The organism is Sphingomonas populi (assembly GCF_004208535.1).
Lineage (GTDB): Bacteria > Pseudomonadota > Alphaproteobacteria > Sphingomonadales > Sphingomonadaceae > Sphingomonas > Sphingomonas populi.
On record NZ_SGIS01000014.1, the window covers coordinates 57095 to 108502 of the forward strand.

The following is a 51408-nucleotide window of genomic DNA, read 5'->3' on the forward strand; positions in this document are numbered from 1 at the left end:
AGCCGTAGCCGGGGTGGATACAGTCCGCGCCGGTCTCCTTGGCGGCGAGCAGGATCAACTCGGCCTTGAGATAGCTCTCCGCCGCCGGTGCCGGCCCGAGCCGAACCGCCTCGTCCGCCATCAGCACATGCGGCGCGCGCGCGTCAGCGTCGGAATAGACCGCGACCGTGGCGATGCCCATCGCCTTGGCGGTCCGCATCACGCGGCATGCGATTTCGCCACGGTTGGCGACCAGGATTTTCTTGAACATTTAGCGGCTCCCGCGTCGGAGAAGGATGATGATGCACAACTGGCCGCCCAAGGCAGCTACGACGGCGAGAGGTAGAGGCCACGCTGGTTCAGCGCAGACGGCGTCCGGCCCCCACCCGCATCCGCCAATCGCGATGATAAGCATCGTGAAGCAGCACGAGGCCCACCAGATCGCGCTGGCAACCGCCATCAACCCGATGCGCGCGCCGTTACTCACGCCCAGAACGCTCCAACCACTTCGTCACCCCGGACGTGTTCCGGGGTCCACCGCACCTCGCATCCCGCCGTGCCCGATTGCACGGTGGATGCCGGAACAAGTCCGGCATGACGTACGAGGCGGGCGATGTGCGTCATTCGCTGGCCATCAGCCCCTTGAGCTGCAAGCGTCGCGCATTCGTCAGCGCGGTCTTGCACTGCGCGACGATCAGCGCCTGCCGCACGTCGCCGGCATGAACGCCGCCCTCGACCGCGCAGGCCGTGTCACGGTAGCGTATCCACGCGCGCTGGCTTTCGAGCAGCGCCGCAGAATAACCGAAGCCGCCGCCACGGCTGTGGTCGAGCGCGTCCTTGCCCTTCATGAAGGCGTTGGTGATGCGCCACTGGTTCGCCATCGCACCGTCCGCCGTTTTGTATTCGGCGAGCGCCCGCTGGGTTTGCGGGCCGGGCGTGGCGGTCGGTTTGGGTGTCGGGGTCGCCATCGCGGCGGCGAGCGCGAGCATCAGCACGAGGCGCAGCCCCCCGCCGACGCCTTTGCCGCACGCGCCGGCTCCTCGCCCTGCATCGCGACGACGCCGAGCTTGGCGAACAGCGCGGCGTCGGCGCTGTCGCCACGATTGCCGGTGGTGAGCAGCCGGTCGCCGGTGAAGATCGAATTGGCGCCGGCCATGAAGCACAACGCCTGAGTCGCCTCGCTCATGCTTTCGCGGCCAGCCGAGAGGCGCACCATTGAAAGCGGCATGGTGATGCGCGCGACCGCGACGGTGCGGACGAATTCGATATCGTCGATCTGCGCGAGCGGGGTGTCGGCGAGCATGTCGCCGAGCACGGTGCCCTTGACCGGCACCAGCGCGTTGACCGGAACGCTTTCCGGGTGGCGCGGCAACGTAGCAAGCGCGTGGACGAAGCCGACGCGATCGCCGCGCGTCTCGCCCATGCCGACGATGCCGCCGCAGCAGACGTTGATGCCCGCTTCGCGGACGTTTTCGAGCGTATCGAGCCGGTCCTGGAAGGTGCGCGTGGTGATGACCTCGCCGTACTTCTCGGGCGAGGTATCGATATTGTGGTTGTAGTAATCGAGACCAGCGTCGGCGAGTTGCGCGGCTTGGCCCGGCGTGAGCATGCCGAGCGTCATGCAGGTTTCCATCCCCATCTGGCGCACGCCCTTCACCATCTCGACGATGGCGGGCATGTCCTTGTCCTTGGGGTTGCGCCACGCCGCGCCCATGCAGAAGCGCTGCGAGCCGGCATCCCGCGCCTGCGCCGCCGATTGCAGCACCGCGCGGACGTCCATCAGCTTGGACGCTTTGAGCTCGGTCTCGGCGGAGGCGGACTGGTTGCAATAGCCGCAATCCTCGGGGCAGCCGCCGGTCTTGATCGACAGCAGAGTGCAGAGCTGCACCTGCGAGGGCGTGTGGTGCGCGCGGTGGACGGTCTGCGCACGGAACATCAGTTCGTCGAACGGGAGCGCGAACAGGTCGGCGATTTCGGCGCGAGTCCAATCCGTCCTGATCTCCCCTCCCATGTGTGGGAGGGGTTGGGGGAGGGCCTGTCCAAGCGGTGCTTCGCTCGTGGACAGGCCCTCCCCTAGCCCAGTTTCAGGTGAACGATCCCCCGGATCGTTCAGGTCAGTCCGGGGGACTGACCGACCTGAAACTCGCGAGCGGGAGGGGAATAACGTTGCGCGCTCATCACCGGCGTGAGCGGGGGACAGTGTTGCGGTATCGGTCACGCGGTTACTTCCTCGACTGGTGGCATATTGTGCCCCAGCAACTTCAACACCTCGCCCGCCGCGTCCACCAGATTCGTGCCGGGGCCGAAAATCCCCTGCACGCCCGCGTCGCGCAGCACCTGATAGTCCTGTGCCGGGATCACGCCGCCGGCGATCACCTTGATATCGCTGCGGCCAGCCTCGCGCAGATGCCCGATCAGTTCGGGAATCAGCGTCTTGTGGCCGGCGGCGAGGCTCGACGCGCCAACCACGTCGACATCGCTCGCGATGGCGAGATCGGCGGCTTCCCTGGGCGTCTGGAACAGCGGCCCGGGCACCACCTCGAAGCCGAGATCGCCGAACGCCGAAGAGACGAGGTTGGCGCCGCGATCATGCCCGTCCTGCCCCATCTTGGCGACGAGCAGGCGCGGGCGGCGGCCCTTGGCACGCGTGACCGAGCCGACGCCGTCGATCAGCCCCTGCCACTTGGCGTCGTCGCCATATGCGCCGCCATAGATGCCCGAGACCGGGGTCGGTTTGGTGCCGTAGCGACCGAACACATCCTCCATCGCCTGCGAAATCTCGCCGAGCGTCGCGCGCTGGCGGGCACATTCGACGGCGAGTTCGAGCAGGTTGGCGGTTCCGCGCGCGCCCTCGCGCAGCGCATCGAGCGCGGCCTGGCATTTCGCCTCGTCGCGACCCGCCTTGGAGGTCTTGATGCGCGCGATCTGCGCCTCGCGCACCGCGACGTTATCGACATCGAGGATGTCGATCGGGTCTTCGCTCGCGAGTTTGTATTTGTTGACGCCGACGATCACGTCCTCGCCGCGATCGACGCGCGCGGCGCGGCCAGCACTCGCTTCCTCGATCATCGCCTTGGGCCAGCCTGCCGCAACCGCCTTGGCCATGCCGCCCTCGGCCTCGACGCGCTGGATGATCTCCCACGCCTTGTCGACGAGCTGCTGCGTCAGGCTCTCGATATAATAGCTGCCGCCGAGCGGATCGACGACCTTGGTCATCCCCGTCTCTTCCTGGATCACGATCTGCGTATTGCGGGCGATGCGGGCCGAGAAATCGGTCGGCAGCGCGATCGCTTCGTCGAGCGCATTGGTGTGGAGCGACTGGGTGCCCCCCAGCATCGCCGCCATCGCCTCGATCGTGGTCCGCATGACGTTGTTGTACGGGTCTTGCTCGGTGAGGCTGACGCCGCTGGTCTGACAGTGGGTGCGCAGCATCTTGGAGCGCTCGTCCTGCGCACCCAATTGCGTCATGACACGGTGCCACAGCACGCGTGCGGCGCGCAGCTTGGCGATCTCCATGAAAAAGTTCATGCCGATCGCGAAGAAGAACGACAGGCGGCCGGCGAACTTGTCGATATCGAGGCCGGAGGCGACGCCGTATTTCACATATTCCATGCCGTCGGCGATGGTGAAGGCAAGCTCCTGCACCTGCGTCGCTCCGGCTTCCTGCATGTGATAGCCGCTGATCGAGATGCTGTTGAACTTGGGCATCTCGCGGCTGGTGTAGCCGAAGATGTCCGAGATGATCCGCATGCTCGGCTCGGGTGGGTAGATGTAGGTGTTGCGGACCATGAACTCCTTGAGGATGTCGTTCTGGATGGTCCCATCGAGTTGCGCGCGGGGCACGCCCTGCTCTTCGCCCGCGACGATGAAGAACGCGAGGATCGGGATCACCGCGCCGTTCATCGTCATCGAGACCGACATCTGATCGAGCGGAATGCCGTCGAACAGGATCTTCATGTCGTCGATCGTATCGATCGCCACGCCGGCCTTGCCGACATCGCCGGTGACGCGCGGATGGTCGCTGTCATAGCCGCGATGCGTGGCGAGATCGAACGCGACCGACAGGCCCTTCTGCCCGGCCTTGAGGTTGCGGTGGTAGAAAGCGTTCGAGGCCTCGGCGGTCGAGAAACCGGCATATTGGCGGATCGTCCACGGCCGCCCCGCATACATCGACGCGCGCACGCCGCGCGTGAACGGCGCGAAACCGGGCAGGCCGGGATCGAGATCGGCGACATCCTCAGCCGTGTAGAGCGGCTTGACGTCGATCCCCTCTGGCGTGGGCCAGGTGAGATCCTTGCCCTTCACCTCCTTCGCGGCGGCGGCGGACCATTGGTCGAGCGTGGGTTTATCTGCCATCACGGTTCTCTTATCTCAGGGTCGCGGCGTGGTGGGCCAAGTCGCGATCAACAGTAAAACGCCGTACACGAGGAAAAAGAGACCCATAGCGCCGGCTAAAAAGGTGCCGACGATCACGGTCCAGAATCCTGTCGGATTCGTGGTCCGATGATATTCGGTCACTCCACCAAAACCTCCCCCACGCGCTAATCCCGATCGTAACTCGCTCAAAGCGGCGCGCGGACAATGGAATGCGAACACTCCCCCGATCACGATTAAGACTAGCGACAAGATCATGTCTTGGGTCACAGCGGAATATTGTCGTGCTTCTTCCACGGATTCTCGAGGCTCTTGTTGCGCAGTTTCCGTAAACCCAGCGCGATCCGCCGCCGGGTCGAGTGCGGCTGGATCACCTCGTCGATGAAGCCCTTGCTCGCCGCGACGAATGGGTTGGCGAAGCGCGCCTCATATTCGGCGGTCTTCTCGGCAATGCCGTCGGCGTTGAGGCCGCGGAAGATGATCTCGACCGCGCCCTTCGCGCCCATCACCGCGATCTCGGCGGTCGGCCAGGCGTAGTTGAGGTCGCCGCGCAGATGCTTCGAGCTCATCACGTCATAGGCGCCGCCATAGGCCTTGCGCGTGATGACGGTGATCTTGGGGACGGTCGCCTCGGCATAGGCGAACAACAGCTTGGCGCCGTGCTTGATGATACCCGAATGCTCCTGGCCGACGCCAGGCAGGAAGCCCGGCACATCGACGAAGGTGACGATCGGAATCTCGAACGCGTCGCAGAAGCGCACGAAGCGCGCCGCCTTTTTGGACGAGTTGATGTCGAGGCAACCGGCCAGCACCATCGGCTGGTTTGCGACGATGCCGATCGTCTTGCCCTCGATCCGCCCGAAGCCGGTGATGATGTTGCCAGCGTGCGCGGGCTGGACCTCGAAGAAATCGCCCTCGTCGACGGTCTTACGGATCAGCTCGTGCATGTCGTAGGGCTGGTTGGCCGAAGCCGGGATCAGCGTGTCGAGGCTGTCCTCGATCCGGTCCCACGCGTCCGACGTAGGCCGTTCGGGCACCGGTGACTGGTTCGACGACGGCAGGAAATCGATGAAATCGCGCGCGGCGAGCAACGTCTCGATATCGTCTTCAAGCGCGAGATCGGCGACCGAGGATTTGGTGGTGTGGGTGATCGCGCCGCCCAGCGCCTCCTGCGTGACCACTTCGTTGGTGACGGTCTTCACCACGTCGGGGCCAGTGACGAACATGTACGACGAATCCTTCACCATGAAGATGAAGTCGGTCATCGCCGGTGAGTACACAGCACCACCCGCGCACGGCCCCATGATGAGGCTGAGCTGCGGCACCACGCCCGATGCCAGTACGTTGCGCTGGAACACTTCGGCATAGCCGGCGAGGCTGGCGACGCCTTCCTGGATTCGCGCGCCGCCCGAATCGTTGATGCCGATGACGGGCGCGCCGACCTTCATCGCCATGTCCATGACCTTGCAGATCTTGGTGGCGTGGCGTTCGGACAGCGAGCCGCCGAACACGGTGAAATCCTGGCTGAACACGAAGACGAGCCGACCGTTGATCGTGCCCGATCCGGTGACGACACCGTCGCCCGGCACGATCTGGTCCTGCATGCCGAAATCGGTGCAATTGTGCTCGACATACATGTCGTATTCTTCGAACGAGCCGTGATCGAGCAGCACGTCGAGCCGTTCGCGCGCGGTCAGCTTGCCCTTGGCGTGCTGGGCGGCGACACGCTTCTCGCCACCGCCAGCTTTCGCGGCGGCGCGCTTGCGGTCGAGTTCGGCGATCGTTGCGGACATCAGGCTCTCCTGTAAGCGCGCCCTCTCTTCGCCCTCGGCGGCGTGGGCGCAACTGTGATCTTGCAAAGTTGTGCGGGATGCGTTTGCAAACTATACCACACCCTTCGCGCGGGACGGTACATATGACGACGAGACGAATCTACGCCGGCCACGAACTGCGCGCACTCCGCGACCGGCTTGGCATCAGCCAGGCGGCGATGGCGGCGCGGATCGGGCTGTCGGTGAGCTATCTGTCGCAGATCGAAAGTGGGCATCGCCCGCTCACCCCGCGCGTGCTGGCGGCATTGTCGAGCGAGGCGCCGGCGCATTGGGCGCCGCTCGACCCCAATGACGACCGCCGGCTGTTTGCCGAAGCGCTCGACGCCGCCGCCGACCCGAGCGTCCCCGCCGAACCGATCGACGAGGCGACCCTGCGCCGCGCGACGCAGCAGCAGCCGCGCCTCGCGCGGCGGCTGGTGGCGACGCATCAGGCGTTGCTGCGCGCGCAGGAGCAGTTGCGCATCCTCGACGACCAGCTCGATTCGAGCGCAAGCGCGACCGACCATCTGCCCTGGAACGCGGTGCGCGACTGGTTCAACGACGCCAGCAACTATGTCGATGCGATCGACCGCCGCGCCGAGGCGCTCGCCGCGCAGATCGCGGAGGGTGATCCGGCGGCGGCGATCGCGGCACGGCTGTGCGCCGATTATGGCATCGCCACCGAATATGTCGATGCGCCCGATCTGGTGCGCGCCTTCGACGCCGAGGCGCGCGTACTGCGGATCGATGGCGGCCAACCGCCCGAAACGATCCGCTTCGCGCTGGCTGACCGGTACATGCGGCTCGCGGCGACCGATCTGGTCGCGGAGATCGTCGATGCGTCCGACATCGGTTCCGCTTCGGGGCGGCAATTGCTGAGCGCGGGCCTGTTCAACTATGCGGCCGGCGCGCTGCTGATGCCGTATGAGGTGTTCCGCACCGCCGCGCGCGCGATGCGCCATGATATCGACCGGCTGCGGCGGCGGTTCGGCACCAGCTTCGAACAGACCTGCCACCGCCTTTCGACGCTGCAACGCCCCGGCGCCCTCGGCATTCCGTTCTTCTTCTGCCGAGTCGACATGGCGGGCAACATCACCAAGCGCCACTCGGCGACACGGCTCAAGTTCGCGCGGTTCGGCGGTGCGTGCCCGTTGTGGATCGTCCATGAGGCGGTGGCGATTCCCGATCGAATCCTGGTCCAGCTCGCCGAGACGCCCGATGGGGTGCGCTATATCTCGATCGCGCGCGGGCTGGTGAAGCCAACCCAGGATTATGGCCGGCTGCCGCGCCGCTATGCGCTCGCGCTCGGCTGCGAAGCGTCGTTCGCGGCCGATTTCGTCTATGCCGACGGCCTGCGGATCGACGGTGCGGCGACGCCGATCGGCACGTCCTGCCGGATCTGCACGCGCCGCGACTGCGACCAGCGCGCCTTCCCGCCCGCCGCCGGGCGGATCGTGGTCGATCAGGACCGGCGCGGCACGGTGTCGTATGAACTGGAGTGAACCACGCCATCCAAAGCCGCGCCCGTTCCCCCGCGAAAGCGGGGGTCCAGAGCAACGAACGCCGCGCTGCTTGGCTCTGGACCCCCGCTTTCGCGGGGGAACGGGTTGTCGCGCGTGCAGCACTGCTTGACCCTCGTCGTGCGGCTCGCGCATAGCGGCGCGATGGATCGACCGATTGAAGATTTGACGTTCGAGGATGCGCTGCGCGAGCTCGAAACCATCGTTTCGCAGCTCGAGACCGGCACCGCGCCGCTCGACGAGGCGATCCGCCTCTACGAGCGTGGCGACCGGCTGCGCCGCCGCTGCGCCGAGCGGCTCGACGCCGCGCAGGCACGGATCGAAGCGATCCGACTCGACGCGGAAGGGCGCCCCGCCGCCGTGCAACCCTTCGCTGCGAGTTCCTGATGATCGCGCTTGCCCCCCTTTCGCTCGGTGATGCCCTGGCCGAAGTCAGCGCAGATATCGATGCGCGCTTCGATACGTTGCTCAGCGTTCCCGACGATCCGCGCCGCGACCTCTACGCGGCGATGCGGCATGCCGCGATCGGTGGTGGCAAGCGGCTGCGCCCGCTGCTGACCTATGCCACCTCGCGGCTGTTCGGGGTCGATCGCGACTGCGCGGGGCGGGCCGGTCTCGCGATCGAGTGCATCCATGTCTATTCGCTGATCCACGACGATCTGCCGTCGATGGACGACGATGACATGCGGCGCGGCAAGCCGACCGTCCACAAGCTCTACGACGAGGCGACCGCGATCCTCGCTGGCGATTCGCTCCACGCACTCGCCTTCGAGGTGCTGGCTGATCCCGAGACGCATGCCGATCCGTTCGTGCGCAGCGAACTGGTGCTCGATCTTGCCCGCGCCGCCGGCCCCGCTGGCATGGCGGGCGGACAGATGATGGACATCGAAGCGGAGAAATCGAGCTTCGACCTGCCCACCATCACCCGGCTTCAGGCGATGAAGACCGGCGCGCTGATCGCCTGTTCGGTCGAGGCCGGCGCGATCCTCGGGCGGTTGCCCGCCGAGGGGCGCGCGCACCTGCGCGGCTATGCGCGCGACATCGGCCTCGCCTTCCAGATCGCCGACGACATCCTCGATGTCGAGGGGGACGAGGCGGCGGTCGGCAAGAAGCTCGGCAAGGATGGCGATGCCGGCAAGGAGACCTTCCTGTCGCTGCTCGGCCTGCCGCGCGCGCGCGAACAGGCGCGGATGCTGGTCGATCAGGCGATCGCCCATCTCGGCAGCTACGGCGCAGAGGCCGATCTGTTGCGGGACATCGCCCGCTTCATCCTCGAAAGGGATCGGTGATTCACCGTCGGCCCGGCGCGGTCAGGACAGACTGCGCCGGGGCGACGGGTTTGTTGCGTCCCCTGCCCTCTCACCTCTGGAGCAGATCATGACCACCCGAACCGGCGTCTATCCCGGCACCTTCGACCCGATCACGCTCGGCCATATGGACATCATCCGGCGCGGCGCGAAGCTGGTCGATCGGCTCGTCATCGGCGTCACCACCAACGCCTCCAAATCGCCGATGTTCAGCCTGCCCGAGCGGCTCGCGATGGTGCAACGCGAAGTGGCGCAGATCGAAGGCGATGTTCAGGTCGTCAGTTTCGATTCGCTGCTGATGGATTTCGCCGAGCGCGAGGGCGCGCGTGTCATCGTGCGGGGCCTGCGCGCGGTCGCCGATTTCGAATATGAATATCAGATGGCCGGCATGAACCAGCAGATCAACCCGCGCATCGAGACGGTGTTCCTGATGGCCGACGTGTCGCTGCAACCGATCGCCAGCCGGCTCGTCAAGGAAATCGCGCTGTACGGCGGCCCGATCGGCCGCTTCGTGACGCCGACGGTGGCGGAAGAAGTGGCGGCGCGCGTGGAGCAGATCGGGCGCAAGGGTTCGTAATCGCCGCCGGTTTGTGGCGCTCACATCGCCAGATTACGCGACGGCCCCGGCCTGCGCCGGGGCGACGATGGGCGCTACACAGGTTCAGATTGGCGCAAGCCGGGATTTGCTTTAAGCGCTGGCGCCACCATCTGCCTATCGCGGGGACATAATGCGTTTTCTTGTTCGGTTCGTCGTGTTCCTCCTCGCTATCCTCGCTGCCCCGGCATTCGCGCAGGTCATCGATACCCCCATCGCCGGTCGTCCGCCGATCCCGTCCGCCACCGACCCCGAGAACCTGTGGTATCTCGATCTGTCGACCGGCGGCCGCGTCATCATCTGGCTGCGCCCCGACGCCGCGCCGAAAACGGTCGAGCGCATCAAGATCCTCACCCGCCAGCATTTCTATGACGGCCTGCCCTTCCACCGCGTGATCGAAGGCTTCATGGCGCAGGGCGGCGACCCCAAGGGCGATGGCACCGGCGGCTCGACGCTTCCCGATCTCAAGGCCGAGTTCAACTGGCTGCCGCATGTGCGCGGCGCCGTCTCCGCCGCGCGCGCCGAGAAGGAGGACAGCGCCAACAGCCAGTTCTTCATCGTGTTCGATCCCAAGCTGTCGCTCGACAAGAAATACACCGTGTTCGGCCGGGTTATCGACGGGATGCAATATGTCGATGCGATCACGCGCGGCGAGCCGCCCGCGAACCCGTCGCGGATCGTCCATGCCTATATCGCGGCGGACCATCCGCCTGCTTATGTGCCCGCGCCGCCGCCCGCCCCGGCCGCGACGCTGTCGCCGAGCAGCCTTGGCGGCGCATTCCTGACGCCCGGCACCCCTGCGCCCAAGCCCGCAAGCGGCAAGACGTTGCGCGCGCCAGCGGTGGTCAAGCCCAAGGCCAAAGCGCAGTAACGCTGCCCGAAACGTCGTCATGAAGGTCGATCTGTTCGATTTCGCGCTGCCGCCCGAGCGGATCGCGTTGCGCCCCGCAAGCCCGCGCGATTCGGCGCGGCTGCTGGTGCTCGACGGCGATGCGACGCGCGACCTCGCCGTCACCGACCTGCCCGGCCAGCTTCGCGCCGGCGACATGCTGGTGTTCAACGACACGCGCGTCATCCCCGCCCAGTTGGAGGGCATTCGGGGAGACGCGAAGATCGGCGCGACGCTCCACAAGCGCGAAGGGCCGCGCCGCTGGCGGGCGTTCATCCGCAACGCGCGGCGTATCCGCGACGGCGAGGCGATCGATTTCGGCGGCGGCGTGTCCGCAATCGCGAGCGAACGCCAGGAGGATGGCAGCTTCGCGCTGACCTTCGCCGGCGAGGAGCCGGTCGAACTGCTGCTCGAACGTGCCGGGCGGATGCCGCTGCCGCCCTATATCGCCTCGAAGCGCGCCGCCGATGCGCGCGATCTCGACGATTACCAGACGATGTTCGCGGCCGAGAAAGGCGCAGTCGCCGCCCCCACAGCGGCGTTGCACTTCACGCCCGAGCTAATGACGGCACTCGATGCCGCCGGGATCGGCCATGCGACGCTGACGTTGCACGTCGGCGCAGGCACCTTCCTGCCGGTCAAGGCCGAGGACACCGCCGCGCACCGGATGCACACCGAATGGGGCCGCATCGACCCCGCCACCGCCGCACGGCTCAACGCCGTGCGCGCTGCCGGCGGGCGCGTGATCGCGGTCGGCACCACCAGCCTGCGCCTGATCGAAAGCGCCGCCGACCGCGACGGCATCATCCAGCCGTTCGAAGGCGACACCGCGATCTTCATCACCCCCGGCTATCGCTTCAAGGGCGTGGACGGGCTGATGACCAACTTCCATCTGCCGCGCTCGACACTGTTCATGCTGGTCTCGGCGCTGATGGGGCTGGAGCGGATGCAGGCCGCGTACGCGCATGCCATCGCGAATGGCTATCGGTTCTATTCCTACGGGGATGCGTCGCTGCTGCTGCCGTAGCGCGGGGCCTTCACGGGAAGCACCCGAGGTCTCGTAAATGGTGCGGGCGGTCGGGGTCGAACCGACACTCCTTGCGGAACGGGATTTTGAGTCCCGCGCGTCTACCAATTTCACCACGCCCGCACGGCATCCGGCGGAGCCGGTCAGCGAAGGCATGCGCTATATGCAAGCCCGGCGCGGATTTCCAGACCGAATCCGCAAATGGCACACAGCTACGCTATTCGCGGGCGCCCTCGCGCAGCAGATCGAGCAGCAGTGCGAAGGCGGGCGTCGGTTGGCGTCGGCTGGGATAATAGAGATGATAGCCAGCAAAAGGCGGGCACCAGTCCTCCAGCACACGCACCAACCGGCCGCTAGCGACATCGGCGAGGACATATTGATCGGGCAGGAAGGCGATGCCGAAGCCGGCGCGGGCGGCGCGCAGGATCATCGGCACGTCGTTCGACGTGAATTGCCCATCGACTCGCAGCCGCAGATGCTGGTCGTCGCGGTCGAGCTCCCACGCGTAGAGATCGCCGAGCGTCGACAGCCGCAGGTTGATGCAGACGTGCGTCGCCAGATCCTGCGGGGTCGTCGGCGCGGGGTGGCGCGCGAAATAGTCGGGCGAGGCGACCGCTGCCATGCGCAGATCGGGGCCGATCCGTACCGCGATCATGTCCGCCGCGACGCGCTCGCTCAGCCGCACGCCGGCATCGAACCGCTCGGCGACGATATCGCGCAGGCCCGAGTCGACGCTGATCTCGACCTTCACCTCGGGATAGTCGGTCATCAGCCTGTGGACGGCGGGCCACAATATCGTCTCGGCGGAATGCTGGGTGGCGGTGATGCGGATCGTGCCCGCCGGGCGTTCGCGCAACTCACCGAGCGCGGAGAGTTGCCCCTCGATCTCGTCGAACGCCGGGCCGAGCTTGGCGACCAGCCGCTCGCCCGCCTCCGTCGGGGCGACGCTGCGCGTGGTGCGCGACAGCAGCCGCACGCCAAGCCGCGTCTCCAGCCGGCGGACGGTATGGCTGAGCGCCGATTGCGACACACCGAGCCGCGCGGCGGCACGGGTGAAGCTGCGCTCCTGCGCCACGGCGAGGAAGGCGTTCAGATCGACGAGATCGTCGCGGCGCATCGATGAACCCTCATCATGAGATCAGGCGGTTATCGCCTAACCGGCATGATGGGAACCCGATCAGGCGATCACGCGCCGGAACCTTCCCCAAAGCCCCGACGCGTCCGCTCCCCCCGTCGGAGCCTTAGAACTTCATGCCGCCGCGAATGCCGATCGTGCGCGGGGTGCTGGTGACGATATACGGGCGCTGCGAACATGTGCCGCACTCCGCGAAGCGAGAAAGCTGCGCGCGTTCGTCCCAGACGTTTTGCGCGAAGACTTCCAGCGAAAAGGCCGGCCACTCCGCGCCCAGGGCGAGATCGCCCGTCGTATATTCCTTGAGACGCCCGAGCGACTGCGCCGGGTTATATTGCACCCCGGTCGGACCGAACGCGACGAGACGAATATCCGACGAGGCCGAACTCTGGTGCGCGACAAGCACCTGACCATAGACCTTCGCGACGCCGACCGGCACCGTGTAGCGTGCCGTTCCGTTGATCTTGAAGCGCGGCGTGATCGGCATGCGCGTGCCCGCCGGAGCGGCCACGAAGTCGCCTGCTACGCCGTCGCACTGTGGACTCGGATCGTCGCCGCCGCACAAATTCTGTCGGATTTTGGCATCGGTATAGGCACCCGCAGCCGTCAGCGTGAGACCGCCGGCCGTCAGATTAGCATCCGCTTCGATGCCGCGAATGCGGGCGCTCGGGCCGTTGTTGATGATCGTGAAGCTGTTCTGGCCGAGGAACGAGAATTGGAACTTCTTCCAATCCTGCTGGTAGATCGCCGCATTGATGTGGAGCTTGCCACCGAGCAAGGTCGTCTTGGCGCCGATTTCGTAATTGGTCAGGAAGTCTGGTTCATAGGGCGCCTGATCGGCACGGCGGTTGATGCCGCCCGGCCGGAAGCCGCGCGACCAGGTGCCGTAGAGCAGGAAGTCCCTGCTCGGCTTCCAGGTGAGGTTGAGCTTGTGGGTGAAGCCCTGCCCCGACGCCTTGACGGGCGTGATCCCCTCGCCGACGACATAGGTGCCGAGATTGGTGCAGGGACCACCGGCGACGGCGGCTGGAAGCAGGACGGAATCGGTGACACCAGCACTCTGCGCGTCACGCAACCGCTGGCCCGTGCTGGTGAAGCACGCGGCCACGCCCGTCTTCGAACTGCCCGCACCGTTCGGCGGGGGATTGCCGTCGGCTCCCTGGAAATAGGCTGGATTGCGCCCGAAGCCGTAAAAGCCGATCAGCGTATTGTCGTAGATGAAGCCGCGCCCGCCGGCGGTGAGGGTCAGCGTCGGCAGGATGTCGAAAGCCGCTTCGCCGAAGATCGCATAATCCTTGTCGATGCGGTGCTGTTGCGTCAGCCACAAGGTCCCGGGATGGCCGTTGACCGAGAGTTCGGGGGCGAGGCCGTCGACCCGGTAATCCTGATGGATCAGGTTGCTCTGGCGCTGGTAGAACAGGCCCGAGACGACACGGAAACGCTCGTCCTGCGGCGAGGCGACGCGCAGTTCCTGGCTCATCTTCTTGAAATGATCGCTGCCCAGGATGTTCTGGCGCGGATCGATGGTGTTGCCGTTCTTGTCGTGGAAATAGAAATAGCCGGCATTGCCACCGACCGAGGAATAGAGGTGGTCATAGGCTTCGGCATAATCGGTATAGTCGCTCGACTGCTGATCCTGCCGGTCGAGATAGGCGCCGGCATAGGTCAGATCCCAATTGCCAACCTTGCCCTGGATGGTCAGCGCCGCCTGAATGAATCGGTCATGACGATATTCCGGGAAGAAATGCTGGACCTGCAGATCGCCGACGTTGGGGTCCATCGCATAGGCGCCGTGGTATTTCGCTTCCTGATAGAGAACGGTCGGCGTCACGGTCCAACTGTCGTCGAGATCGATCTTCAGCGCGGCGCGGCCGCCCCACAGATCGGACTCGTTGTAGTCCTTCTTCACGAAGGCCTTGTTGTTGACGACGATGCCGCCGTTGGTCGCGGTGCAGGCGTTGTTGGTCGGCTCTGGCAAGTAACTGCGGCACCCGGCGACATTGTCGATATAGCCGGCGTCGCGTTCGTAGAAGCCCGACACGCGCAGCGCCATAATCGCGTTGAGGGGCGCGTTGATCATCCCCTCGACCTTGCCGCCGACGCCGCCGTGGGCGACGGTGTTCACCTCGCCATCGACGCGGCCATAGAAGTGGCTGAGGTCAGGCTTGTTGGTGATGATGCGGACGGTGCCCGCTTCCGACGAGGCGCCGTACAGCGTGCCCTGCGGGCCGGCGAGGCTTTCGATTCGCGCGACGTCGTAGATGTGGATGTCAAGCGTGCCGCCGATCGTCGTGATCGGCTGTTCGTCGAGATAGAAGCCGACCGAGGGCAGCGAACCAGAATGGTTGCCGTCGCCGCCCGACGCGACGCCGCGCATGTAGACAGTGGTCGAACCGGGCTGAATGGTCTGGAACGAGACCGAGGGCAGCAACTGGGTATATTGGTTGAAATTGCTGATGTTGAGCTGGTCGAGCCGCTTGGTGCCAATCGCCTGGATACTGATCGGCACGCTCGACAGGCTTTCCTCACGCTTCTGCGCGGTGACGATGATATCGCCAGTCTCGGGCTGCTGATCGGCAACAGGTGTCGGCGCCGACGCCGGCGCGCTCTGCGCCTCGGCGAGCGCGGGAAGGAAAGCCGCCGACGCGAGCAACAACGACGCAACCGCGCCAGCCCCAAACTTCATTCCTATTCCCCCAAGGAAGCAACCGTTCCCAACAGGGTGTGCCGCGCTGCAACAATCGTCAATCGGCTCCGTCATGGGAGCGTCATTTGGGCAAGCGCGCGTGGCAGATTTGCAACGTTATGTGTCTGGCGGCGTGGCGGACGTGTTACGCCGGCACGTCGGGATATGCCGCCAGCACGTCTCCAAGCGCGTCCTTGAGCGGATCGAGCCACGGTTCGAACGGCAGCCATGCCGCCTTGCCCTCGCTGAAGATCGGACGGCGGACCTGTTCGGAGCTGGCAGTGCGGACCGCGCGCTCGGTCTCGTGAAAGGCGAGGCAGGCGGGTTCGAACGCCAGACCGCAAGCGGCCAGCAGCGCGCGGACCTGCGCCTCGGTATTGTCGACCATCGCCTCGTAGAAGACACGGTGCGGCGGGCGCGGCATCGCGGTGTCGAGATGCGCCATCAGCCGCACGTAATCGCGATAATAGCGGCCCATCTCGGCGAGATCGTAACTGAATGCCTGACCCCGCGCGAAATGCTGTTTGAAGTTGGAGAAGCAGCAGCCGAGCGGATGGCGGCGCGCATCGATGATCGTGGCATTGGGCAGGATCAGCCGGATCAACCCGGCATGCGCCCAGTTGTTCGGCAGCTTGTCGATGAAGAACGGTGCATCGGTGCGGCGCTGGATCGCAGCGCGTTTGAGGTATTCGGCACCCATCGCGGCCAAATCGTCCGGCGCGAGATCGGCGACGGTGCCGGGATAGCCTTTGATCCGACGCGCGAGCATCGGGATGTCGGGCAGTTCGGAGGTGCCCTCGACGAGGCTGTGGCTCGACAGGATCTGCTCGATCAGCGTCGATCCGGCGCGCGGCATGCCGAGGACGAAGATCGGGTCCGGCGCGGCATGCCCCTGCCCCGCGCGCGCCGCGAAGAAGGCGGGCGTGAACAGCGCGATGCTCTGATCGACGAAGCGCCGCGTTTCATCGGGTTCGTACACCACCGACTTTCGCCGAAGCGCGTTGCCGGCGGCATAATGCGCGAACGCCACCGCAGCCTGCCGCCGATCCTCAAACGCCTTGCCCAGCGCGAAATCGAGGTGGAAGCGATCCTCGTCCGAGATGTCGGGCAAGGTCAGCGCCGCCTTCATCGCGACGATATCGGCATCATCGAAACGGATCGTCTTGAGGTTGGCGAGGCTCCACCACACCTCGCCCAGCGCCGGTGCGAGATCGATCGCGCGGCGATAGGCGGCGATGCCGTCGGCCTGCCGCCCGACCGTCTTGAGCATGTGCCCGTAGCTCATCCACACGCGCGGCTGACCGGGCGCCTTGGCGAGAACCTGTTCGTAGAGCGTGATCGCCTCGTCGAACCCGCCGATCCGGCCGAGCGCGGCGGCCTTGAGGTTGGCGTTGCCGAGATGGTCGGGTTCGTCCCCGGTGACGATGTCGAGTTGTTCGATCGCCTCGACCGGACGATTGAGCCGGTGAAGCACGATCGCGAGATTGGCGCGCGCGGCGGTGAATGCCGGCGACAGTTCCAGCGCGCGGCGCAGCAGCGCCTCGGCATCCCGGTAGCGCCCGATCCGCCCGGCGAGTTCCGCCATCATGCGAATCGCGGCGACGTCGAACGGGTCTTCCTTGAGATGCGTGCGCAGCCGTGGCTCGGCATCGGCCAGCCGATTGTCGTGCAGCGCGAGCGCCGCCTCGATCAAACGCTGCGGCCAACGTGGGTTGGTCTGTTCGGCGGGGGCGGGTTCTGGCGTCATCGCCGCGACCCTAGCCGCGAACCATAACGGTCGGCCAGCCTTCGCCTCTTGAGCCCGAGTCGCGTGCGAATCGGGACCGCAACACGATCGGCTACGTAGCGAAAAAGCGCGCGACTCGCGGCGAACGCTATTAGCGCGGCGAAACGAGGTGTCCGTGAGACGAAACGAAAAATAAATTCGGGGTCGGGGTGTGGCAGCGCAAAATGGGTATGCCGGCAATGAACTGCTTCAAAGTGGCGGTAATCGATTGTTTCGATACGACGAAACCCAAATGCGAGCGACTCGCCCGAGAGTTTACGCCGCACCGCAATAAAACTGAGCAAAAGCAGCACCTTCTTCATAGATTGACGCACACTTTCGGCCAGTTCAGACCTTGAATCGTAATAATCTCCACCTCAGGGTCGCTCCGATGAAATTTGCCACCAGGTCCAATTCGGCTGAATATTGCTCTCTCCCGGCACGGATTACGCGCCCTGCGCAGCGTTCGGTCTGGACGTCAGCGCCCGTCGCCAAGCCGAGCGCCGCGAATGACCTCGGCCATGAGACCGAGGTGATGCGCGCACTCTCGCTCGCAGTGCCGATCTCGCTGCTGCTGTGGGCGCCGCTGATCTGGGTGCTGGCCCATTCTTTCTAGGACCGGCTGCGGGCGCAACGGAAGACCGTGCGCCCGCCCCGTTCCTATTTGGACAGATCGGTGAACAGCGAGAGGTAATAGCTGATCGACGGCGCGACGTTGGCGATTGGCGTGCGCTCGTTCAGGCCGTGGCTGAATTCGTCCGATGCCTTGATGAACACCGGGCTGGCGCCGTAACTGTCGACGCCCTTGGCGCGGAACCACATGCTGTCGCTCGCGCCCGATGACTGGCTCGGGAACACCGGCACGCCGGGATAGACCTGCCCCATCGCCTTGGTCACCGCATTCACGAAGTCGGCGCGCATCGGCGAGGCGGGCGTAGCGACCGAGCCCTCGGTCACATCCTTGAACGCCACCGCCGGATCGTCGGCGACGCGCGCGAGTTCGGCCATGATGTCGGCTGGCTTGTGGCCGGGGAAGATGCGGCAATTGATGTTGGCGGTCGCGCGCTGCGGCAGCGCGTTCTCGGCGTGGCCGCCGCTCACCAAAGTCGCGACGCAGGTCGTGCCGATCTTGCCGATCGTCGCGGGGTTGGCGGTGAGCGTCGCGATTGCCGCCTTGTCCGCCGGATTGGCGGCGAAGGCGCGCATCGCTGCGGCGGTCTCGGGGCTTTCGTATTTCGCCGCCTGGATGAAATAGGCGCGGGTCAGATCGCTGACTTCGGGCTTGAATTGATATTGGCCGATCCGCACCAGAGCGGCGGCGAGCTGGTTGATTGCATTGTCCTTGCGCGGCGCGGAGGAATGGCCGCCGGGATTGGTGACGGTGAGTTGGAAATCCGAATAGCTCTTCTCGGCGCCCTGCCAGGTGAAATAGAGCGGCTTGCCGGTTTTCTCGTCGAGCGCGCCGCCGCCGCCGTCGATGTTGAGAACGATGTCGGCATTGCTGAGCTTGCCGGCGATGATCTCACTGGTCTTCATCACCGTTTCCTCGTCGCCCGAGAATTCGATGATGATGTCGCGGCGCGGTTTGTAGCCCTCGCGCTTGAGTTCGAGCAGCGCGGCGATGGCGATCGTGCCGTCGAACTTCATGTCGGTGGCGCCGCGACCGAACAGATAGCCGTTCTCGACGACGGGCGTGAACGGATCGCGCTGCCAGTCGGCGGGCTTGGCCTCGACCACGTCCATGTGCCCCGAGATGACGAGCGGCTTGGCCTTGGCGTCGCTCCCCGGCCAGCGCGCGATCATATAGGCGGTGTCGTCTACCGGCGTGATCTCAACGTCGTCGGGCTTGAAGCCGCCCGCGACGAGTTGCGCCTTGAGATAGGCGAGCACCTGCGGGGTCTGGTTGCCGGGGCCGCGCACCGAGCGGAAGGTGATCGCCTTCTTCGCCATGTCGAGCGCCTGCGCCTCGGCGACCGGGTGCGCCACCACCTTCGCCTGCGCAGGTGCGAGCGCCGCCGCCGCCATCACCGAAACCATTGCCACGCCCCGAAAAACCGCCACCCGCATTCTCCTTGCCGAAGCGGCGCAAGCTATGCGGTTGTTGCGGTGCGTCAATCGGAAAGCGGTGTGGCCGGCGGGAGCGGTTCGGCGCGGAGCAGTGTAGCGAGGTTCGCGAGCGTTTCGCCGGTGGTGGCGTCGGCCAGCGCCGTCTCCAGCGCGCGATAGGCGGTTAGCACGGTGGCGCCGGTTTCAGTCAGCCGCGCGCCGCGTGCCTTGCCGCCGCCGGGCATCGTCTCGACCAGCCGGTCACGCCAGCAGCGATTCATCTCATCGACGAGCAGCCAGGTGCGGCGATAGCTCATCCCCATCGCGCGGCCGGCGGCGGAGATCGATCCCTCGCGCGCGATCGCTTCGAGCAGATCCGCCTTGCCCGGCCCCATCGCCAGCGCGTCGCCGCAATAGAGTTGCGCCTTCAGCTTGAGCGCGCCGATCCGCATATGTGGCTCCATTCCCCGTGCGGCGATGGTAGCACGCGTGGCAATCGTGCGCGAAGGCGTTTAGAACGTAAGCCTATGGCGACCACACATCCGTTCTTCTCGATCCACCGTCATCAGATGATCCGCGCGGGCGCCTGCACGCCGCGCGCGAGCGTCGGCGACCCCGCCGCCAATGCCGAGGCGGCGATCGCGCTTGCCCGCGCCGGCGATGCCGAGGGGGCGGATTTGCTCGTCTTCCCCGAACTGAACGTCACCTCCTATGCGATCGACGATTTGCATATGCAGATCGCGCTCCAGCGTGCGACCGATGCGGCGCTGGCGGCGATCGTCGCGGCGAGCGCTGAGCTACGCCCGGTGCTGGTGGTGGGCGCAGCGCTGGTGCGGGACGCGCGGCTGTACAATTGCGCGGTGGTGATCGCGCGCGGGCGCGTGCTGGGCGTGGTGCCGAAGACGTTCCTGCCCAATTACCGGGAATATTACGAGAAGCGCTGGTTCGCGAGCGGCGCTGGTCTGGCCGGGCTGGAGATCGCGGTCGCCGGGCAGATCGCGCCGTTCGGCACCGACCTGATCTTCGCGGCGAGCGACCTCCCGCATTTCATCTTCCATGCCGAGATCTGCGAGGATTATTGGGCGCCGACCCCACCCTCGACCGCTGGCGCGCTGGCCGGGGCGCTGATCTGTTGCAACCTGTCCGCTTCGAACATCGTGATCGGCAAGGCGCGCGAGCGGGCGTTGCTGTGCGCCTCACAGAGCGCGCGCGCGGTGTGCGGCTATGTCTATTCCGCCGCCGGGCCGGGCGAGAGCACCACCGATCTGGCGTGGGACGGCCAGGGCATGATCCACGAACTCGGCGAATTGCTGGTCGAATCGGCGCGATTCGCGGCGGCGGATGCGGCGGTCTATGCCGATATCGACTGCGGACGGCTGCTTCAGGAGCGGATGCGCGTGGGCACGTTCAACGATTCGGCCGTGCTGGCGGGGCGACCCGAAGCGCGGTTCCGGCGGATCGGCTTCGAGCATCGCTCCGATTTCGCCGATGTCGGGCTGCGGCGCGAAATCAGGCGTTTCCCGTTCGTGCCCAACACGCCCGAACGGCTCGACGAGGATTGCTACGAAGCGTTCAACATCCAGGTGCAGGGCATCGCCAAGCGCTTCGAGGCGGCGAAGGCGCAGCGGCTGGTGATCGGCATTTCAGGTGGACTCGATTCGACCCATGCGCTGATCGTCGCCGCCAAGGCGCTCGACCGGCTGGGTCGGCCGCGCACCGACATTCTCGGCTATACGATGCCCGGCTTCGCGACCAGCGAGGGCACCAAGAGCAACGCCTGGGCGCTGATGCGCGCGCTCGGCATCACCGCGCACGAGATCGACATCCGCCCCGCCGCGCGGCAGATGCTCGGCGATCTCGGCCATCCGTTCGCGGACGGGCAGCCGCAGTACGACATCACCTTCGAGAATGTGCAGGCCGGCCTGCGCACCGATTACCTGTTCCGGCTCGCCAACCATAACAACGGGCTGGTGGTCGGCACCGGCGATTTGTCCGAACTGGCGTTGGGCTGGTGTACCTATGGCGTCGGCGACCAGATGAGCCATTATGCCGTCAACGCCGGCGTGCCCAAAACGCTGATCCAGTTCCTGATCCGCTGGTGCATCGCCAGCGACCAGTTCGATGCCGCGACCGACACCGTGCTGGCGGCGATCCTCGATACCGAGATTTCGCCCGAACTGGTGCCGGCGGGTGCGGATGGCGCGATCCAGAGCACCGAAGCGAAGATCGGGCCATATGCTCTCAACGACTTCTTCGTCCATTATGTCGTGCGGCACGGGATGGCGCCGTCGAAGATCGCCTTCCTCGCGCTGCACGCGTGGCGCGACGCCGCTGCGGGGCGCTGGCCGCGCGATCTGCCCGAGGCTGCGCGGGTTGCCTATGACCTGCCGGTGATTCGCGCCTGGCTGGAGAAGTTTCTGGTGCGTTTCTTCGCGACGAGCCAGTTCAAGCGCTCGGCGATTCCGAATGGCCCGAAGGTTTCGGCCGGGGGGGCGCTGTCACCGCGCGGCGACTGGCGCGCGCCCTCGGACGGGACGGCGGCGGTGTGGCTCAAGGAGCTGGCCGACACCCTGCCCTAGCGTGGCAGGGGCACCGGCGCAAATCGTCGCCCCGGCGAAGGCCGGGGCCGGCCCGTTTGGGGCGACTCATCGCCAAGCCACACAGCGGCCCCGGCCTGCGCCGGGGCGACGCTTATTTCTTGCGGGCTTTGCGCGCGGCGTACTTCGCGTCGCGCGCGGCCTTTTTCTCGGCGTCGGTCATCTCTGCCTTCTGCGCGGCTTCCTCGATCGCGCGCTTGGCCTCTTCGGCCTTGGCGATCTTGTCGAGTTTCGCCTGTTCGATCGCGGCCTTCTTGTCGGCGCGCTTCTGCGCTTCGGCGGCTTCCTTCGCCTCGCGCGCGGCGATGCGCTCCGCGACGACAGCCGGGTCGAGCGCCGGCTTGGCTTTCAGTTTTTCGAGCGCGCGCTGCTTCGCATCTGCGGACAGCGTCGCGCGATCGCGGAAGGTCGGTTCCTTATAAGCCATGCGGCGGTCTTACGATCCTGTGTAACGAAAGGAAATGGCGGAGAGGGTGGGATTCGAACCCACGGTGAGCTTGCACCCACGCCGCATTTCGAGTGCGGTACATTCGACCACTCTGCCACCTCTCCGCGAGGTCTTATGATGCATGCCCGCAGGAGTACCGCGAACCCGCACCGGTCGGTGAGCGGGCGCCTCTAACGTAACACGGTTCATGACACAAGACCGATCGTCGCTATCTTCTTGTGCGCCCGCGAACACACCCTAGATTGAGGGCATGCATCGCACCACCCTTTCGGTTCCGCCGTTCGATTCGGCGACTCCCCTGCCGGCGATCGCGCATGCGCGCTTCGCCATCGGCGATGTCGTGCGCCATCGCAGCTTCGATTTTCGCGGCGTGATCTTCGATGTCGATCCGATCTTCGCCAACAGCGACGAATGGTACGAATCGATCCCCGAGAGCGCGCGGCCTCGCAAGGACCAGCCGTTCTACCATCTGCTCGCCGAGAACATGGAATCGACCTATGTCGCCTATGTCAGCCAGCAGAACCTGGTGGCGGACGACACCGACGAGCCGGTCGATCACCCGGCGATTCCGGGGCTGTTCACCGATTTCGCCGACGGGCGCTATACGCTGCGACGCGAACACCGGCATTGATCGCCTGATCTACGCGAAAGGGCGGTGCTTGCCAAAAGGCCCGCACCGCCCCTTCACGGACCCGGTCAAGCGGGCCGCCGCTCATCGCGACGGCCGCCCGTTTCGTTACCAGGTCAGGTTCAACCGCGCGTAATAATAGCCGCCGTTGATGCCGTAAGGCGAAAACAGCGGGTATTTGTCGCTCGAATAGCCACGCTCGTTGTTGTCGAACTCGGCCTGCCGGATCAGCGCCTTGCTCCGCTCGGTCGGGTATTTGTTGAACAGGTTGTTCGCACCGAACGAGATTTTGATCGGCTTGGCGATCTGATAGCCGACTTCCAGATCGGTGAGGAACGAGTCCTTCACCGGCACCTTGAACAGCGAGCCGGCGGCGACGTTGCCCACGGAGGAGCGCGCGGTTTCCAGCGCATAGACCTCGGAGTAGAAGCTCTCGCGCAGGTTCACGCTGAAGCCGCCGAGCTGCCAATAGCCGTTCAGCGTGCCACGGAACTTTGGCGTGCTGTTTTCGAGCTGCGTCACGTCGCTGGTGGCGATGAGCTGGGTCAGGCCGGGATTCTGCGTGCTCGAATAGAGTGCCGAAGGCAGCGGGTTGATCTTGAGCACCTTGTTTTCGTTGTAATTGCCCGTGAACGTCAGATCGAGGCTACCAAAATCGCCGAGATCGAACGGATAGTTAACCACCACGTCGACGCCGCGCGTCCGCATCTTCACGCCGTTGACGAAGCTCTGAACCGCAACCGTGCCGTCGGTCGCGCGATCGACACCGTTGGGGGCGTAGAGCACATAGACCGGGATCGCCGTCGCTTGCGCCAGCGAGGTCAGGTTCCCGCTCCCACCCAGCGCGGTGTTGACGGCCGACAGCACGGCGAGCTGGTTGTTGATGTTGTAGAGATCCTGATTGAACGGAAGGCAAGCCTTAGCGTTCGATGCGCCGGACTCGGCATACCCCTGCGGGCAGCGATTACCGGTGAAGCCGTTGAACCCGGACGAGATCATGATTCGGTCGCGGATCGTGATCTGATAGGCATCGACGGTCATGCTCAGCTTGGGGGTCGGGTGGAAGACGAAGCCCGCGCTGAAGTTGGTCGATTTCTCCGGCTTGAGCCCGCCGAAACCGAGTGCCGCAGCGCCGGCTGACGCTGGCGGCAGCACGCCGCTGATCGAGCTCGGGCCGACGTTGAGGCCCGAATAGCCACCTTCCGCGAGAGTCGGCGCGCGGAAGCCGGTGCTAACGGTGCCACGCAGCGCGAACGCATCGGAGAAGTCGTAGCGGCTGGTCAGCTTGAAGACGGTGGTGTCGCCGAAATCGCTGTAATGTTCATGCCGGACGGCGCCGTCGATCAGCCAGGCATCGATCGGCTTCACGCTGATATCGAGATATTGCGAGAAGTTGTCGCGCTTGTACTTGCCGGCATCCTTGGGGCTGTAGCCGAAGAAGGATTGCGTGCCGCCGCCATAATACGACGCGGGATCACCGGCGCGGATGCCATATTCCTCGTGCCGGAATTCGAGACCGCCCGCGACGTTGAGCGGCCCGGCGAGACCGATGTCGAACGGATGCGTCAGGTCGAGTGTGTTGGTCCACTGGGTGTTGAAGAACGAACCGTCGTGGATGTTGGTCGGCGTGTAGCCGGTGTCGCGATAAAGCTGGGCGTTGGCGGTATTGATGATATCGACGCTGATATCGTCGTTGCCGTAGGTGCTGGCGAGATCGAAGGTCGTTTCGCCGACGCTGCCGCTGAAACCGCCGGTGAACGAGTAATCCGTCTCGTCGATCGTCTCCTGCGGCATGAATCCGCCTGGATAGAAGGGCACGCCCGCCACGCCACCGGCCGCCTTGGTGCCGGCTCCACTCACCACCGTCGTCGGCGGGCGCGTGTTCTCATAAGCCTTGGCCTTCTTGTGGCCATAGCTGCCGAAGCTGTAGAGTTTGAAATCGCCAAATTCATAGCCGGCATTATAACTGACCACCGTCTGATCGATCTGGGGATCGCCGATGATGCGGTTGGTGTACGGATAGCCGAGCAGATCCTTGATCGCCGGATATTTGGTCGACAGGCTGACCGCCTGTGGGTTGACGTCTCCGCGGAAGCTGTAGTTCTTGTACTTCTTCTGCGCCGCGACGTTCAGATAGGCGCCGTCGAACGGCGCGATGCCGATGTTGCCGCCGACTGCATAGGTCTGGCCGCCCTCGTCGTAATATTTGCCGCCGGTCGCATCGAACGAACCGCCGTGATCGGCCTTCTTCTGGATGAAGTTGATGACGCCGGCAATCGCATCGGTGCCGTATTGGGCGGCGGCGCCGTCTTGCAGGACTTCGACGTGATCGATCGATTCGGGCACGATGAAACTGATGTCCGGCGCGGCGCTGCCGCCGAAGGGACCGCCGGCGACCGACACGTTGGCGGTGCCATGGCGGCGCTTGCCGTTGACGAGGATCAGCGTGTGATTCGGGCTGAGGCCGCGCAGCTTCATCTGCAGCGTGTGCGCCTGAAGATCGCTACCGAACGACTGCGCCTGAATCGAGGGCAATTGCTGGGCGAGGCTTTGCAGCAGATCGGGCGAGCCGGTGCGTTGCAGCGCGTCGGCACCCAGAATCTGGATCGGCGCGGGGCTGTCGGCGGCACGCATGCCGGTGGTGCGCGTGCCGGTGACGATGATGTCGGTGCCACCCTCATCCGCCTGCGGCGCGGGATCGGCAGCCGGTGCCGGTTCTGGCGCGGCGAGTGCAGGTACGCTCCAGGCGCTGGCGACGGCCAGTGCGAACAACGAAATCGAGTTTCTTACCATTGATTTGAGTCCCCCAGGTGAATCCGTAACTGTCAGACGTCCGCTCCCAGTATTTACCTTCTCTCTGCCTGCAGCCGCCGGCTTTCTTCACCGTATCGGCTTTGACCGGACGCACGCACATCTCCCTGCCGCAAAGCAGCATCCAAAAACGTACGGCGCTTGAACTTACACCCCTACGACGCGCCAGCCTGATGACATGCTGACTCGCCCGCCGGACCTACCGCCCCGGACCGGAGACTTGCCCCGGCGGCATGCGAACCCTTCCGACGACATGAAGACGCCATAACCTTCCCCGCAATGCAACATAAACTTCATGTCCGGGGCCACCTATCGTCAGGAAAATCGGTTTCGTCCCGATGTGGTGCATCGATGCAACGCTTTTCCGATCGCACCTTCGCGCCACGCTTCTGCGGTTGACAGCGGAGCCACCTTCGCATAGCTGGCGCTTCTTTCCCGCGCCGGGCCTGCCCGAGCGTGGGGTATCGATGTTTTGAAAGTGATGAGGGCCATGTTCGCAATCGTGCGCACGGGCGGCAAGCAATATCGCGTTGCCGCTGGAGACAAGATCGTCGTCGAGAAGCTCGACGGCGAAGCCGGTTCGTCGATTACGCTCGGCGACATCCTGCTCGCGGGCGAAGGCTCGGAGCTGAAGTCGGTCGAGGGGCTGACCGTCTCCGCCGAGATCATCGCGCAGGCGAAGGCCGAGAAGGTCATCGTCTTCAAGAAGCGTCGTCGTCACAACTATCGTCGTAAAAACGGCCACCGCCAGCAGCACACGATCCTGAAGATCACCGCCATCGGCGGCGAGTCGGCGCAGGCGTAAGGAGTCTCACGAGATGGCACATAAAAAAGCAGGCGGTTCGTCGCGCAACGGTCGTGATTCGGCCGGTCGTCGCCTCGGCGTGAAGAAGTTCGGTGGCGAGATCGTCGTGCCGGGCAACATTATCGTGCGCCAGCGCGGGACCAAGTTCTACCCGGGCACCAACGTCGGCATGGGCAAGGATCATACCCTGTTCGCGCTTACGGATGGCCGCGTGACCTTCAAGGAAGGCAAGCTCGGCCGCAAATTCTGTTCGGTGGAACTGGTGGCGCAAGCCGCCGAATAACGGGCAACCGGCCGGGTTGCCCACCAGGGCGATCCGGGTGTCCGACAGGATACCGAAAAAGGGAGACGGGTCGCCCCGGCTCCCTTTTTTCATGCTCCCTCCACGGCGCTGTCGCCCCCATGTCATCCCGATATGGCAGGTGCCCGCGCAACGACGAGGAGAGTTTTCGAAATGTTCGCCCGGACTCCCAGATTGACGCTGCGCCCCGGCTGGCCGGAAGATGCGCCTGCGCTGACGCAGGCGGTCGCGCATGAGAGCGTGGCCATGAACTTGGCGCGCGTGCCTTGGCCCTATGCGGATGGCGATGCCGCCGAGTGGCTGGCGATCCCGCGCGGCGCGACCGACGTGACGCTGCTGATCCTCGCGCATGACACCCCTGCCCCCCGCCTGATCGGCGCGATTGCGCTCGATCGCGAAAGCGGTGGCGCACCCGAACTCGGCTATTGGCTGACGCCGGGCGCCTGGGGGCGCGGCTATGCGACCGAGGCCGGGCATGCCGTTCTGCACATGGCGCGCCACGCGCTCGGGCTGAAGCGGCTGCACTCGCGGTATTTCGTCGACAACCCCGCCTCGGGCCGGGTGCTCGGCAAGCTGGGTTTTCGCGAGACCGGACATGGGGCGACCTTCTCGCGAGCACGCGGGCGCGACGTGCCGAGCGTGATGCTGGCGTGCGATCTCGAGGACGAGCGAATCGGGGATCAAGCGCTTAGCCTTGCCGCCTGATGTCGCCGCCCCGGCGCAGGCCGGGGCGGATGCGTGTGTATCGAAACAGCGGCCTCGAAAACACCGTGACGCCCCCGACCTGCGCCGGGCGGCGATTAGGCCGCCGGCAGCACCGCCGCCGCATAGTCGCTTTCGGCGCGCGCGATCAGCTTGCGGTCATCCTCGCGCCACGGGTGGAAGCCCGGCAGGAAATAGCTGAACCACGCGCCGAGGATCTTGCGCACCATGCCGGGCCGCACCAGCGCATACTGCAACACGCCGAGATGCGCGCGCGGGCCGGTGATGCCGTCCTGCCGGAGCAGCTCGATGATGCCGAGATAGCGCCCGACGAAGAACTTGCGCGTCGTGCTGAGCATGACCAGCGTCTTGACCGCCCAGCGGCGCAGACGCGGCCAGTCTCGGGTGGCGTGCCGCCAGGTATCATAAGCGACGCCCTTGTGCTCGATCTCCTCGGCGGCGTGCCAGCGCCACATCGCCGCCGCCTGCGGCTCCGCGCCGGCGAGGTGGCGGGGTTCGGCGAGCAACTGGTGCGCCAGAATCGCGGTAAAATGTTCGAGCGCCATCGTCGCGGCGAGCTGGGCGATTGCCGGCTTGTCCGCCGTCATCGCCAGCGCCTCATCGACATGCCGGTCGAGCAGCGACACGTCATAGCCCTGATCGGTGACGTGGCGGTTGAACGCGACATGCTCGCGCGTGTGCATCACCTCCTGCTTGATGAAGGCGTTGATCTCGGCGGCGAGACGCGGCGGCGTGCCTTCGCGGAACGCGCGCACGCTCTCGATGAAAAAGCCCTCGCCTTTCGGAAAGGTGATCGACAGCGCATTGTAGAAGGCGGTCGCGACGGGATCGTCGTTCATCCACCAACGTGCCCGGCGCATGCCGCGGCCAAAGCGCAGATCGCGCGGGGTGATCGTCAGATCGGCGGGTGTAGTTGCTTTCGCCATGGAAACCTCCAGACAGCTTCAGTCAGACCATCAATTGGGTATTACTTACACTCGTGTCAATAGCGCCAAAACGACTCAGCCCGGAACGGTCGCGAATCGCGGCGATTGAGGCCGCGCGCGATATTCTCATCCAGAACGGCCCGCAGGCGGTGACGCTCAAGGCGGTGGCCGCGCGAATCGGGCGCACCCACGCCAATTTGCTCCACCATTTCGGCAGCGCGGCGGGCCTGCAGAGCGCGTTGATCGCCCATCTCGCGGGCACGATCACGCAGCGGATCGGCGACGTGGCCAAACAGGCGCGCGCTGGCGAGGCCGATCCGCGCGACGTGGTCGATCTCACCTTCGACGCCTTCGCGCAGGGTGGCGGGGCGATGGCGAGCTGGATGATCTTGTCGGGCAATCACGATGCGCTCGATCCGGTGCTGAGCGCAATCCACCGGCTGGTCGATGACCTCGCCGAGGATGAGGCCGATCAGGCGACGCATATCCGCGAGGAGACGTTACGGCTGGTGCTGGTCGCGATGGGCGATGCGCTGCTCGGGCCAGCGATGGCGAAGGCGCTCGGGCTGCCCCGCGAGACGGCGCGGGGGCTGGCGACTGACGCGCTGGTCGCGGCGCGGGCGGCGGCTTTGAAGGGGGCGGGGTAACATCGCCGAGGCGGCGCGGCAAAGCCGCGCCGTCGGTCCTCGCCTGATGGCGAGGCCGGCCGGGCGCGCTCTGGCCTCGCTTTAGCTGCGCTAAAGCGTTAGAGCGCGCCTATGCATTTTCTCGATCAAGCAAAAATCTTCGTCCGCTCGGGCGCGGGCGGCCCCGGCGCCGTCAGCTTCCGGCGTGAGAAGTTCATCGAATATGGCGGCCCGGACGGCGGCAATGGCGGCAAGGGCGGCGACATCATCTTCGAGGCGGTCGCCGGGCTGAACACGCTGATCGACTTCCGCTACACGCAGCATTTCCGCGCGCCGCGCGGACATGGCGGATCGGGCAGCAACCGCACCGGCGCGGGCGGTGACGATCTCGTCATCAAGGTGCCGATCGGCACGCAGATCATGGACGAGGCGCGCGAGGAAGTGCTGCTCGACTTCACCCACGCCGGCCAGCGTGAGGTGTTCCTGCGCGGCGGTGACGGCGGGCGCGGCAACGCCACCTACAAGACGTCGACCAACCGCGCACCGCGCCAGCACGGCACCGGCTGGCCCTATCAAGAGGCGTGGCTGTGGCTGCGGCTCAAGCTGCTCGCAGACGCCGGGCTGGTCGGGCTGCCGAATGCCGGCAAATCCACCTTCATCAACGCCGTCACCAACGCGCAGGCCAAGGTCGGCGCCTATGCCTTCACCACCACGCGCCCGCAGCTCGGCGTGGTGCGCCATCACCAGCGCGAGTTCGTCGTCGCCGACATTCCCGGCCTGATCGAAGGTGCCGCCGAGGGTGCCGGCATCGGCGACCGTTTCCTTGGCCATATCGAACGCTGCAAGGTGCTGCTCCACCTCGTCGACGCCAATGACGAGGATGTCGGCGAAAGCTACCGCATCGTGCGTGACGAGCTGGAGAATTACGGCGGCGGGCTGATCGACAAGCCGGTCGTCGTGGCGCTCAACAAAATCGACACGCTCGACGACGAACTGATTGCGGCGCTGCTCGCCGAGCTTGAGGAAGCGAGCGGCGAGGAAGTGATCGCTATCTCGGGCGCAGCCGGCACCGGCACCGACTGGGCGCTCGACCGGCTGCTCGAGGCGATCGGGCCGGACGCGGCGACGGTCGCGGCGGACGACGAAGGCGAGGATGCGATCGAGTGGTCGCCGGTTTAAGCGGCAGGCGGGTTCTGATATCGTCGCCATATGGCGACTCAACCTGATTATCCGCTGCTGACCGCCGAGGAATTCCTCGACATCGACTTCGGCGAGCGCAAGGCCGAACTCGACAATGGCGTGATACGGATGATGGCGGGCGGAACGGCGCGCCATGCGCGCGTGCAGTTCAATCTGTTGCTGTCGCTCGGTGGTCGGTTGCGGGGTACGGGCTGTACGCCGTATAATTCGGATATGGCCGCGCGCACGCGGGATCGGTCGGTGCGCTATCCTGATGTGTCGATCTATTGCGGACGCGATACCGCCGTGGATGATGATGCGAAGGCGTTCGACGATCCTCAGGTCGTGTTCGAAGTGCTGTCGGCAGGGACTGCCCGCACGGACCTGCGGATCAAGCTCGAAGAGTATAAGGAACTCCCGAGCATCGATACGATCGTCTTCGTCGATATCGCGACCGAACGGCTCCGCGTCGTCCAGCGCACCGGCCCGACGTCATGGACCGACATCGCGTATCAGGAGCCGGCCGACATCCATCTCCCTTCGGTGGCGACGGATTTGACCCACGCCGAAATCTTCGCGCGCTGATTCGATTGGCGGATCGCCCGCCTCGCGCTAAGCGGCGAGGCGATGCCTTTGTTTCCGCCTGCCACCTGCCCGCGCCTGATCGTCAAGATCGGCTCGGCGCTGCTCGTCGATCCCGACGGCGGCGTGCGGCGCGCGTGGCTGGCGGGGATCGCCGCCGATATCGCCGAGCGCGCACACGCCGGGCAGCAGGTCGCGGTGGTGTCGTCGGGGGCGATCGCGCTTGGCGCGCGGCGGCTCGGGTTGCCCAAGGGTGGCCGTGCGAGCCTTGAGGATGCGCAGGCCGCCGCCGCTGTCGGGCAGATCGCGCTCAGTCAGGTCTGGGCCGAGACGCTTGGCGCCGAGGGGCTGACTGCCGCGCAAATTCTCGTAACGCTCGACGATCTCGAGGATCGCCGCCGCTATCTCAACGCCGCCGCGACGCTCGACCGGCTGCTCGGCCTGGGCGTGGTGCCGGTGCTCAACGAGAATGACAGCGTCGCGACTGCGGAGATCCGCTTCGGCGACAATGACCGGCTCGCCGCGCGCGTGGCGCAAGCGGCGGGCGCGCAGGGCGTGGTGCTGCTCTCCGATATCGACGGGCTGTACGATCGCAACCCGGCCTTGCCCGGCGCGGTGCATATCGCGCGGGTCGAGCGGATCGACGCCGCGATCGAGGCGATGGCGGATCGTGGTTCGGCATCGGGCATGGGATCGGGCGGGATGGTGTCCAAGATCGCCGCCGCGCGCATTGCCAATGCGGCGGGCGCCAACCTTGCCATCGCGAGCGGGCGGATCGAGCGGCCGCTGTCGACGGTGGCGCGGCATACCGTGTTCGTCGCCGAGAAATCCGCGCCCGCGCGCAAGGCGTGGCTGGCGGGTGGGCTGACCGCGCGTGGTACGATCCATGTCGATGCCGGCGCGGCCAAGGCGCTGCGCGGCGGGGCGAGCCTGCTCGCGGCGGGCGCGACTCGCGTCGAAGGCGATTTCCGGCGTGGCGATCTCGTCGCGATCTGCACCGACGACGGCCGCACGCTCGCGCGCGGACTGGCGGAATATGATGCGGGGGAAGCCGGGCTGATTACCGGGCGGCGCAGCGGCGATCTCGCGGACATCCTCGGCTATGCGCCGCGTGCTGCACTGGTGCATCGCAACCATATGGCGCTGTTGTGAGCCTTCTCGCCCGCAACATACTCCCCTCCCTGGAAGGGAGGGGTCGGGGGTGGGTCGGCCCGCGCGGTAAAGTTGCGCCCGCCTACCGACCAGCCCCCCCCCCACCCCTCCCTTCCAGGGAGGGGAGCCATGTGGCGCTGGCGGCGACCGCCGCGTTCACCAGGAACCTTTCGCAATGATCACGCTCGCCATCACCGGCGGCACCGGCTTCGTGGGCAAACGGCTGATCGAACAGGCGCTTGCTGCTGGCTATCGCGTGCGTGCGCTCACGCGCCGGACGCAGCCGGCGCGTGAGGGTGTGACGTGGGTCGCGGGTGCGCTCGACGATACGCGCGCGCTCGACGAGCTCGTGGCGGGCGCGGATGTCGTCATCCACGTCGCGGGCGTCGTCAACACGCCGACGCGGGAGGGTTTCGTCGCCGGCAACATCACCGGCACGCAGGCCGTGGTGGATGCCGCGCGCGCGGCAGGCGTGCGCCGCTTCGTCCATGTCTCGTCGCTGGCGGCGCGCGAGCCGCAGCTTTCGGTCTACGGTTGGTCGAAGCACGGCGCGGAGGACGTGGTCACCGCATCTGGTCTGGACTGGACGATGGTACGTCCTTCCGGTGTGTTCGGCCCGGGCGATACCGATTGGCTCGACATGTTTCGCGCCGCGAAGCACGGCATCGCGCTGCTGCCACCGCCCGGCAAGCTGGCCGTGATCCATGTCGATGATCTGGCGCGCTTGTTGCTCGCGGTCGTCGCCACCAACCCGGGCCAAGTCATCTACGAGGCGGACGATGGCCGCCCCGGCGGCTGGACGCACCGCGACTTCGCGCGCGCGATCGGCACGGCGGTCGGCCGCCGCGTGTTGGCGATCGATCTGCCCAAGCCGGTGATGCTCGCGGCGGCACGGCTCGACCGGCTCACGCGCGGCGACAAGGCCAAGCTCACGCCCGACCGGGTCGGCTATTTCTGCCATCCCGACTGGACGATCGATCCTGCCCGCGCGCCCGATCCTGCGCTGTGGCACGCGCAAATCCCGACGCCCGCAGGACTTGCTGCGACGGCGGCATGGTATCGCGAACACAGCCTGCTATAGAATCGTCCGAATGCCGCCGCATTTGCTTGGCAACGTCCGTGCGGCCCTACTCCCGAAGGATCTCCATGAGCGACCGCGCCACCGTTTTCGAAACCGTTACCAGCCAGATCGAGCCGTTCAACAAGAAGGGTGTCGCACTGACCGAGGCGACCACCTTCCAGGGCGATCTCGAATGGGACAGCCTGACGGTGATGGATTTCGTCGCGGCGATCGAGGACGAGTTCGACATCATCATCACCATGAACATGCAGGCCGAGATCGAGACGATCGGCCAGCTCGTCGATGCCGTGATGAGCCTGAAAGCCTGAGACAGATCATGACCGAAGCCGCTGCCACCGCCGACGCCCTGCCCGCCTTCCCCGCCGAGGTGGCGCCAGAACGCGACCTGTTCTCCAAATTCGACGCGCTGATCGCCGAGCGCGAGGCGCTGATGGCGACCGGCGTGCGCGACCCGTTCGCGATCGTGATGGACGAGGTGAAGTCCCCCACGCTCGCGATCATCAAGGGCAAGGAGACGATCCTGCTCGGCACCTACAATTACATGGGCATGACGTTCGACCCGGACGTGATCGCCGCCGGCAAGGACGCGCTCGACCAGTTCGGATCGGGCACCACCGGCAGCCGCGTGCTCAACGGCACCTATTCGCCGCACAAGGATTGCGAAGCGGCGCTGAAAGAATTCTACGGCACCGAGCACGCGATGGTGTTCTCGACCGGATATCAGGCCAATCTCGGCATGATCTCGACGCTCGCCGGCAAGGGCGAGTATATCATTCTCGACGCCGACAGCCACGCCTCGATCTATGACGGCTGCGCGCTCGGCAATGCCGAGATCGTGCGCTTCCGCCACAATTCGGTCGAGGATCTCGACAAGCGCCTCGGCCGTCTGCCCAGGGAGCCGGGCAAGCTTGTCGTGCTCGAAGGCGTCTATTCGATGCTCGGCGATATCGCGCCGCTGCCCGAAATGGTCGCAGTGGCGAAGAAGCACGGCTGCATGGTGCTGGTCGATGAGGCGCACGGCATGGGCTTCTTTGGGCCGAACGGGCGCGGCGTATACGAGGAGCAGGGCGTCGAAGCGGATGTCGATTTCGTGGTCGGCACCTTCTCCAAATCGGTCGGCACGGTCGGGGGGTTCTGCGTGTCGAACCATCCCAAGTTCGACGTGATGCGGCTGGTGTGCCGGCCTTATGTGTTCACCGCCTCGCTGCCGCCGTCAGTGGTAGCGACCGCCGCGACCTCGATCCGCAAGCTGATGCATGCCGGCGAGAAGCGCGCGCATCTGTGGGCCAATTCGAAGCGGCTGCATGGCGGCCTCAAGCAAATGGGCTACACGCTCGGCACCGAGACGCCGCAATCGGCGATCATCGCGGTGATCCTCAAGGACCAGACGCAAGCGGTGGCGCTGTGGCAGTCGCTGCTGGAGGGTGGCCTCTACGTCAACATGGCACGCCCGCCCGCGACGCCGGCTGGCACGTACCTGCTGCGCTGCTCGCTTTGCGCGGAACACAGCGCCGAGCAGGTCGAGACGATCCTCGCCCTGTTCAAGGCGTCGGGACAGGCCGTGGGGGCGATCGATTAAGGGGAGTCCCGGCTTTCCCCGAGTCGCGCAGCATAGTAACGTGAAACGATGAGCGGGACCGAGGGCGACGCGGGGGCGGAACACACCTCCAGCGCGGCATGGCGCACCATCATGCTGGTCGTGATGGCGCTGCTGGGCCTGTCGGTGCTCGTCGGGCTGATTTTCACCTTGTCCGGCGCGAATCGCCAGCGCGACGAAGCGCAGCAGCGCGAGCGGCACAGCTATGAGGTGATGATCCTCGCGCGCACGCTGGCGGGCACGATCGCCGATGCCGAGGCGGCGCTCGGCCGCTACGTCATCAGCGGCGACCGTGCGCTCGGCGGGCGATATGCGGAGCAATGGCAGGTCGCCGGCTCGCAGATCGACAAGCTGCGGCGCGACACCGCAGACAACCCCGAACAGGCGAACGCGATTAGCGACCTCGCCGACGCGTATGGCGCGCGCGGCGCCGAACTCGAACTGATCGCGCTGAGCACGCGGTACAAAAAAAACAACCAGGCGCTCGGCCTCTATTACCGTGCCGGCACCTCACCCAAACTTGCCCGGATCAACGCACTGCTGAACGAGATTTCCCGGCGCGAGCATGTGCTGCTCGACCAGCGCACGGCCAGCGCGATGGCGGCGGTCGCGCATTCGAACGATGTCGCCAAGGTGCTGGCGGTGTTCGGGCTGTTGATCGTGATCGGCGCGATCCTGCTCGGCTGGGTGATGGTGCAGGCGCTCGGGTTCGAAGCGATCGCGCAGGCGGAAACCGCCGCCGAGCGCGCGCGCGCCGAAGACCTGCAGGCCGCCGTCGCCGCCGCGACCGCCGAGCTGCGCGCGCAGGAGGCGCAGCTCCGCCAGATCCAGAAGATGGAGGCGATCGGTCAACTCACCGGCGGCATCGCGCACGATTTCAACAATATGCTCGCGGTGGTGCTCGGCGGTCTCGAACTGGCGCGCCGGCAGATCGCGCTCGACCCCACCGCCGCCAACCGCCACATCGACAGCGCGACCGAGGGCGCGAACCGCGCCGCCGAACTGACCCGGCGGCTGCTTGCCTTCTCGCGTGAGGATGCGCTGCATACCGAGCCAGTCGAGCCGGGCGCGCTGGTCGCGGGCATGTCCGATCTGCTCGATCGCACGCTCGGCGATGCCGTCACCGTGACGGTGCGGGACGCGGGCAGCGGCTGGCATACGCGCGCGGACCGGCACCAGCTCGAGAACGTCATCCTCAATCTCGCGGTCAACGCGCGCGACGCGATGGACGGGCGCGGCCAGCTCACCATCACCACGGCGGGCACGGCTCTGTCGCATGGCGCGGTCGGCGCATGTCCGGCCGGCGAATATGTCAGCATCGCGGTCTCCGACACCGGCAGCGGCATGACGCCCGAGGTGATGGAGCGCGTGTTCGAACCGTTCTTCACCACCAAACCGGTCGGCAAGGGCACCGGACTCGGGCTGAGCCAGGTGTTCAGCTTCGTGCGGCAGGCCGAGGGTGAGGTCGCGCTGCGCTCGGCGCCCGGCGAGGGCACCACCGTGACGCTGTATCTGCCGCGCCACACGGGCCAGGCCGCGCCGGCCGCGACGCCGCCTGCCCTCCCCGCCGACATAGCGCCAGCCGCACTCGACATCCTCGTCGTCGAGGACGATCCGCGCGTGCTTGCCGCGACGATGGGCGCGCTGGAGGAACTCGGCCACCGTGCGGTCGCGTGCGGCGATCCGCTCGCCGCACCCGCGCTGCTCGCCGCAGATCCGGCGACGACATTGGTGATTTCCGACGTGCTGATGCCGGGCCAGACCGGGCCGGAGATGGTGGCCGGACTGCTGCTGCGCCGCCCAGACCTGGCGGTGCTGTTCGTCACCGGATTCGCGGGCGAGGCCTGCGAAGCCGAATTCGGTGGCCATGTCGTGCTGCGCAAACCGTTCACCATTGCCGGGCTGGAAGCCGCGATCCACGATGCGATCACCGCGCCGGGCGCCACCGAGAGCCACATCGCCGCCGAATGATTTCGTAGCTGACGCGCGCGGCATAGGCCGATATAGCCCGGCGCTTCGGTCTCTCCTCCACACGTCCCCAGCAAAAAGCCGCCAAAGCCAGCCCATGAAGTCCATCGACCGCTACATGGCCCGGCTGATCGCGGTGCCGCTGTTCTCGACTCTGGTCATCTCGGCGATGCTGCTGGTGCTCGACCGGATGTTGCGCCTGTTCGATTTCGTCGCGACCGAGGGTGGCCCGATCAGCGTCGTGTGGCGGATGCTCGCCAATCTGCTGCCCGAATATCTCGGCCTCGGCATTCCGATCGGGCTGCTGCTCGGCGTGCTGCTCGCCTTCCGCCGGCTCGCCACCTCGTCGGAACTCGATGTGATGCGTGCGGTCGGCATGAGCTATCTGCGGCTGCTGTACGTGCCGTTCCTCTATGCGATAACGCTCGCGGCGGTGAATCTCGCGATCGTCGGCTTCATCCAGCCCGACGCGCGCTATTCCTACGAGAAATTGCGCTTCGAACTGCGCACCGGCGCGCTCGGCGCCTCGATCAAGGTCGGCGAGTTCACCCACTTCCCCAACGGCGGCACCGTGCGGATCGAGCACAGCCGTGACAACGGCCGCAAGCTCTCGGGCATCTTCGTGCAATATGCCGACAAGAAGGGCGACTGGTACGCCGTCACCGCGCAAAGCGGCCAGTTCCTCGCCACCGACAACCCGGATGAGATTATTTTCCGGCTGACCAATGGCACGCTCGTGAACAAGGCGCTCAATTTCGCGACGCCGCGCGTGCTGACTTTCACCTCGCACGACCTGCCGATCGCGCTGCCCAAATACGAAAACTTCCGCACCCAGGGCAGCAGCAACCTGGAAATGACGCTGCCGACACTCGCCAAGCTCGGCCATGACCGCCATGCCGACAAGGAAACCCGCGACACTAGCCGCGCCGCGTTCCATTTCCGCATCGTCGAGGTCTGCACGATGTTCCTGCTGCCGCTGCTCGGCCTCGCGCTCGGCGTGCCGCCGAAGCGATCCTCCTCGGCGATCGGCGTGTTCCTCGGCATCATCATGATCGTCGCGTATCACAAGGTGAACGAATACGGCATGGCGGTGGGCGGGCTGGGCAAGATCGACCCGATCATCGCTTTGTGGGTTCCGTTCGCGGTGTTCGCCAGCCTCGTGCTGTGGATGTTCTATACGATCGCGTTCGTGCCCGGCGGCCAGCCGATCGGCGCGCTGGAACGTGGCGCGGCCAAGGCGGCCAAGGCGATCGGCCGGCTGTTGCCGCGCCGCGGCCGGGAGGCACGGGCATGACCGCGATGTTCCCGTCGCGCACCGTCGCGCTGTACATGGCGAAGATGTTCCTGATCCGCACCTTCGCCATCCTCGGCGTGCTGGTGCTGGTGCTGCAATCGCTCGACCTGCTCACCGAATCGGGCAAGATCCTCGCGTATGCCGGCAATGGCGACACGCAGATCTGGCATTATATCGGTCTGCGCGTGCCGCAGATCATCTCGACCTTCCTGCCCTATTCGGTGCTGCTCGGCGCGATCATCACGCTGACGACGCTCAATCAGAACAGCGAAGTCATCGCACTGAAAGCGTCAGGGCTGTCGGCGCACCAGATCCTCGCACCGCTGATCGTGGCGAGCTTCGGCGTCGCTCTGCTGTCGTTCAGCTTCAACGATCGCATCGTCGCCCGCGCCACCGCGACGCTCGACCAGTGGCAGAAGGTCAATTACGGCCCGTTGCCGATCGACCGTGGCGATCGCTCGAACGTATGGGTGCGCGACGGCGACGATCTCATTCAGGTCGATCAGATCAAGGGGCGCGGTAACGCGGCGATCCTCGGCGGCGTGACCTTGTTCGACCGCGAAGGGGGTTCGCTCGCGACGATCACCAAGGCGCTCCACGGCAAACGCGAGGGCGACGGCTGGCGGATCTGGCCGGCGACTCGCTTCGACCTCGCCGCCGACAAGGTGACGCCGCTCGGATCGATCGTGATCGGTCACGGTGTACGGCCCGATCAATTCTCGCTGTCGAGCGTCGATGCCGACGGACTTTCGTTCGGCGACCTTCAATCCGCGATTGCCGACCTCACCGCTGCCGGCCGGCCGACCGCATCGCTGGAAGGCACGCTCTGGCATAAGCTGTCGGGGCCGATGTCGGCGATGCTGATGCCGCTGCTGGGGGCGGTCGCCGCGTTCGGCATCGCGCGATCGGGCAAGCTGTTCGTGCGCGCGGTGATCGGCATGGGCCTTGGCTTTCTGTACTTCGTCGCCGACAATTTCGCGCTGGCGATGGGCAATCTTGGCGCCTACCCGCCGTTTCTGGCGGCATGGGGCGCGTTCCTGCTGTTCCTGATGATCGGCGAAACCGTGCTGATCCGCACCGAGGAGTGACGTCATGCTGCTGATCGTCGGCACGATCCGCTTCCCCGCCGAAAACGTCGCTGCCGCACGCAGCGCGATCGAAGCGTTGGTGACGGCCACCCGCGCCGAGGACGGCTGCTTCGAATATCGCTTCGCCGAAGATGTGCTCGATCCCGGCCTGATCCACATCACCGAGCGCTGGCGCGACCGCGCCGCGCTCGACGCGCATTTCGAGATGCCACACATCGCGGCCTGGCGCGCCGCCGGAGCGGCGCTCGGCGTCAGCGACCGCGCGCTGAGACTGTACACGGTTGACGACGGGCAAGCGCTTTAAGCTCCGGGTTCCCGCCGGGGCTTGCTCTGTCGTTCAGGCGTGACTGGTCACAGCGCGCGCCGCAGTCCGAAAATCACCAGGCCGAACACCAGCAGCACTGCGAGCAGGCCCAGGAACTTCAGCCACACGCCAAGCGCGTCACGTCCGCTGCCTTCGGACATTCAGCGGGCGCGGGTCGTGCTGCGGACCAGCCGCGCGACCAACGGGGCGAGGCCGGCATGGTTCGCATCGTGATATGGCGACTCGGTGCCCAGCATCGCGACCAGCCGGCGATGCGCCTCGCCGAGCGCATGATATGGCACGCTCGGCACGAGATGGTGGAGCGCGTGATAGCGCAGGCCGACCGGCGCCCACAGGAACGGCAGGTAGCTCGGCGGCGGCACGTTGACGCTGTCGAGATATTGCGCGGTGACGCTCATCGCATCGCCCTCGTTCTCCCACAGATGCGCGACCAGCGTGCGGACCTGGTTGAGCAACGTCGAGACGGCGTAGATGCCGAGGAAGATCGCGAAGGCGCGCAGCGGAATCACGCCGCCCGCGACCAGGGCCACCAATGTGATCGCCCAGACGCTGGTTGCGGCCTCCAGCCACAGCCAGCGCGTGCGCAATTCGCCCTCCGGCGGGCGGCGGCGGAAAGCCGGATTGATCGCCAGCGAGGATGCCTGTTCGATCAACCACGTCCGCAAGCGCGGGATCACCACCGACAGCGGCACCAGCACCGCATAACGCGCCACCAAAGCGATCGGCGCGAGCAGCGCGGTCAGCACGAACAGCGGCAGCGTCCACGGTTTCATCAGCGCGAGCGGCAGATATTCGGGATCTTCGACCGTACCGTAGCGGGTGCGGGTGTGGTGGATGGTGTGGACGCCCTCGTACATGAACGACGGCACCATCATCGGCACGCCGAACAGCAGATTCCACCCCAAACGGAAGCCGGGCACGGCACTCGGCTTCATATGTGTGATCTCGTGGATGAAGCTGGCGGCGCGGTACAATGCGAGGGCGGCGACGCCACCGGCGAGGATCGCCCAGGGCGACACCCACAGCATCGCCACCGCCAGCGCGGCATAGCCGACCACTGCCGAGGTCAGGAAGTCCACCCAATAGGTCGTCGGGTTCGGCGCGTGGAGGTCGCGCGTCAGCTCGGCGGCGGCGCGCAACATCGCCTTGTCGTCGACCGTCCGGTCGATGGCCGCACGCGCGGAGGCGCCGATCTTATCGGCGTCGCTGCGGCTGGCGAAGGTCATGCTCGTCATAAGGCTGTCCATTGCCCCAATATAGTGGCCGCATGGTGGCAGGAACAGGAGGTCAAATCGTCCAAGCCTGCCGGCGATCCCGATCGCTCGCGCTCCGACAGCACGACACTGACGGTAACGGCTTGACGCGCCGCGCGCGCTGCGGCTTGTGCGCTTCGCGCCACGCGCGTGCGCGACGCTTTAGCGAGAGGCTTATCCACCGTGGCGAGTCAAGATTTCACGATCCGGCCGATCCAGAGCAAGGCGGATCGCAAGGCATTCATCGAACTGCCGTTCCGGCTTTATGCCAACGACCCGAACTGGGTGCCGCCGCTGAAGGGCGAAGCGCTCGGATTGATCACGCCAGAAAAGAACGGCTGGTTCAGCCACGCCAAGGCGCAACTGTTCCTCGCCGAGCGCGGCGGCGCGGTGGTCGGCCGCGTTTCGGCGCATATCGACACGCTCGCGCTGGAAATGCCGAGCGATCAGGGCTTCGGCCCGGGCTGCGGCCAGTTCGGGCTGCTCGAAGCCGAAGACGGCGAAGTCGCCGCAGCCCTCATCAAGGCTGCCGAGGATTGGCTGCGCGGCCAGGGCATGAACCGCGTGCTCGGGCCGATCAGCATGTCGATCTGGGAAGAGCCGGGTCTGCTGATCCAGGGCTATGATCATCCGCCGACGATCATGATGGGCCATGCCAAGCCCGAATATCGCGGCTGGATCGAAGGCGCCGGCTATCACCCGGTCAAGCAGTTGCTGACCTACGAGCTGGATATCCGCAAGGAATTCCCGCCGCTCGTCCAGCGGATCATCAAATCGGGCGAGAAGAACCCGCGCATCGTCGTGCGCGAGGTCAACAAGAAGAAGTTCGACGAGGAAGCGGCGATCATCCTCGCCATCCTCAACGATGCATGGTCGGACAATTGGGGCTTCGTTCCGCTCACCCCGCCCGAGATCAAGGACGTCGGCGTCAAGCTGAAGCCGATCGTGTTCAACGACCTCATCCGAATCGCCGAACTCGACGGCAAGCCGGTCGCCTTCATGATCACGCTGCCCGATCTCAACGAGGCGATCACGCCGTTCAAGGGCAACCTGTTCCCGTTCAACGTCTTCAAACTGCTGTGGTGGCTGCGCAAGCCCAAGGTGAGGACGATGCGCGTGCCGTTGATGGGCGTGGTCAAGGAGTTGCAGGCCTCGCGCATGGCGAGCCAATTGGCCTTCATGATGATCGAATATATCCGTCGTACCTCGGTCGCCAATTACGGCTCGACGCGGAGTGAGATCGGCTGGATTCTGGACGACAATCAGGGGATGCGGTCGATCGCGACAACGATCAACTGCGAGATCAACAAGGTCTATCAGGTCTACGAAAAGGCGCTTTGAGCCGGCGAGACGCGGCGCGCGGACAGTGCCGCGCGCCGCAGCGACCCCGATCGGGTTCAGTTCTTCGCGAGCGGATCGGTTCCGGTCAGATCGATCCAGTCCTTGCGCGTGTGGCATTCCTTGCGCGGAATGAGCGAGCCGGTGATTGTGTCGATCACGCAATAGCGGGTCTCGCGTTTGGCGGGCGTGGTGGCGATCGGCGCGGTGCTGACTTCGATACGGGCGCCTTCCGGGGTGCCCGTGGGAGCGGCGATCGACGGTGAGGCGAGGAGCGCGGACGAGGCGACGGCGGCGAACAGGATGGTCTTCAACATGGCGTAATCTCCGATGGCAAGCGGCTCGTTGCGCCGCGCCAAGGGTATTGCATCCACCGTGCCAGTTTTCTTTATCCCATGAAATCAACACTATAGAAAAATACACGATTGGCCACACGCGGCATACCGAACCAACACACCGGATAATACGCCAAGCTCTGGCGAAATATCCCGATCAAAAAAGCCGGGAGATTCCGAGATAGAGTTCAGCGTCCGGCGTGTCGTGATTGAGCCCGGCGATACCACCGATATCGAGTTGCATCGTCTTGCTGACCATCCACCCCAGCGACAGCGCGCCGAACGTCTGAGTGGTCTTTTGCTCGGGATCGTCGTCGCGCAGCACCTGCGCTTCGATGGTGGCGGTCAGCGCCTTGGTCAGTTCAACGCCGAGACCGAGCGTGCCGCTCGCCGCGAAATGGCGACCGTGCCCATCTTTACCGACGGCAGCCTCGACTTCTGGAGTGACTTGCACCTTGAGCGTCTCGTTCAGTTCGTAGGAGACGGGTGCCGTCATTCCCGCTCCCCAATCCCCGAAGCCGACCGGCATCCGCCCGACCGGGACGATCACGAACGGGCGCACGGCGGCGGACAGGCCCTTGCCGTCCGGGTTCTGGAGATTGACCTTTACGCCCAGCGTTACGTCGCCGGTGCGGCCCCTGCTCTCGACCGCGCCGCTCGCGGTGTCGCGGGTGCGGACGTGACCGTAGGGCGTCCAGCCGATCTGGGCTTCGATCGTATTGGTCAGTCCGACGCGCACCAACGTATCGCCGATCAGCACGGTGTCGGTGCGGCCGTCCGAATCCTTTTCGAGCGTCCAGTCGGCGAGCGCGGTTTCGACCGAGACGTGGCCGGGTGCGATCGTGCAGGCGGGGCGGCCGAGATCGGGGCGCGACGGGCAATAGTCGCGCTCTTCGGCGAACGCGGGCGTGGCGGCGAGCATTGCCGCCAGAAACAGGATGTTGCGCATGATGTCCCCTTTTCATGCGCAACCCCGGACTGTCGGTTCCGTTCCTTAGCGGACGCGCGGGCCGCCGAAGGGAAGCGGCGGCGGCGGACGGCGGTCGCGGCGCGGGAGCTGCGCCTGATAGGCGTGGCCGCAATGCGCGACGCAATAGGGGAAACCGGGGTTCACCTTGTCGCCGCAGAAGTGGAAATCGGGCTCGCCGGGGTGGCCGAGCGGCCATTTGCAGATGCGGTCGCTGAGATCGAGCAGCGTCGTCTTGCCGGCCATGTCGGCCGAAGGCTTGGCCGGAACGAGGCGACGTGGCGGCGCGGGCGTGATCGGCGCCTGCTGCTCGCCGGGCGACTGGCGCAGGAAGCCGCCGGGGCCGACCGAACGCAGGATCGGCTGCGGGGGTGCTACCGGCGCGGGTGCGGCGACCGGCGCGTCTGAAATTTCAGCATCCTCGTCCTCATCGGCTTCGAAAACCGGGTCGGCGGGCGGCGCGGCGACGACTTCGACCGGCTTGGAGACCTCGGGCAGTGCGGCGACGACCGGCTTGGGCGCGGCGGGTTCGACGACGGGCTTGGCGGCGACCTCCACCGCGACCTCGTTAGGCTTCACCGGCGACGGGCGCGATTGCAGGCCGAGTCGATGCGCCTTGCCGATCACCGCGTTGCGGCTGACCTGCCCGAGTGCCTCGGCGATCTGGCTGGCGGTCTGGCCGTCTTCCCACATCTTTCTTAACGTATCGATCCGTTCGTCGGTCCAGGCCATGAAATCTATCTTCCCTACGTGCCGGGTTGCGGGCAGTGGCGGCAGCGACTAACCGATCGCGCCATGAGCAGCCACCCCCCATCCGGCGAAATCCAGTCGGCGGTTCGCAACGCTCCCGGCGTTCCCGTCATCAAGGACGTGAACTGGGGCGGCCTGCGAACGCTCTATATCAAGGAGGTGCGGCGTTTCTTCAAGGTCCACCTGCAGACGATCTGGGCGCCGGCGATTACGACGCTGCTGTTCCTGATCGTCTTTACGATCGCGACCGGCGCGAAACGGCCGGTGCAGGTCGGCGGAATCGACATCCCCTTCGCCGATTTCATCGCGCCGGGACTCATCATCAGCCAGGGCATGATGGGGCCGGCGTTCGCCAATGCCAGCTTCTCGCTGCTCGCCGGCAAGATCCAGGGCACGATCGTCGATTATCTGATGCCGCCACTCTCGACGCTGGAGGTGCTCGCCGCGCTGCTCGGCGGCGCGATGACGCGCGCGTTCCTCGTCGGCTTCGTAGTGTGGTGTGCGATGCTGCTCTATCCGGGCGTGCATGTGATGCCCTTGCATCCGCTCGCGGTGTTGTGGTTCGGCTTCCTCGGCGCTTTGTTCCTGTCGCTGCTCGGCGTGCTGACCTCGATCTGGGCGCAGAAGTTCGATCATGCCGCCGCCGTCACCAATTTCGTGGTGGCGCCGCTGTCGCTGCTGTCGGGCACCTTCTACTCGGTCGATCGGCTCGCGCCGGCGTTCCGCGCGTTCAGCCACGCCAACCCGTTCTTCTACATCATCTCGGGCTTCCGCTACGGCTTCCTCGGCAGCGCCGACTCGCCGGTGCTGATCGGCAGCATTGTCGTGCTGGGCGTCGACATTGTGCTGTTCGTATTGTGCTATCAATTGCTGGCGCGCGGCTGGCGGCTGAAAAGCTGAAGCGCACTGGCAGTACCCCCACCCGTTCGTGCTGAGTAGGGATCGAGTAGGCGCTTGCGCCGTATCGAGAGCCCGTATCGAAGCACAGGTGGCGCTCGGGGCCTGTCCTTCGATACACTACCTCGATACGCCCTTCGGGCTACTCGGCAGTTACTCAGGACGAACGGAGCGACTTGAGTCCAAGCCGGCAAGAAGCCGGTCAGGCCGGCTTGCGGAACACCGGATTGCGATAGAGCGTCAGGCCGAGCTTGCCGTCGCGCGGATAGAGCGCGCGATGGACGCGGTTCGACTGGTTGCCGCCCAGCACGAGCAATTTCGCGCCCTGATCGTCGAGCAGATACGAGACGTGGCCGAGCACCTTGCCGCCCACGATCCGCTCCCACACCACGACGCTGCCGCGCTTGGGCGACGGATCTTCGACGCCCCAGCCCCGCCAATCGAGCGCCCACGCCGAGTCGGTGCCCTTCTTGCCTGCGTTCACCATGCACCAGTTGACGAAGGCCGAGCACCAGGCGGTGTTGTCGTCGTTGCGTTGCGCCGCGCTCAAGCCTTTGCAGGTCGCGAGATATTCGACGATGCGAGGGTTGCTGCCCGGATTGAACTCGGCGACGCCGGCATCCTCCTCGCGCAAGGCGAGCGAAAGCCACAGTGGATCGCCGTCGGCGGCGGTTTCGGTCGCGGCACCGACCAACAGCGCGCTCCGGTCGCTGCCGTCAGGAAGAACGATCTGCTGGCCCGACCGAATCAGGTTGGGATTGGTGATCTGCGGGTTCAAGGCGAGCAAGTCGTTGACACCTATGTTCAAACCGCGCGCGATGCTGCCGAGAGTATCGCCGGGACGAACGGTGTAAATCTTCTTCATGAGACTTCCCCCTTTGAGCCAACAGTCCTTTCCATCATGAAGTATATACTGGCGGCGACATATTCTAGGATGGAATCGACTTGTGCAACGCGGCAGCGACAAAGGACATCGCGCGCGATTATGACGAGGTTGACGCTTACCAGTCTCGCCAAGTAAATGTCCGCTCCGGCGGCCCCTGCACGGGCCGCCGTTTTTGTTTCTGCTAGGAGCGCGTCATCATGCCGATCACCCCACTCATGCCAGTGTACCCGCGCTGCGGCGTGCGCCCGGTGCGAGGCGAGGGCTGCTATTTGATCGGCGAGACTGGCGAGCGGTATCTCGATTTCGCGGCCGGCATCGCGGTCAACGCGCTCGGCCACGGCCACCCGCATCTCGTCAAGGCGATTGCCGATCAGGCGGCGACGCTGATGCACGTCTCCAACCTCTACGGGTCTCCGCAGGGCGAGCATCTCGCGCAGCGGATCGTCGACCACAGCTTCGCCGACACGGTGTTCTTCACCAATTCGGGCACCGAGGCGGTGGAATGCGCGATAAAGACCGCGCGGCGCTATCACTTCGTCAACGGCAACCCCGAGCGCACCACGCTCATCACCTTCAACAATGCCTTTCACGGGCGGACGATGGGGGCGATCAGCGCGACCAACCAGCCGAAGATGCGCGACGGGTTCGAGCCGCTGCTGCCGGGCTTCGCCTATGCGCCGTTCAACGATCTTGAAGCGGCGCTGGCGCTGATCGACGAGACCACCGCCGGCTTCATGGTCGAGACGATCCAGGGCGAAGGCGGCGTGTCCGCCGGTAGCCCCGAGTTCATCCAGGGCTTGCGCAAGGCGTGCGACGAACACGGCCTGCTGCTGGTGCTCGACGAGGTGCAGTGCGGCTATGGGCGCACCGGCAAGATGTGGGCCTATGAGCATTACGGCATCACCCCCGATATCATGTCGGTCGCCAAAGGGATCGGCGGCGGCTTCCCGCTCGGCGCGTGCCTCGCGACCGAGGAAGCGGCGAAGGGCATGGTGTTCGGCACGCATGGATCGACCTATGGCGGCAACCCGCTGGCGATGGCGGCGGGCGAGGCCGTGCTCGACGTGATGTTGGAGCCGGGCTTCCTGGAGAATGTCACCGCGATGGGCGAGCGGCTGCGCGGCGCGCTCGAACAGATGATCCCCAATCACGACGGCGTGTTCGACAGCGTGCGCGGCAAGGGGCTGATGCTCGGTATCAAGCTCAAGGACGCGGCGATCGCGCGCGATTTCGTCGCGCATGCCCGCGACAATCACGGGCTGCTGACCGTGTCGGCGGGCGAGAACGTGGTGCGCGTGCTGCCGCCGCTGGTGATCGAGGACAGCCATATCGCCGAGGCGATCGAGAAATTGAGCGAGGCGGCGCGGAGTTACGCGCCGGTCGCGGCGTGAGGGGGGCGTTCTTCTTCCCCTCTCCCTGCGGGAGAGGGGCAAGCTGCGTAGCAGCGCGGGGTGAGGGCGATCATCGCCCTATCACCCTCACCCTTCCGGCGCTTCGCGCCTCCCTCCCTCTCCCAATGGGAGAGGGAAAGTGACTCGCCACTTCCTTAACCTCTCCGATGCCGGTGCCGACGGCATCGCGGCGATGCTGGCCGATGCGCTGGATCGCAAGGCGGCGCGCAGCGGCTGGCCCAAGGGCAAGGTCGATGCCGATGCGCCGCTCGCGGGCCACACCCTCGCGATGGTGTTCGAGAAGAACTCCACCCGCACCCGTGTCAGTTTCGACATGGCGATCCGGCAGCTTGGCGGGTCGTCGATCGTGCTCGACAGTGGCACCACGCAGCTCGGGCGTGGCGAGACGGTGGCGGATACGGCGCGCGTCCTGTCGGGCTATTGCGACGCGATCATGCTGCGCACCGACGATCACGCCAAGGTCGAGGAAATGGCGCGGCATGCCAGTGTGCCGGTCATCAACGGCCTCACCGATGCATCGCATCCCTGCCAGATCATGGCCGACCTGCTGACGATCCTCGAAAGCGGCAAGTCTTTGCCCGGTCTCAAGGTGGCGTGGCTGGGCGACGGCAACAACGTGCTTGCCTCGATCATGGAAGCGGCGGGGCTGATGCAGTTCGACGTGGTGGCGGCGTGTCCGCAGGGTTTCATGCCACCGGAACGCGACGTTGCGCTTGGGCTCGGGCGTGCGCGCGTGGTCGGCGATCCGCGCGAGGCGGCTGAGGGTGCCGACATCATCGTCACCGATACGTGGATCTCGATGGGCCAGGCGCATGCCGAGACCAAGCTCGCCGCGATGATGCCGTTTCAGGTCACGCAAGAGCTGATGGCGCGCGCCAAGCCCGATGCGAAGTTCCTCCATTGCCTGCCAGCACACCGCGGCGAGGAAGTGACCGACGCGGTGATCGACGGCCCGCAATCGCTGATCTGGCCCGAGGCGGAGAACCGGCTGCACGCGCAGAAATCGGTGCTGCGCTGGTGCTTCGGGCAGATTGGTTGATCGCGGGGGATCGGTCCCCCACATTTGCGTCTTTCCCGTTCCCCCGCGAAAGCGGGGGTCCAGAGCAACGAGCGCCGCGCTGCTTGGCTCTGGACCCCCGCCTTCGCGGGGGAACAGCTTCATGAAAGACGTTGATGCCTGACACCTCCCCCGATCTCGATCTCGCGCTGGGTTTCACCATTCCCGGGCGCCATGCGCGCGGGCGCGTGGTGCGGCTTGGCCCGGTGGTCGATCGCATCCTCTCCGCGCACGCCTACCCTGCCCCGATCGAGGCTTTGCTTGCCGAGGCGCTGACGCTGACCGCGCTGATCGGCTCGACGCTGAAAGATGCGGGCGGCCAGCTCACGCTGCAGGCGCAGACCGACAACGGCATCGTCAGCTTGCTGGTGTGCGATTATCGCGGCGGCGAGCTGCGCGGCTATGTGCAATTTGACGCCGGCCGGCTCGCCGATGCGCCAATCGCGCCGAGCCTGTTCGCGCTGTTCGGCGCGGGCTATCTCGCGATCACCTTCGATCAGGCGACCACCGGCGAGCGCTATCAGGGCATCGTGCCGCTCGACGGCGAATCGCTTGCCGATGCGGCCTCTGCCTATTTCCTCCAGTCCGAGCAGATCCCGACGCTGATCCGGCTCGGCATCGCGCCGGGCAACCGCGTGACGGGCGGGCTGTTCCTCCAGCATCTGCCCGAGGGCGAGGAGGGCCGCGAGCGGCTGCATGTGCGGCAGAACCATCCCGAATGGGAGCATGTCGCGGTGCTGGGCGCGACGATGGGCGCCGACGAACTGACCGACACCGCTTTGCCCCTCGAAACGCTGGTGTGGCGGCTGTTCAACGAGGAACCCGAAGTCCGCATCCTCGCGCGCCAGCCGATCGTGCGCGGCTGCCGGTGTTCGCCAGACTATATCGCGCAGGTGCTCGCCAAGTTTCCCGAAGAGGATCAGCGCGAGATGGCCGACGACTCGGGCGTCATCACCGTCGATTGCGCGTTTTGCGCGCAGAAATTCCCCGTATCGGTCGGGAATCGTTGCGAGTCCTGAACGACATTGAATCCCGCCACAGAATCCCCCACATTCTGTACCAAGCGGTTGCGCCCGCAGTGGGTAGGGCGCGGACTTGGGGATACGAATGATGCGGCGTGGGCAGTTGGTATGCGCGGGGTTCGCCGCGCTGGTGATGGCCGGCGGAGCGGCGATGGCGGCGTCCGATTCGGGCGCGTCGGTGGCGCTGTCGCGGATCGAACGCGGCCAGTATGAGATCAGCGTGGTCGGGTCGACCGCGACACCGCGATCGGTGTGCATCGCCGACCCCGCGATCCTGCTTCAGATGCAGCATCCCGGGGTTGCCTGTGCGCGGTTCGTGATGGCGGACAGCCCCGACGGTACGACGGTCAGCTACCGCTGCGCGAGCGGCGGGCATGGCCGCACCGTGGTGACGATCACCACGCCGAGATCGTTCGATATTGATACACAGGGCATCGCCGGGGGCGCACCTTTTGACTTGAATTATCAGGGAAGGCGCGTCGGCGCTTGCCCGGCACGCTCCACCGCATCGCGTTAACCCGCTGGGAAGACCCTGTGATTAAGATGACGCGAGTGTGCTTTTGGCATGCTTTTTCCCAAACGCCCGGTGACGGGCAACCGCTGGGCCGCCCAAGGGCGGCCCATTTTTCTGGGGCGGCCCATCTTTCTTGGGCGGATTGCGCGGATCGCCCCCACCCCCTAGACTTGAGACGATCATGACACGCGGTAGCACCCTGGCGGTCGCCCTGATTTCGGGCGGGCTGGATTCGATGGTTTCGGCGGCGCGTGCGCGCGAAGACGGGCACCGGCTGCTCGCGCTGTCGGTCGATTACAACCAGCGTCACAAGGTCGAACTGGCGGCGGCGCGGCGGATCGCAAGCGTGCTGGGCGCGGAGCGGCATGTCGTGCTGCCGCTCGACCTGTCGGCGTTCGGCGGATCGGCGCTGACCGCCGACATCGACGTGCCGAAGGACGGCGTCGGCGAAGGCATTCCCGTCACCTACGTGCCGGCGCGCAACACGATCTTCCTCAGCCTAGCGCTCGGCTGGGCCGAGGCGGCGGGCGCGCGTGACCTGTATATCGGCGTCAATGCGCTCGATTATTCGGGCTATCCCGATTGCCGCCCGGAATTCATCAAGGCGTTCGAGGACATGGCCGAGGTCGCCACCAAGGCCGGCGTCGAGGGCGAACCGTTCCGCATCCGCGCGCCGCTCCAGCATATGACCAAGGCCGATATCGTGCGCGAGGCGTCTCGGCTCGGGCTCGACGCTGGCATGAGTTGGTCGTGCTACGATCCCGCGCCGGGCGGCGTGCATTGCGGGCTGTGCGACAGTTGCCGGCTGCGTGCGAAGGGGTTCATCGAAGCCGGCCTGCCCGACCCGACCGTCTACGCGGTCTGAATGTCCTACGCGGTCAAGGAAATGTTCCTCACGCTGCAAGGCGAAGGGGTCAATGCCGGGCATCGCGCGGTGTTCGTGCGGTTTGCCGGGTGCAACCTGTGGTCGGGGCGTGAGGAGGATCGCGCGAGTGCGATCTGCAAGTTTTGCGATACTGATTTCGTCGGGATCAACGGGCTGGGCGGCGGGCGCTTCGCCGATGCGGACGCGCTGGCGGCGGCGGTGGCGGGCTTCTGGGGCGATGGCACCGAAGCGCGCTTCGTCGTGCTGACCGGGGGCGAACCGATGTTGCAGGTCGATGATGCTCTGGTCAATTCGCTTCACGCGGACGGCTTCACGATCGCGATCGAGACCAATGGCACCCTGCACGTTCACCCCGGCATCGACTGGGTGTGCGTCAGCCCCAAGGCTGGCAGCGAAGTGGTGCAGCGTTCGGGCGACGAACTGAAGTTGGTCTGGCCGCAAGCCGGTAGCGACCCGGAGACGCTGGAACGCTGGGATTTCGCCAACTTCCTCGTCCAGCCGATGGATAACGCCGCGGCGGCCGACAATCAGGCAGCGGCGATCGCGCTGGCGATGGCCCGGCCCACATGGCGGCTGAGCTTGCAGACGCACAAGTTTCTCGGGCTGCGCTGATCTTCTGCTCCCCTCCCTGAAAGGGAGGGGTCGGGGGTGGGTCGGCTTGTTGCAACCACACCACTCCCTCGCGGACCGACCCACCCCCAGCCCCTCCCTTTCAGGGCAGGGGAATCGCATTTGAGCTGGAGGGAGTAGCGCCGGGCAGGAAAAAGGATTCTGAAGCGTCTTCTGGAAAGACCGGGAGATGCAGGTGCGTGGTTTTCGAGAGTTGTTC

50 protein-coding genes and 2 tRNA genes (1 of these 52 running past the window's edge) are annotated in these 51408 nt (G+C 65.8%); 31 read left to right on the top strand and 21 right to left on the bottom strand.

All coding sequences use genetic code 11. The annotated features are described in order from the left end of the window. The 5 genes from EWE75_RS10875 to EWE75_RS10895 form a co-directional block, all read right to left on the bottom strand. On the bottom strand, positions 1-250 hold the 5' end (the start) of the coding sequence (locus EWE75_RS10875; RefSeq protein WP_130157312.1) for an acetyl-CoA carboxylase biotin carboxylase subunit. The gene continues 1766 nt to the left of window position 1, outside the view; the window shows 250 of its 2016 coding nt (coding positions 1-250); the start codon lies at positions 248-250; the stop codon falls past the left edge of the window. 349 nt (positions 251-599) lie between these two features. Beyond that, positions 600-968 carry a lysozyme inhibitor LprI family protein gene (locus tag EWE75_RS10880; RefSeq protein WP_231708310.1) on the bottom strand — a complete coding sequence of 123 codons (369 nt, stop codon included), beginning with the start codon at positions 966-968 and terminating at the stop codon, positions 600-602. Continuing rightward, complete coding sequence (bioB, locus tag EWE75_RS10885; protein WP_130157316.1) at positions 968-1990, bottom strand: biotin synthase BioB; 1023 nt, start codon at positions 1988-1990, stop codon at positions 968-970. The genes EWE75_RS10880 and bioB overlap by 1 nt, the downstream gene beginning before the upstream one ends. Before the next feature lie 203 nt (positions 1991-2193). Beyond that, positions 2194-4335 (bottom strand): methylmalonyl-CoA mutase, encoded by a 2142-nt coding sequence (scpA, locus tag EWE75_RS10890; RefSeq protein WP_130157318.1) that lies wholly within the window; start codon positions 4333-4335, stop codon positions 2194-2196. A gap of 284 nt (positions 4336-4619) precedes the next feature. After that, positions 4620-6146, bottom strand: coding sequence for an acyl-CoA carboxylase subunit beta (locus tag EWE75_RS10895; RefSeq protein ID WP_130157320.1), 1527 nt, complete (start codon positions 6144-6146; stop codon positions 4620-4622). Positions 6147-6268: 122 nt separating this feature from the next. On the opposite strand from EWE75_RS10895, the gene EWE75_RS10900 reads away from it, so the two are divergent. The 6 genes from EWE75_RS10900 to queA all read left to right on the top strand — a co-directional run bounded on the left by EWE75_RS10900 (position 6269) and on the right by queA (position 11502). Next, positions 6269-7666 (top strand): helix-turn-helix domain-containing protein, encoded by a 1398-nt coding sequence (locus EWE75_RS10900; protein ID WP_130157322.1) that lies wholly within the window; start codon positions 6269-6271, stop codon positions 7664-7666. A gap of 162 nt (positions 7667-7828) precedes the next feature. Further along, positions 7829-8071, top strand: a complete 243-nt coding sequence (locus EWE75_RS10905) for an exodeoxyribonuclease VII small subunit (protein WP_069207173.1) — start codon at positions 7829-7831, stop codon at positions 8069-8071. Then, on the top strand, positions 8071-8973 hold the full coding sequence (locus EWE75_RS10910; protein ID WP_130157324.1) for a polyprenyl synthetase family protein: 903 nt from the start codon (positions 8071-8073) through the stop codon (positions 8971-8973). Before EWE75_RS10905 ends, EWE75_RS10910 begins: the two co-directional genes overlap by 1 nt. 88 nt (positions 8974-9061) lie before the next feature. Further along, the gene (gene coaD, locus EWE75_RS10915; RefSeq protein ID WP_130157326.1) at positions 9062-9568 is read left to right on the top strand and encodes a pantetheine-phosphate adenylyltransferase; all 507 of its coding nucleotides are present in this window, start codon (positions 9062-9064) and stop codon (positions 9566-9568) included. A 151-nt stretch (positions 9569-9719) separates the two neighbouring features. Beyond that, a complete protein-coding gene (locus EWE75_RS10920; RefSeq protein ID WP_130157329.1) occupies positions 9720-10457 on the top strand; it encodes a peptidylprolyl isomerase in 738 nt (245 codons plus the stop codon). A 19-nt stretch (positions 10458-10476) separates the two neighbouring features. Next, on the top strand, positions 10477-11502 hold the full coding sequence (queA, locus tag EWE75_RS10925; RefSeq protein ID WP_130157331.1) for a tRNA preQ1(34) S-adenosylmethionine ribosyltransferase-isomerase QueA: 1026 nt from the start codon (positions 10477-10479) through the stop codon (positions 11500-11502). A 38-nt stretch (positions 11503-11540) separates the two neighbouring features. On the opposite strand, the gene EWE75_RS10930 is transcribed toward queA, so the two are convergent. From EWE75_RS10930 to EWE75_RS10950, 5 genes are all read right to left on the bottom strand, one after another. Next, positions 11541-11625, bottom strand: a tRNA-Leu gene (locus EWE75_RS10930). Positions 11626-11719: 94 nt separating this feature from the next. Further along, entirely contained in the window at positions 11720-12619 is a 900-nt protein-coding gene (locus tag EWE75_RS10935; RefSeq protein ID WP_130157333.1) for a LysR family transcriptional regulator, read from the bottom strand. A gap of 124 nt (positions 12620-12743) precedes the next feature. Then, positions 12744-15320, bottom strand: a complete 2577-nt coding sequence (locus EWE75_RS10940) for a TonB-dependent receptor (RefSeq protein WP_130157335.1) — start codon at positions 15318-15320, stop codon at positions 12744-12746. Between the two features lie 145 nt (positions 15321-15465). Further along, on the bottom strand, positions 15466-17067 hold the full coding sequence (locus tag EWE75_RS10945) for a tetratricopeptide repeat-containing sulfotransferase family protein (RefSeq protein WP_206364744.1): 1602 nt from the start codon (positions 17065-17067) through the stop codon (positions 15466-15468). After that, positions 17064-17408: a hypothetical protein gene (locus tag EWE75_RS10950; protein WP_130157337.1), complete on the bottom strand. Its 345-nt coding sequence runs from the start codon at positions 17406-17408 to the stop codon at positions 17064-17066. The genes EWE75_RS10945 and EWE75_RS10950 overlap by 4 nt, the downstream gene beginning before the upstream one ends. A 68-nt stretch (positions 17409-17476) precedes the next feature. Between EWE75_RS10950 and EWE75_RS10955 the strand changes: the two genes are divergently transcribed. Then, the gene (locus EWE75_RS10955) at positions 17477-17701 is read left to right on the top strand and encodes a hypothetical protein (RefSeq protein WP_130157339.1); all 225 of its coding nucleotides are present in this window, start codon (positions 17477-17479) and stop codon (positions 17699-17701) included. 44 nt (positions 17702-17745) lie between these two features. Here the strand turns inward: EWE75_RS10955 and EWE75_RS10960 are convergent, their stop codons facing one another. Both EWE75_RS10960 and EWE75_RS10965 read right to left on the bottom strand, forming a co-directional pair. Further along, positions 17746-19152, bottom strand: a complete 1407-nt coding sequence (locus EWE75_RS10960; protein ID WP_130157341.1) for a M20/M25/M40 family metallo-hydrolase — start codon at positions 19150-19152, stop codon at positions 17746-17748. A 44-nt stretch (positions 19153-19196) separates the two neighbouring features. Next, positions 19197-19583: a winged helix-turn-helix domain-containing protein gene (locus EWE75_RS10965; RefSeq protein WP_130157343.1), complete on the bottom strand. Its 387-nt coding sequence runs from the start codon at positions 19581-19583 to the stop codon at positions 19197-19199. A 75-nt stretch (positions 19584-19658) separates the two neighbouring features. Here EWE75_RS10965 and EWE75_RS10970 point away from each other — a divergent pair, with 75 nt between their 5' ends. Further along, on the top strand, positions 19659-21710 hold the full coding sequence (locus tag EWE75_RS10970; RefSeq protein WP_130157345.1) for an NAD(+) synthase: 2052 nt from the start codon (positions 19659-19661) through the stop codon (positions 21708-21710). A gap of 112 nt (positions 21711-21822) precedes the next feature. Here the strand turns inward: EWE75_RS10970 and EWE75_RS10975 are convergent, their stop codons facing one another. Together EWE75_RS10975 and EWE75_RS10980 are read right to left on the bottom strand one after the other, a co-directional pair. After that, positions 21823-22155, bottom strand: coding sequence for a DUF6481 family protein (locus tag EWE75_RS10975; protein WP_130157347.1), 333 nt, complete (start codon positions 22153-22155; stop codon positions 21823-21825). Between the two features lie 35 nt (positions 22156-22190). Beyond that, a tRNA-Ser gene (locus EWE75_RS10980) sits at positions 22191-22280 on the bottom strand. 146 nt (positions 22281-22426) lie between these two features. Here EWE75_RS10980 and hspQ point away from each other — a divergent pair. Next, complete coding sequence (gene hspQ, locus EWE75_RS10985; protein ID WP_130157349.1) at positions 22427-22807, top strand: heat shock protein HspQ; 381 nt, start codon at positions 22427-22429, stop codon at positions 22805-22807. Between the two features lie 105 nt (positions 22808-22912). On the opposite strand, the gene EWE75_RS10990 is transcribed toward hspQ, so the two are convergent. Then, the gene (locus EWE75_RS10990; protein ID WP_231708309.1) at positions 22913-25576 is read right to left on the bottom strand and encodes a TonB-dependent receptor plug domain-containing protein; all 2664 of its coding nucleotides are present in this window, start codon (positions 25574-25576) and stop codon (positions 22913-22915) included. Between the two features lie 529 nt (positions 25577-26105). On the opposite strand from EWE75_RS10990, the gene rplU reads away from it, so the two are divergent. The 3 genes from rplU (at position 26106) to EWE75_RS11005 (ending at position 27426) form a co-directional block, all read left to right on the top strand. Then, positions 26106-26420, top strand: coding sequence for a 50S ribosomal protein L21 (gene rplU / locus EWE75_RS10995; protein WP_069204590.1), 315 nt, complete (start codon positions 26106-26108; stop codon positions 26418-26420). Between the two features lie 13 nt (positions 26421-26433). Continuing rightward, on the top strand, positions 26434-26703 hold the full coding sequence (gene rpmA / locus EWE75_RS11000; RefSeq protein ID WP_069204589.1) for a 50S ribosomal protein L27: 270 nt from the start codon (positions 26434-26436) through the stop codon (positions 26701-26703). Positions 26704-26874: 171 nt separating this feature from the next. Continuing rightward, positions 26875-27426, top strand: a complete 552-nt coding sequence (locus EWE75_RS11005) for a GNAT family N-acetyltransferase (RefSeq protein ID WP_206364745.1) — start codon at positions 26875-26877, stop codon at positions 27424-27426. Between the two features lie 95 nt (positions 27427-27521). On the opposite strand, the gene EWE75_RS11010 is transcribed toward EWE75_RS11005, so the two are convergent. Beyond that, entirely contained in the window at positions 27522-28370 is an 849-nt protein-coding gene (locus EWE75_RS11010) for a metal-dependent hydrolase (RefSeq protein WP_130157351.1), read from the bottom strand. 53 nt (positions 28371-28423) lie between these two features. On the opposite strand from EWE75_RS11010, the gene EWE75_RS11015 reads away from it, so the two are divergent. The 11 genes from EWE75_RS11015 (at position 28424) to EWE75_RS11065 (ending at position 39241) form a co-directional block, all read left to right on the top strand. Next, positions 28424-29017 carry a TetR family transcriptional regulator gene (locus EWE75_RS11015; RefSeq protein ID WP_130157354.1) on the top strand — a complete coding sequence of 198 codons (594 nt, stop codon included), beginning with the start codon at positions 28424-28426 and terminating at the stop codon, positions 29015-29017. Between the two features lie 111 nt (positions 29018-29128). After that, positions 29129-30175 carry a GTPase ObgE gene (obgE, locus tag EWE75_RS11020; protein WP_130157356.1) on the top strand — a complete coding sequence of 349 codons (1047 nt, stop codon included), beginning with the start codon at positions 29129-29131 and terminating at the stop codon, positions 30173-30175. A 30-nt stretch (positions 30176-30205) separates the two neighbouring features. Next, positions 30206-30760: a Uma2 family endonuclease gene (locus tag EWE75_RS11025; RefSeq protein ID WP_130157358.1), complete on the top strand. Its 555-nt coding sequence runs from the start codon at positions 30206-30208 to the stop codon at positions 30758-30760. A gap of 42 nt (positions 30761-30802) precedes the next feature. Next, on the top strand, positions 30803-31909 hold the full coding sequence (gene proB, locus EWE75_RS11030; protein WP_130157360.1) for a glutamate 5-kinase: 1107 nt from the start codon (positions 30803-30805) through the stop codon (positions 31907-31909). A gap of 175 nt (positions 31910-32084) precedes the next feature. Next, the gene (locus EWE75_RS11035; protein WP_130157362.1) at positions 32085-32990 is read left to right on the top strand and encodes an NAD-dependent epimerase/dehydratase family protein; all 906 of its coding nucleotides are present in this window, start codon (positions 32085-32087) and stop codon (positions 32988-32990) included. 65 nt (positions 32991-33055) lie between these two features. Further along, the gene (locus EWE75_RS11040) at positions 33056-33298 is read left to right on the top strand and encodes an acyl carrier protein (RefSeq protein ID WP_130157364.1); all 243 of its coding nucleotides are present in this window, start codon (positions 33056-33058) and stop codon (positions 33296-33298) included. Between the two features lie 8 nt (positions 33299-33306). Continuing rightward, the gene (gene spt, locus EWE75_RS11045) at positions 33307-34569 is read left to right on the top strand and encodes a serine palmitoyltransferase (protein WP_130157366.1); all 1263 of its coding nucleotides are present in this window, start codon (positions 33307-33309) and stop codon (positions 34567-34569) included. Positions 34570-34617: 48 nt separating this feature from the next. After that, entirely contained in the window at positions 34618-36558 is a 1941-nt protein-coding gene (locus EWE75_RS11050) for an ATP-binding protein (protein ID WP_130157368.1), read from the top strand. Positions 36559-36652: 94 nt separating this feature from the next. Then, positions 36653-37849: an LPS export ABC transporter permease LptF gene (lptF, locus tag EWE75_RS11055; RefSeq protein ID WP_206364746.1), complete on the top strand. Its 1197-nt coding sequence runs from the start codon at positions 36653-36655 to the stop codon at positions 37847-37849. Beyond that, positions 37846-38937, top strand: coding sequence for an LPS export ABC transporter permease LptG (lptG, locus tag EWE75_RS11060; RefSeq protein WP_130157370.1), 1092 nt, complete (start codon positions 37846-37848; stop codon positions 38935-38937). Before lptF ends, lptG begins: the two co-directional genes overlap by 4 nt. 4 nt (positions 38938-38941) lie before the next feature. Beyond that, positions 38942-39241, top strand: a complete 300-nt coding sequence (locus EWE75_RS11065) for a putative quinol monooxygenase (RefSeq protein ID WP_130157372.1) — start codon at positions 38942-38944, stop codon at positions 39239-39241. Between the two features lie 161 nt (positions 39242-39402). Here EWE75_RS11065 and EWE75_RS11070 read toward each other — a convergent pair whose 3' ends face one another. Further along, positions 39403-40497, bottom strand: a complete 1095-nt coding sequence (locus EWE75_RS11070; protein WP_130157374.1) for a fatty acid desaturase family protein — start codon at positions 40495-40497, stop codon at positions 39403-39405. A gap of 201 nt (positions 40498-40698) precedes the next feature. On the opposite strand from EWE75_RS11070, the gene EWE75_RS11075 reads away from it, so the two are divergent. Beyond that, entirely contained in the window at positions 40699-41856 is a 1158-nt protein-coding gene (locus EWE75_RS11075) for an N-acetyltransferase (protein ID WP_130157376.1), read from the top strand. Between the two features lie 56 nt (positions 41857-41912). Here the strand turns inward: EWE75_RS11075 and EWE75_RS11080 are convergent, their stop codons facing one another. The 3 genes from EWE75_RS11080 to EWE75_RS11090 form a co-directional block, all read right to left on the bottom strand. After that, a complete protein-coding gene (locus EWE75_RS11080; protein WP_130157378.1) occupies positions 41913-42212 on the bottom strand; it encodes a hypothetical protein in 300 nt (99 codons plus the stop codon). A gap of 133 nt (positions 42213-42345) precedes the next feature. Further along, on the bottom strand, positions 42346-43137 hold the full coding sequence (locus EWE75_RS11085) for a transporter (protein ID WP_130157380.1): 792 nt from the start codon (positions 43135-43137) through the stop codon (positions 42346-42348). Positions 43138-43182: 45 nt separating this feature from the next. Next, positions 43183-43887 carry a GcrA family cell cycle regulator gene (locus EWE75_RS11090; protein ID WP_130157382.1) on the bottom strand — a complete coding sequence of 235 codons (705 nt, stop codon included), beginning with the start codon at positions 43885-43887 and terminating at the stop codon, positions 43183-43185. Positions 43888-43950: 63 nt separating this feature from the next. Here EWE75_RS11090 and EWE75_RS11095 point away from each other — a divergent pair, with 63 nt between their 5' ends. After that, positions 43951-44805: an ABC transporter permease gene (locus EWE75_RS11095; protein WP_130157384.1), complete on the top strand. Its 855-nt coding sequence runs from the start codon at positions 43951-43953 to the stop codon at positions 44803-44805. 199 nt (positions 44806-45004) lie between these two features. On the opposite strand, the gene EWE75_RS11100 is transcribed toward EWE75_RS11095, so the two are convergent. Further along, on the bottom strand, positions 45005-45667 hold the full coding sequence (locus EWE75_RS11100) for a C40 family peptidase (protein WP_130157386.1): 663 nt from the start codon (positions 45665-45667) through the stop codon (positions 45005-45007). A 218-nt stretch (positions 45668-45885) separates the two neighbouring features. Here EWE75_RS11100 and EWE75_RS11105 point away from each other — a divergent pair, with 218 nt between their 5' ends. The 6 genes from EWE75_RS11105 to queE all read left to right on the top strand — a co-directional run bounded on the left by EWE75_RS11105 (position 45886) and on the right by queE (position 51191). Continuing rightward, positions 45886-47079: an aspartate aminotransferase family protein gene (locus EWE75_RS11105; protein WP_130157388.1), complete on the top strand. Its 1194-nt coding sequence runs from the start codon at positions 45886-45888 to the stop codon at positions 47077-47079. A 139-nt stretch (positions 47080-47218) separates the two neighbouring features. After that, a complete protein-coding gene (gene argF, locus EWE75_RS11110; RefSeq protein WP_130157390.1) occupies positions 47219-48139 on the top strand; it encodes an ornithine carbamoyltransferase in 921 nt (306 codons plus the stop codon). 134 nt (positions 48140-48273) lie between these two features. Then, on the top strand, positions 48274-49176 hold the full coding sequence (gene hslO / locus EWE75_RS11115; protein ID WP_130157392.1) for an Hsp33 family molecular chaperone HslO: 903 nt from the start codon (positions 48274-48276) through the stop codon (positions 49174-49176). Between the two features lie 88 nt (positions 49177-49264). Beyond that, positions 49265-49696, top strand: coding sequence for a DUF3617 domain-containing protein (locus EWE75_RS11120; protein WP_130157394.1), 432 nt, complete (start codon positions 49265-49267; stop codon positions 49694-49696). A gap of 178 nt (positions 49697-49874) precedes the next feature. Beyond that, complete coding sequence (queC, locus tag EWE75_RS11125; protein ID WP_130157396.1) at positions 49875-50558, top strand: 7-cyano-7-deazaguanine synthase QueC; 684 nt, start codon at positions 49875-49877, stop codon at positions 50556-50558. Beyond that, on the top strand, positions 50559-51191 hold the full coding sequence (gene queE / locus EWE75_RS11130; RefSeq protein ID WP_130157399.1) for a 7-carboxy-7-deazaguanine synthase: 633 nt from the start codon (positions 50559-50561) through the stop codon (positions 51189-51191). The last annotated feature ends 217 nt before the right edge of the window (positions 51192-51408 follow it).

Coding starts and splice junctions, on each gene's coding strand:
- EWE75_RS10880 (WP_231708310.1), bottom strand. CDS start 968: ATGCTCGCGCTCGCCGCCGCGATGGCGACCCCGACACCCAAACCGACC.
- bioB (WP_130157316.1), bottom strand. CDS start 1,990: ATGGGAGGGGAGATCAGGACGGATTGGACTCGCGCCGAAATCGCCGAC.
- scpA (WP_130157318.1), bottom strand. CDS start 4,335: ATGGCAGATAAACCCACGCTCGACCAATGGTCCGCCGCCGCCGCGAAG.
- EWE75_RS10895 (WP_130157320.1), bottom strand. CDS start 6,146: ATGTCCGCAACGATCGCCGAACTCGACCGCAAGCGCGCCGCCGCGAAA.
- EWE75_RS10900 (WP_130157322.1), top strand. CDS start 6,269: ATGACGACGAGACGAATCTACGCCGGCCACGAACTGCGCGCACTCCGC.
- EWE75_RS10905 (WP_069207173.1), top strand. CDS start 7,829: ATGGATCGACCGATTGAAGATTTGACGTTCGAGGATGCGCTGCGCGAG.
- EWE75_RS10910 (WP_130157324.1), top strand. CDS start 8,071: ATGATCGCGCTTGCCCCCCTTTCGCTCGGTGATGCCCTGGCCGAAGTC.
- coaD (WP_130157326.1), top strand. CDS start 9,062: ATGACCACCCGAACCGGCGTCTATCCCGGCACCTTCGACCCGATCACG.
- EWE75_RS10920 (WP_130157329.1), top strand. CDS start 9,720: ATGCGTTTTCTTGTTCGGTTCGTCGTGTTCCTCCTCGCTATCCTCGCT.
- queA (WP_130157331.1), top strand. CDS start 10,477: ATGAAGGTCGATCTGTTCGATTTCGCGCTGCCGCCCGAGCGGATCGCG.
- EWE75_RS10935 (WP_130157333.1), bottom strand. CDS start 12,619: ATGCGCCGCGACGATCTCGTCGATCTGAACGCCTTCCTCGCCGTGGCG.
- EWE75_RS10940 (WP_130157335.1), bottom strand. CDS start 15,320: ATGAAGTTTGGGGCTGGCGCGGTTGCGTCGTTGTTGCTCGCGTCGGCG.
- EWE75_RS10945 (WP_206364744.1), bottom strand. CDS start 17,067: ATGACGCCAGAACCCGCCCCCGCCGAACAGACCAACCCACGTTGGCCG.
- EWE75_RS10950 (WP_130157337.1), bottom strand. CDS start 17,408: ATGAAGAAGGTGCTGCTTTTGCTCAGTTTTATTGCGGTGCGGCGTAAA.
- EWE75_RS10955 (WP_130157339.1), top strand. CDS start 17,477: ATGAAATTTGCCACCAGGTCCAATTCGGCTGAATATTGCTCTCTCCCG.
- EWE75_RS10960 (WP_130157341.1), bottom strand. CDS start 19,152: ATGCGGGTGGCGGTTTTTCGGGGCGTGGCAATGGTTTCGGTGATGGCG.
- EWE75_RS10965 (WP_130157343.1), bottom strand. CDS start 19,583: ATGCGGATCGGCGCGCTCAAGCTGAAGGCGCAACTCTATTGCGGCGAC.
- EWE75_RS10970 (WP_130157345.1), top strand. CDS start 19,659: ATGGCGACCACACATCCGTTCTTCTCGATCCACCGTCATCAGATGATC.
- EWE75_RS10975 (WP_130157347.1), bottom strand. CDS start 22,155: ATGGCTTATAAGGAACCGACCTTCCGCGATCGCGCGACGCTGTCCGCA.
- hspQ (WP_130157349.1), top strand. CDS start 22,427: ATGCATCGCACCACCCTTTCGGTTCCGCCGTTCGATTCGGCGACTCCC.
- rplU (WP_069204590.1), top strand. CDS start 26,106: ATGTTCGCAATCGTGCGCACGGGCGGCAAGCAATATCGCGTTGCCGCT.
- rpmA (WP_069204589.1), top strand. CDS start 26,434: ATGGCACATAAAAAAGCAGGCGGTTCGTCGCGCAACGGTCGTGATTCG.
- EWE75_RS11005 (WP_206364745.1), top strand. CDS start 26,875: ATGTTCGCCCGGACTCCCAGATTGACGCTGCGCCCCGGCTGGCCGGAA.
- EWE75_RS11010 (WP_130157351.1), bottom strand. CDS start 28,370: ATGGCGAAAGCAACTACACCCGCCGATCTGACGATCACCCCGCGCGAT.
- obgE (WP_130157356.1), top strand. CDS start 29,129: ATGCATTTTCTCGATCAAGCAAAAATCTTCGTCCGCTCGGGCGCGGGC.
- EWE75_RS11025 (WP_130157358.1), top strand. CDS start 30,206: ATGGCGACTCAACCTGATTATCCGCTGCTGACCGCCGAGGAATTCCTC.
- proB (WP_130157360.1), top strand. CDS start 30,803: ATGCCTTTGTTTCCGCCTGCCACCTGCCCGCGCCTGATCGTCAAGATC.
- EWE75_RS11035 (WP_130157362.1), top strand. CDS start 32,085: ATGATCACGCTCGCCATCACCGGCGGCACCGGCTTCGTGGGCAAACGG.
- EWE75_RS11040 (WP_130157364.1), top strand. CDS start 33,056: ATGAGCGACCGCGCCACCGTTTTCGAAACCGTTACCAGCCAGATCGAG.
- spt (WP_130157366.1), top strand. CDS start 33,307: ATGACCGAAGCCGCTGCCACCGCCGACGCCCTGCCCGCCTTCCCCGCC.
- EWE75_RS11050 (WP_130157368.1), top strand. CDS start 34,618: ATGAGCGGGACCGAGGGCGACGCGGGGGCGGAACACACCTCCAGCGCG.
- lptF (WP_206364746.1), top strand. CDS start 36,653: ATGAAGTCCATCGACCGCTACATGGCCCGGCTGATCGCGGTGCCGCTG.
- lptG (WP_130157370.1), top strand. CDS start 37,846: ATGACCGCGATGTTCCCGTCGCGCACCGTCGCGCTGTACATGGCGAAG.
- EWE75_RS11065 (WP_130157372.1), top strand. CDS start 38,942: ATGCTGCTGATCGTCGGCACGATCCGCTTCCCCGCCGAAAACGTCGCT.
- EWE75_RS11070 (WP_130157374.1), bottom strand. CDS start 40,497: ATGACGAGCATGACCTTCGCCAGCCGCAGCGACGCCGATAAGATCGGC.
- EWE75_RS11085 (WP_130157380.1), bottom strand. CDS start 43,137: ATGCGCAACATCCTGTTTCTGGCGGCAATGCTCGCCGCCACGCCCGCG.
- EWE75_RS11090 (WP_130157382.1), bottom strand. CDS start 43,887: ATGGCCTGGACCGACGAACGGATCGATACGTTAAGAAAGATGTGGGAA.
- EWE75_RS11095 (WP_130157384.1), top strand. CDS start 43,951: ATGAGCAGCCACCCCCCATCCGGCGAAATCCAGTCGGCGGTTCGCAAC.
- EWE75_RS11100 (WP_130157386.1), bottom strand. CDS start 45,667: ATGAAGAAGATTTACACCGTTCGTCCCGGCGATACTCTCGGCAGCATC.
- EWE75_RS11105 (WP_130157388.1), top strand. CDS start 45,886: ATGCCGATCACCCCACTCATGCCAGTGTACCCGCGCTGCGGCGTGCGC.
- hslO (WP_130157392.1), top strand. CDS start 48,274: ATGCCTGACACCTCCCCCGATCTCGATCTCGCGCTGGGTTTCACCATT.
- EWE75_RS11120 (WP_130157394.1), top strand. CDS start 49,265: ATGATGCGGCGTGGGCAGTTGGTATGCGCGGGGTTCGCCGCGCTGGTG.
- queC (WP_130157396.1), top strand. CDS start 49,875: ATGACACGCGGTAGCACCCTGGCGGTCGCCCTGATTTCGGGCGGGCTG.
- queE (WP_130157399.1), top strand. CDS start 50,559: ATGTCCTACGCGGTCAAGGAAATGTTCCTCACGCTGCAAGGCGAAGGG.